This window comes from Janthinobacterium psychrotolerans (assembly GCF_001677885.1).
Classification (GTDB): Bacteria; Pseudomonadota; Gammaproteobacteria; order Burkholderiales; family Burkholderiaceae_D; genus Janthinobacterium; species Janthinobacterium psychrotolerans.
In genome coordinates this window covers 1-57671 of sequence record NZ_LOCQ01000049.1, presented here as the reverse complement: position 1 = coordinate 57671, position 57671 = coordinate 1, and the positions used below count along the sequence as shown (strand labels likewise).

At 63.5% G+C, this 57671-nt stretch carries 40 protein-coding genes and 2 tRNA genes (1 of these 42 running past the window's edge); 25 read left to right on the top strand and 17 right to left on the bottom strand.

The genetic code is table 11. The annotated features are described in order from the left end of the window. Positions 1-589 carry the 3' portion of a class I SAM-dependent rRNA methyltransferase gene (locus ASR47_RS07710; RefSeq protein WP_065307183.1) on the top strand. Its footprint begins 47 nt before the window's first position, so the window shows 589 of its 636 coding nt (coding positions 48-636); its start codon lies beyond the left edge, outside the window; it ends in the stop codon at positions 587-589. 66 nt (positions 590-655) lie between these two features. Here ASR47_RS07710 and ASR47_RS07705 read toward each other — a convergent pair whose 3' ends face one another. Both ASR47_RS07705 and ASR47_RS07700 read right to left on the bottom strand, forming a co-directional pair. Continuing rightward, positions 656-1930: a c-type cytochrome gene (locus ASR47_RS07705; protein ID WP_065307182.1), complete on the bottom strand. Its 1275-nt coding sequence runs from the start codon at positions 1928-1930 to the stop codon at positions 656-658. Beyond that, positions 1927-2649, bottom strand: coding sequence for a c-type cytochrome (locus tag ASR47_RS07700; protein ID WP_065307181.1), 723 nt, complete (start codon positions 2647-2649; stop codon positions 1927-1929). Before ASR47_RS07700 ends, ASR47_RS07705 begins: the two co-directional genes overlap by 4 nt. Before the next feature lie 233 nt (positions 2650-2882). Between ASR47_RS07700 and ASR47_RS07695 the strand changes: the two genes are divergently transcribed. After that, positions 2883-3230, top strand: a complete 348-nt coding sequence (locus tag ASR47_RS07695; protein WP_065307180.1) for a DUF4870 domain-containing protein — start codon at positions 2883-2885, stop codon at positions 3228-3230. A gap of 27 nt (positions 3231-3257) precedes the next feature. Here ASR47_RS07695 and ASR47_RS07690 read toward each other — a convergent pair whose 3' ends face one another. Both ASR47_RS07690 and ASR47_RS07685 read right to left on the bottom strand, forming a co-directional pair. Continuing rightward, complete coding sequence (locus ASR47_RS07690) at positions 3258-3902, bottom strand: 3'-5' exonuclease (protein ID WP_065307179.1); 645 nt, start codon at positions 3900-3902, stop codon at positions 3258-3260. Between the two features lie 9 nt (positions 3903-3911). Beyond that, positions 3912-4430 carry a ProQ/FINO family protein gene (locus ASR47_RS07685; RefSeq protein ID WP_065307178.1) on the bottom strand — a complete coding sequence of 173 codons (519 nt, stop codon included), beginning with the start codon at positions 4428-4430 and terminating at the stop codon, positions 3912-3914. 565 nt (positions 4431-4995) lie between these two features. On the opposite strand from ASR47_RS07685, the gene rpoD reads away from it, so the two are divergent. After that, on the top strand, positions 4996-7560 hold the full coding sequence (rpoD, locus tag ASR47_RS07680) for an RNA polymerase sigma factor RpoD (RefSeq protein WP_065307177.1): 2565 nt from the start codon (positions 4996-4998) through the stop codon (positions 7558-7560). 70 nt (positions 7561-7630) lie between these two features. On the opposite strand, the gene ASR47_RS07675 is transcribed toward rpoD, so the two are convergent. Further along, on the bottom strand, positions 7631-8053 hold the full coding sequence (locus ASR47_RS07675; RefSeq protein ID WP_082988803.1) for a chorismate mutase: 423 nt from the start codon (positions 8051-8053) through the stop codon (positions 7631-7633). An 84-nt stretch (positions 8054-8137) separates the two neighbouring features. Then, positions 8138-9793, bottom strand: coding sequence for a PAS domain-containing sensor histidine kinase (locus ASR47_RS07670; protein WP_082988802.1), 1656 nt, complete (start codon positions 9791-9793; stop codon positions 8138-8140). Between the two features lie 222 nt (positions 9794-10015). On the opposite strand from ASR47_RS07670, the gene ASR47_RS07665 reads away from it, so the two are divergent. Further along, positions 10016-11689 carry a hypothetical protein gene (locus ASR47_RS07665; protein WP_174551159.1) on the top strand — a complete coding sequence of 558 codons (1674 nt, stop codon included), beginning with the start codon at positions 10016-10018 and terminating at the stop codon, positions 11687-11689. 8 nt (positions 11690-11697) lie between these two features. Here the strand turns inward: ASR47_RS07665 and ppc are convergent, their stop codons facing one another. Continuing rightward, complete coding sequence (gene ppc / locus ASR47_RS07660) at positions 11698-14532, bottom strand: phosphoenolpyruvate carboxylase (protein WP_065307176.1); 2835 nt, start codon at positions 14530-14532, stop codon at positions 11698-11700. Positions 14533-14772: 240 nt separating this feature from the next. On the opposite strand from ppc, the gene hemC reads away from it, so the two are divergent. Genes hemC through ASR47_RS07640 form a run of 4 tightly spaced genes read left to right on the top strand, consistent with a single transcriptional unit; the run spans position 14773 to position 18913 of the window. Then, a complete protein-coding gene (hemC, locus tag ASR47_RS07655) occupies positions 14773-15759 on the top strand; it encodes a hydroxymethylbilane synthase (RefSeq protein WP_065307175.1) in 987 nt (328 codons plus the stop codon). Further along, positions 15752-16561 carry a uroporphyrinogen-III synthase gene (locus ASR47_RS07650; protein ID WP_065307174.1) on the top strand — a complete coding sequence of 270 codons (810 nt, stop codon included), beginning with the start codon at positions 15752-15754 and terminating at the stop codon, positions 16559-16561. Before hemC ends, ASR47_RS07650 begins: the two co-directional genes overlap by 8 nt. Further along, complete coding sequence (locus tag ASR47_RS07645; protein ID WP_065307173.1) at positions 16558-17712, top strand: uroporphyrinogen-III C-methyltransferase; 1155 nt, start codon at positions 16558-16560, stop codon at positions 17710-17712. The genes ASR47_RS07650 and ASR47_RS07645 overlap by 4 nt, the downstream gene beginning before the upstream one ends. Before the next feature lie 4 nt (positions 17713-17716). Next, on the top strand, positions 17717-18913 hold the full coding sequence (locus ASR47_RS07640; protein ID WP_065307172.1) for a heme biosynthesis protein HemY: 1197 nt from the start codon (positions 17717-17719) through the stop codon (positions 18911-18913). A 177-nt stretch (positions 18914-19090) separates the two neighbouring features. Here the strand turns inward: ASR47_RS07640 and ASR47_RS07635 are convergent, their stop codons facing one another. The 3 genes from ASR47_RS07635 to ASR47_RS07625 all read right to left on the bottom strand — a co-directional run bounded on the left by ASR47_RS07635 (position 19091) and on the right by ASR47_RS07625 (position 23098). Continuing rightward, the gene (locus ASR47_RS07635) at positions 19091-21490 is read right to left on the bottom strand and encodes a TonB-dependent siderophore receptor (protein WP_065307171.1); all 2400 of its coding nucleotides are present in this window, start codon (positions 21488-21490) and stop codon (positions 19091-19093) included. Between the two features lie 97 nt (positions 21491-21587). After that, the gene (locus ASR47_RS07630) at positions 21588-22598 is read right to left on the bottom strand and encodes a FecR domain-containing protein (RefSeq protein ID WP_065307170.1); all 1011 of its coding nucleotides are present in this window, start codon (positions 22596-22598) and stop codon (positions 21588-21590) included. Next, positions 22595-23098: a sigma-70 family RNA polymerase sigma factor gene (locus ASR47_RS07625; protein WP_065307282.1), complete on the bottom strand. Its 504-nt coding sequence runs from the start codon at positions 23096-23098 to the stop codon at positions 22595-22597. The genes ASR47_RS07630 and ASR47_RS07625 overlap by 4 nt, the downstream gene beginning before the upstream one ends. A gap of 195 nt (positions 23099-23293) precedes the next feature. Between ASR47_RS07625 and ppa the strand changes: the two genes are divergently transcribed. Beyond that, positions 23294-23842, top strand: a complete 549-nt coding sequence (ppa, locus tag ASR47_RS07620) for an inorganic diphosphatase (protein WP_065307169.1) — start codon at positions 23294-23296, stop codon at positions 23840-23842. Between the two features lie 73 nt (positions 23843-23915). On the opposite strand, the gene ASR47_RS07615 is transcribed toward ppa, so the two are convergent. Together ASR47_RS07615 and ASR47_RS07610 are read right to left on the bottom strand one after the other, a co-directional pair. Beyond that, positions 23916-24767 carry an undecaprenyl-diphosphate phosphatase gene (locus ASR47_RS07615; RefSeq protein WP_065307168.1) on the bottom strand — a complete coding sequence of 284 codons (852 nt, stop codon included), beginning with the start codon at positions 24765-24767 and terminating at the stop codon, positions 23916-23918. 181 nt (positions 24768-24948) lie between these two features. Further along, complete coding sequence (locus tag ASR47_RS07610) at positions 24949-26082, bottom strand: GNAT family N-acetyltransferase (RefSeq protein ID WP_065307167.1); 1134 nt, start codon at positions 26080-26082, stop codon at positions 24949-24951. A 99-nt stretch (positions 26083-26181) separates the two neighbouring features. Here ASR47_RS07610 and ASR47_RS07605 point away from each other — a divergent pair, with 99 nt between their 5' ends. Then, positions 26182-27801 (top strand): NAD+ synthase, encoded by a 1620-nt coding sequence (locus ASR47_RS07605; RefSeq protein ID WP_065307166.1) that lies wholly within the window; start codon positions 26182-26184, stop codon positions 27799-27801. A 40-nt stretch (positions 27802-27841) separates the two neighbouring features. Beyond that, the gene (locus ASR47_RS07600; protein ID WP_065307165.1) at positions 27842-28180 is read left to right on the top strand and encodes a P-II family nitrogen regulator; all 339 of its coding nucleotides are present in this window, start codon (positions 27842-27844) and stop codon (positions 28178-28180) included. A gap of 83 nt (positions 28181-28263) precedes the next feature. On the opposite strand, the gene ASR47_RS07595 is transcribed toward ASR47_RS07600, so the two are convergent. From ASR47_RS07595 to trxB, 3 genes are all read right to left on the bottom strand, one after another. Further along, complete coding sequence (locus ASR47_RS07595) at positions 28264-28893, bottom strand: trimeric intracellular cation channel family protein (RefSeq protein WP_065307164.1); 630 nt, start codon at positions 28891-28893, stop codon at positions 28264-28266. Between the two features lie 122 nt (positions 28894-29015). Continuing rightward, entirely contained in the window at positions 29016-29681 is a 666-nt protein-coding gene (locus tag ASR47_RS07590; protein WP_065307163.1) for a Smr/MutS family protein, read from the bottom strand. Positions 29682-29696: 15 nt separating this feature from the next. After that, positions 29697-30650 carry a thioredoxin-disulfide reductase gene (trxB, locus tag ASR47_RS07585; protein WP_065307162.1) on the bottom strand — a complete coding sequence of 318 codons (954 nt, stop codon included), beginning with the start codon at positions 30648-30650 and terminating at the stop codon, positions 29697-29699. Between the two features lie 216 nt (positions 30651-30866). Here trxB and ASR47_RS07580 point away from each other — a divergent pair, with 216 nt between their 5' ends. The 7 genes from ASR47_RS07580 to ASR47_RS07550 all read left to right on the top strand — a co-directional run bounded on the left by ASR47_RS07580 (position 30867) and on the right by ASR47_RS07550 (position 37619). Further along, on the top strand, positions 30867-33233 hold the full coding sequence (locus tag ASR47_RS07580; protein ID WP_065307161.1) for a DNA translocase FtsK: 2367 nt from the start codon (positions 30867-30869) through the stop codon (positions 33231-33233). A gap of 5 nt (positions 33234-33238) precedes the next feature. Then, positions 33239-33895, top strand: a complete 657-nt coding sequence (gene lolA, locus ASR47_RS07575) for an outer membrane lipoprotein chaperone LolA (protein ID WP_065307160.1) — start codon at positions 33239-33241, stop codon at positions 33893-33895. A gap of 81 nt (positions 33896-33976) precedes the next feature. Further along, entirely contained in the window at positions 33977-35284 is a 1308-nt protein-coding gene (locus ASR47_RS07570) for a replication-associated recombination protein A (RefSeq protein WP_065307281.1), read from the top strand. Positions 35285-35436: 152 nt separating this feature from the next. Then, complete coding sequence (locus ASR47_RS07565; RefSeq protein ID WP_065307159.1) at positions 35437-35640, top strand: hypothetical protein; 204 nt, start codon at positions 35437-35439, stop codon at positions 35638-35640. A gap of 99 nt (positions 35641-35739) precedes the next feature. Continuing rightward, positions 35740-37029, top strand: a complete 1290-nt coding sequence (serS, locus tag ASR47_RS07560) for a serine--tRNA ligase (RefSeq protein WP_065307280.1) — start codon at positions 35740-35742, stop codon at positions 37027-37029. 88 nt (positions 37030-37117) lie between these two features. Continuing rightward, a tRNA-Ser gene (locus ASR47_RS07555) sits at positions 37118-37207 on the top strand. A gap of 322 nt (positions 37208-37529) precedes the next feature. After that, positions 37530-37619 (top strand) — tRNA-Ser (locus ASR47_RS07550). A 54-nt stretch (positions 37620-37673) separates the two neighbouring features. On the opposite strand, the gene ASR47_RS07545 is transcribed toward ASR47_RS07550, so the two are convergent. Further along, complete coding sequence (locus ASR47_RS07545) at positions 37674-38156, bottom strand: hypothetical protein (RefSeq protein ID WP_065307158.1); 483 nt, start codon at positions 38154-38156, stop codon at positions 37674-37676. Positions 38157-38303: 147 nt separating this feature from the next. Here ASR47_RS07545 and hisC point away from each other — a divergent pair, with 147 nt between their 5' ends. The 7 genes from hisC (at position 38304) to ASR47_RS28140 (ending at position 57469) form a co-directional block, all read left to right on the top strand. Further along, positions 38304-39359, top strand: a complete 1056-nt coding sequence (hisC, locus tag ASR47_RS07540) for a histidinol-phosphate transaminase (RefSeq protein WP_065307157.1) — start codon at positions 38304-38306, stop codon at positions 39357-39359. Positions 39360-39427: 68 nt separating this feature from the next. Further along, positions 39428-40297, top strand: coding sequence for an NAD(P)-dependent oxidoreductase (locus tag ASR47_RS07535; RefSeq protein ID WP_065307279.1), 870 nt, complete (start codon positions 39428-39430; stop codon positions 40295-40297). 286 nt (positions 40298-40583) lie between these two features. Continuing rightward, positions 40584-41477, top strand: coding sequence for an RNA ligase family protein (locus ASR47_RS07530; RefSeq protein ID WP_065307156.1), 894 nt, complete (start codon positions 40584-40586; stop codon positions 41475-41477). Further along, positions 41474-42613 (top strand): AAA family ATPase, encoded by a 1140-nt coding sequence (locus ASR47_RS07525; protein ID WP_065307155.1) that lies wholly within the window; start codon positions 41474-41476, stop codon positions 42611-42613. Before ASR47_RS07530 ends, ASR47_RS07525 begins: the two co-directional genes overlap by 4 nt. 634 nt (positions 42614-43247) lie before the next feature. Further along, positions 43248-44903 (top strand): ShlB/FhaC/HecB family hemolysin secretion/activation protein, encoded by a 1656-nt coding sequence (locus ASR47_RS07520; RefSeq protein ID WP_245714289.1) that lies wholly within the window; start codon positions 43248-43250, stop codon positions 44901-44903. 29 nt (positions 44904-44932) lie between these two features. Beyond that, entirely contained in the window at positions 44933-57319 is a 12387-nt protein-coding gene (locus ASR47_RS07515) for a YDG domain-containing protein (RefSeq protein WP_065307154.1), read from the top strand. 21 nt (positions 57320-57340) lie between these two features. After that, entirely contained in the window at positions 57341-57469 is a 129-nt protein-coding gene (locus ASR47_RS28140) for a hypothetical protein (RefSeq protein ID WP_281218426.1), read from the top strand. Positions 57470-57528: 59 nt separating this feature from the next. Here the strand turns inward: ASR47_RS28140 and ASR47_RS26940 are convergent, their stop codons facing one another. Next, entirely contained in the window at positions 57529-57666 is a 138-nt protein-coding gene (locus ASR47_RS26940) for a carbohydrate porin (protein ID WP_245714217.1), read from the bottom strand. Positions 57667-57671 lie beyond the last annotated feature (5 nt).

Here is a 57671-nt window from a genome sequence, read left to right as displayed (position 1 = left end):
CCAATCGTGGATTTACGCTTCGGCGATCGACAAGGTCGAAGGCAAGCCACAGGAAAAAATGAAGCCGGGCTCCACCGCCATCGTGCAAAGCTCGTCCCGGCAATTCATTGCCCGCGCCGCCTACAACTCCAAGTCGCAGATCCGCGCGCGCATCTGGAGCTTCAGGGAGGACGAACCGGTTGACCATGCGCTGATCAAGCGCCGGGTCAAGGCGGCGATTGAAAAGCGCTTGCCTGCCATCAAGAAAGCCGGCGAGAACCAACTGCTGACCCTGATCAAGGGCGAGGACGAGGGCTTGCCAGGCCTGGTGGTGCAGCTGTTCGGCGGCGTGCAAGGCTACCTGATCTGCGAATTCAACGCCGGCGGCGTCGACGCGTGGAAAGTGGCCATCGTGCAATCGCTGATGGCCTCCACCGGCTGCCCGAATGTCTACGAGCGCTGCGACGAACTGCTGCGCAAGGGCGAAGGCTTGCCCTTGATCGACGGCGCGCTGGCCGGCGAGGAGCCGCCCGATGAAGTCATGCTGACCGACAACGGCGTGCGCTATGCGCTCGATCTGAAGACCGGGCACAAAAGCAAGTTTCGTTAATTTGTCGGCACAGTGGTGGTGTCGGATTACGGCGCTTCGCACCTCGGCGGCCCCACCTAATCCGACCTACTCCAGCGGCACGCTGCGGTACTTGTTGACCTCCAGCGCCGTCACTGCCGGCGCATCATTGCCCCAGCTGGCCCGCACATGGCTGACCACGGCCGCCACTTCCCCGTCGTTCAATACCGGACCATACGGCGGCATGCCGTACGGGCGCGGATTGCCGGCCGTGCCGGGCGCAAAGCCGCCGTTGAGCACGATGCGAATCGCGTTCACGGGCGAGTCTGTCAATATGGCGCGGTTGCCGGCCAGCGGTGGATAGCCGGGCGGCACGCCCTTGCCATCGGCCTGGTGGCAGCTGGCGCAATGGGTGTCATACAGCCTGGCGCCCTGCGCCAGTTGCGCGGTGGCCGCCTCGGACGTGTCGCGCGGCGCCGTTTGCACCGGTGGCCGTGTATCGGGCAGGCTTTTCAGGTAAACCGCCATCGCCCGCACATCGGCCACTTCCAGATGCTGCAGGCTCTGCCGCACCACCTCGGCCATCGGCCCGAACACGGTGGCGCGCGGCGACACGCCGGTGTGCAGCAGCTGCACGATATGTTCGGTGTCCCAGTCGCCCAGGCCCGCTTCCGCGTTCGAGGTCAGCGACGGCGCATACCAGCCCAGCATGGGGATCAGGCCGCCAGACAGGCCCTCTTCGCTGCCGCCCAAGGTAGTGCGGCTGCTGTGGCAGGCGCTGCAGTGGCCCAGGCCCTGCACCAGGTAGGCGCCGCGGTTCCACTCCACGCTGCGCGCCGGGTCGTCCTGGTGGACGGCCGGCTTGAAATACAGCGCGCGCCAGGCCGCCAGCGCGATCTGCTGGTTGTAGGGGAAGCGCAAGGTGTGCGCAAGATTGGCCTGCCGCTGCGGCGGCACGCTCTGCAAATAGGCGTAGAGGGCGTCGCTGTCCTCGCGCCGCACCCTGGTGTAACTGGTGTAGGGAAAAGCCGGATACAGCAGGCGGCCGTCTTTCGACTTGCCGTTGTGCATGGCGCGCCAGAAATCGTCGGCACTCCAGGCACCGATGCCAGTCATCTTGTCCGGCGTGATATTGGGCGAGATCACATTGCCGAACGGCGTGGCCAGCGCGCGTCCGCCCGCATATTGCGCGCCGCCACGGGTGGTGTGGCAGGCCATGCAGTCGCCGGCCCTGGCCAGGTAGGCGCCGCGCGCCACCAGCTGCTCCTGGCTCAGCTTGCCCGGTTTTGCCGGCGGACCGATATCGTCGGCCGGCCACAGCAATACTTTCGCGCCCACGCCCGCGATCAACAGCGCGGCCAGTGCGATCAGCGATTTCTTCATGGCGCCACCTTGTCCGCGGAGCCCGGCACGCTGCCGCAGTGCAGCGGCAAGGGCAGGGCGATGCTGTCCGCCGGGCGCGCACCCGCGTCGGCTGCCTGCGTGCCCAGCCAGGCGGACACGGCGCCGACATCGGCGTCGGACAGCTTTTCGGCAATCACCGCCATGCAGTCTGGCGCCTGGGCGCGGCGCACGCCGTTTTTCCAGGCGCCGAACTGGGCGTTGATATAGTCGCGCGGCAAGCCCAGCAAGCCTGGAATGGCGGGCGCCACGCCAGCGAGCTGCTGGCCATGGCAGGCGATGCAGGCCGGGATTTTTTTTGCGCTGTCGCCGGCAAGCACCAGCTGCCTGCCGCGCGCCAGGGCGGCCGTGCCGGCATTGCTGGGCTGGGCAGGCGGCGGGGCAGGGTGTTGCTGCGAAAAATGGTCGGCGATTTCCTTCAGGTAGGCGTCGGGCAGATGCTCGACCATATAGGTCATCATCGGGTAGCGGCGCCGGCCGTCGCGGAAATTGACCAGCTGGTTGTACAGGTAGCCCGCGGGCTTGCCGGCGATGCGTGGGAAGAAGGCGTCGTGGCGTTCCTCCTGCGCATGGCAGGCGGTGCAGGCCTTGATGCGCTGGTCCAGCGTATCGGGTATCAGCGCGGGCGCAGTGGCGGCCTGCGCCATGCCGCCAGCCGTGCCCGCCAGCGCCAGCAACAGCCTTGAAAGAGATCGCCGCATGCTCCCCACCCCCTATGTGCTCGATGAATTGCCTAGCATATACCGGGGCTGGACATGGCGATAGTATCAATTGTGCTTGAATGCCATGGCGAGAACCCTGCGCGGCGGCAGAAGTCTAACAAACGGGCGGCAAAAGTAATGGCAAAAACAGCTGTCAAAAGCACCCGTGCACTGTTCCAATAAGCAATATTGCTGCTATATTGATGGATCCACAACTATGAATGGGAATGGCAATGGATAGCTCGCAAGGTGACGTGATTCAGAAGCAGGATACAACGCTGGGCATCCTGTCCCATATCGCCGGTTTGTTTACCAGCTGGGTGGGGCCGCTGATCATTTTTCTGATCAAGAAGGGCAGTGGGGATAAATTTTCAACCGACAATGCGCGCGAGGCGCTGAACTTCCAGATCACCTTGCTGCTGTGGTATTTCGTGTGCTTTATCCTGTCCTTCGTGCTGATCGGCCTGTTCATGTTCTGGCTGGTCGCGCTCGGTAACCTGGTGCTGTCGATTGTTGCCGCCGTCAAGGCCAGCGAAGGCACGGTCTATCGTTATCCGTTGACGATGCGCCTGATCAACTGACCGGTGCTGCCCGCCCAGGCGGGCAGCTTAGCCGGCGGCAACGGTGCGCGGTGCTTTTTGCGGCGCCACCTTGCCGCCGGAGGCGATCCAGTGGCGGTACACGCGCAGGGCCACTTGCGCGTCGTCGGCCGCATACAGTATCTGCTTGTCGGACAGGCGCGCCGAGGCCCAGTTGGTGGTCGAGATTTTTTTTGACTTTTGCAGGTGCAGGCCGAAGAACTTGGCCACCGCCGTCTTGGCGCCGAGGTCGTTGCGCTGCCCGCCACGCAGGGCGACAGACAGGTCGAGCACGCCGGCTGGCGCGATGCCCAGCTTGTTGCGCAGGCGCTTGACGTCGTCGGACAGGCCAAAACCCACTTTCAGTGTCGTGGCTGATTCGAGGATGGCTTTGAGCTCGGCCAGCGCCGGCGTCGGCGCCGCGCCCACCTGGAACAGATAGGCGGTATCGTCGGTGGCCAGCTGAATCAGGTGCGGGCCGGTCGACGACTCTCCCTTGACGAAGGTGGGCTTCGATTCGGTATCGAAGCCGATCGCGTCCGTCGACAGCAGGGCGGCCATGGCTGCCTTTGCATCCTCGGCCGTACGCACCAGCCGCACGTCCTCGATGCGGATGCCCTGGTAGGGCGGCAAGGCGGGCGCCAGTAGCTGGAGTGGCGCAGCAGCGTTATCCATGAAACCGGATCAGCCTTTGCGCGAGAATTTCGCGGTCAGCTGATTCAGTTTTTCCAGGCGCAGGCGGTTGGCTTCTTCGGCTGCGGCCGCTTCGCGCTCGGCCTTCTTGCGGTCGGCTTCCTTTTTGAAGCGCTGCTGCAACACTTGCGTGGCGTGTTCGCGGTGGGTGGCCGTGACTTCCGCGCCGGCTTTGCCGTCGAGGTCGTAGCGCACCTTGGCTTTTTCCATCACGCGCAGATAGCGCAGCGAACCGGTGTGGATGCCCAGCGCCGTGCGCATCAGCTTGCGGTCCAGGTCCGGCAGGCGCGCCAGGATCTGCTTGTCGATACCGATCGACAAGGGCAGGCAATCGCGGAACGGTGGGAATTGCTCCTGGAACTGCTTGAGCAGCGCGCGCGCCGTCAGGCCGGCCGGCGCCGGTGCGGCAGCTGGCGCCGCGGTTGCGGCTTCGGCTGCAGGCGCAGATGCTGCTGCGTCCGCTTGCGTGTCAGGAGTGGTGGCTTGCTGGTCTGGCGTGGAGCTGGTCATCGACATCATGGGGGTTAGGCTATAAAAGGCGAGCATAGCACGCGCCACAGGCGAGTGCATTGTCTTTTTTGGCAACTTGACACGCATTTGTCCTGCATCGCAGTAATGAAGTCAGGCGCAAAAACCATGAAATGTGTATAATGTCGGCTTGCGCTGATGACTGCACCGTGTTTTTGACGGGGCAAATCAGATGTACAGGGGATCAGAGCAGTGCCTGGCGGCCTTGATATTCCGATGACAGACAGCAGATAGCATGCTTGTCCTATTCAGATGATCGGCATTCATCCATGATCTTGCTCTCCGCTGTGTCTTCACTGAACAACAACAAGCCCGTTCTGGTACGGGCTTTTTTTCATTCCGCAATGTACATCGCTTGTTTATCTGACCCGGCTTCGGCCTCGCCGCTCCTGCAGGATGCGCGGGCTTTGAACGTTCCGATCAACAGGCGCCGCTGCCGTTAGAGGGCAGCCGCAACAATACGCTCCATCGAGTCCGGTTTCGCAGGCTTAGGTGGAATCATTCACTTCGCGCCGACACCATCTGGTCTCGCATTAAGAGATATCTCATGAAGAATACGCCAAAAACTTTAACGTTGTCCGCCAAGGCGCCACGCCCGGCTTCCGCGCAATTAGCCGTTCCGAAAACGACTCTATCTTACTTCATCGATAATGCGCAAGCGAATCCGGAAGCGACCGTGGTCACGCCAACCGTCGTGACGGTGGTCAAGAAGAGCCGTTCGCGCCTGGCCGCCGTGCCGCCGCACGAGCTGGCCGTGGAAGCGCCAGTGGCAGCCGCGCTGCCAGCCGAAGTGGACGCTACCGCTGATGCTGCCGAGGTGGCCGACGCTGCGCCGGCCAAAGTGCCGAGTGTCAAGCTCGCGCCCGCCGTGAAAGTGGCTGCCGCGCCACGCAAGGTCAGCGAAAGCGCCGCCACCAACAAGGTCGTCACCGCCGCCCGCAGCAAGGTCGTGCGCGCCAAGGTCGAAGCGGCGCCGGTGACCATCATCAGCGGCACCCAGACGGTCAGCAAGACCACCGACGCCGACGCCCTGGCCGCCATCGATACCTCGAACTACTTCCTGCCGACGGTCAAGGTGCCGGGCCGCCGTGGCCGCAAACCGAGCGAGTTCACGCCGGAAAACGACGAGGTGGCGGCACTGAACGCGGTCGAACGCGCCGAACTGAAGGCCGTCTCGAAAGCGCGCGACCGCAAGGCCAAGGGTGGCGTGGCCGATGCGCTGGGCGATCCGGAAGCGTCGGCGGCGGATCTGGAACGCCGCCGCAAGCAGATCACCGGCCTGATCAACATGGGCAAGGAACGCGGTTTCCTGACGTATGCCGAGATCAATGACCAACTGCCGGAAAACATCATCGATCCGGAAGCGATCGAAGGCATCATCGCCACCTTCAACGACATGGGCATCGCCGTCTACGAGCGCGCCCCTGATGCGGAAAGTCTGTTGTTGACCGACAACGTCGCCACCGTCACCAGCGACGATGAAGTCGAGGCCGCTGCGGCCACCGCGCTGTCGACGGTCGACTCCGACTTCGGCCGCACCACCGACCCGGTGCGCATGTATATGCGTGAAATGGGCGCCGTGGCGCTGCTGACGCGCGAAGGCGAGATCGAGATCGCCAAGCGTATCGAAGGCGGCCTGAAAGACATGATCCAGGCCATTTCCGCCTGCCCGACCACCATCGGCGAAATCGTCGCCCTGTCGCAAAAGATTGCGCGCGACGAAATCAAGGTCGATGAGGTGGTCGACGGTTTTGTCGACCTGAACGAAAGCAACGCCCCGGCGCCAGCTGCCGTGGTGGTGCCGGCCGCCGCCAATGGCGACGACGAGGAAGAGGAAGAAGAAGCGGAAGAAGAAGACGGCGACGCCAATGGCGGCGCGGCCGGTTTCTCGAGCGAACAGCTGGCGCAACTGAAAAAGAACGCGCTGGAGAAATTCAACGTCATCTCGACCCAGTACGAAAAGATGCGCAAGGCGCCCGAGGGCTACAACTCGAAAGTCTACGTCAAGGCGCAGGAAGCGATTTCGCAGGAACTGCTGGGCATCCGCTTTACCGCCAAGGTGGTCGAGAAGCTGTGCGACACCCTGCGCGGCCAGATGGAAGAAGTGCGCCATATCGAGCGCGCCGTGCTGGAACTGTGCGTGAACAAATGCGGCATGCCGCGCGCCCACTTCATCAAGGTGTTCCCGGGCAACGAGACGGACCTGGAATGGGTCGACCGCGAAGTCGATTGCAAGTATCCGTACAGCGCCATCCTGAGCCGTAACGTGCCGGCCGTGAAAGAGCTGCAAAAGAAAATGATCGACTTGCAGGCACGCGTGGCCCTGCCGCTGGCCGACCTGCGCAAGATCAACAAGCAGATGGCCGCCGGCGAAAAGCGCGCGCGCCACGCGAAACGTGAAATGACGGTCGCCAACTTGCGCCTGGTAATTTCGATCGCCAAGAAATACATCAACCGCGGCCTGCAATTCCTCGACCTGATCCAGGAAGGCAATATCGGCCTGCTGAAAGCGGTCGATAAATTCGAATACCGCCGCGGCTACAAGTTCTCGACCTATGCCACCTGGTGGATACGCCAGGCCATCACGCGTTCGATCGCCGACATGGCCCGCACCATCCGCGTGCCGGTGCACATGATCGAAACGATCAACAAGATGAACCGCATCTCGCGCCAGATCATGCAGGAAACCGGCAGCGAGCCGGACCTGGCGACCCTGGCCGTCAAGATGGAAATGCCGGAAAACAAGGTGCGCGAAATCATGAAGATCGCCAAGGAGCCGATTTCGATGGAAACGCCGATGGGCGAAGATGGCGATTCGCAGCTGGGCGACTTTATTGAAGACAACACCACCCTGGCGCCGCTGGACGCCGCGCTGCACGCCTCGATGCGCAACGTGATCAAGGAAGTGCTCGATTCGCTGACGCCGCGCGAAGCGAAAGTGCTGCGCATGCGTTACGGCGTGGAAATGTCGAACGACCACACGCTGGAAGAAGTGGGCAAGCAGTTCGACGTCACGCGCGAACGGATCCGCCAGATCGAAGCGAAGGCCATGAGCAAGCTGCGCCAGCCGTCGCGCTCGGACAAGCTGAAAACCTTCCTGACGCAGAACTAAGAGGCAGGCAAGCAAATAAAAGGGGAGGCCAGATGGCCTCCCTTTTTTTCGCCTCGACAAGATCAAACCGCTATTTCTGCCACGGTGTCTGGCCGGCGGCGCTGGCTTTCGCGAACACCTGCTGTTCATAATCGAGGTAGGCGCGCAGCATGGGGCGGTAGGTCGCCTCGGCAATCTGCGGCGACAGGCCGTTCTGCTGCGCCAGTGCCATCGCCTTGCGCACCACCGCCTCGGCGCGCGCCGGCACTTCGACGTGGGTGGGGTCGGGCTTGAAGCGCGCCGCCTCGTGGACATAGCGGCCGCGCTCGGCCATCAGGCGCACGATTTCTGCGTCGATGCGGTCGATATGGCCGCGCACTTCGTCAATGCTCTGGCAGCAGGCGCCGTTGCCAACGGTGGGGCTGCCCCACGGGGCGGCTGGGGTTGCCGCCGGCGCCTGGGCTTGCGCCGTACCGGCGGCCAGAAGGAAAACAGTCATCAGGGATAATCGCATGCGTCGCTCCGGTTGGGATGAGGGCGGTTGCCGTCATCGATGGGGCGATTCTACCGGCTTTTCCAGGCCGGTCCGGCCCGTTTCTCAGCGCTGCTCGGGCAGGCTCAGCGGCAAGCGGATTTCCAGGCTGGTGCCCCGGCCGGGGCCGCTCGTGATGCCTATCGTGCCGCCCAGCGCATGCATTCTTTCGCGCATGCTTTTCAGGCCGAACGTGGCGCGCTTGCCGTCGTCGCCCGGCTGCATGCCGATGCCGTCGTCACTGATGCGCACCAGTACCTGGCTGGCGCCTTGTCCCAGGGTCACTTCAACCGTACTGGCGCGCGCGTGGCGCAGGCTGTTCGACAGCGATTCCTCGATCACGCGAAACAGTGCCGCCGTCTGGCGCCGGTCCAGTCCTTCGGCGGTATCGGGGTCGTCCAGCCGCAGGTGGTAGCGCCCGCCATCGAGGGTATTCATCTGCCGTACCAGCCATTCGACGGCCGGCACCAGGCCCAGTTCCAGGGTGCTGGGATACAGGTCGTTGATGATGGCGCGCACGGCCGCAATGCTGGCATCGATGGTGGCCAGCGCGCGCCGCGTGTGGCCTTGCAAGCGCACATGTTTTTCGCTGGCGCGCGCATGCAGCAGGCTGGCGTCGATCTTCAGCGCCATCAGGCTTTGCCCCAGGTCGTCGTGGATATCGAGCGCAATGCGGCGCCGTTCGGCTTCCTTGATGCTTTCCTGGTGGTCCGACAGTTCGCGCAGTTGCAGCAGTGACAGGCGCAGCGCCTCTTCCTTGCGCTGGGAGTCGGTAATGTCGATGTCCATGCCGATGATCATCTGCGGCTGGCCGTGCTTGTCGAACAGCGGTTTCTTGTGCGTCTGTACCTGGCGGTATTGCTGCAGCTGGGCATTCCACAGCATGTTTTCGCGCACGATCACGCGGCGCTGGGCAAACGCCTGGCGGTCTGCTTCGCGAAAACCCCGCAACTGTTCCGGCGTGTAGTAGTGCTCTTCGGTGCGGGCCGTCAGTTCATGCAGGGCCATGCCCCATTGCCGCTCGCAGGCCTGGTTCATCAGCACCACCTTCGACTCGGCTGTTTTCAGGAGCAGGGCCAGCGGCAACATGGCGATAATTTCCTGCAGCTGCGTTTCGCTGTGTACCAGCGCCTGCTCCGCCTGCCAGCGCACCGCGACCTCGCTGGCCAGTTGTGCGTTGACGTCCTGCAGCTGCGCGGTGCGCAGCGCGATGCGCTGTTCCAGGTCCGCATGGGCCGCCGCCAGTGCCTGCTGCGCCAGGTGATGGGCGGTCACATCGGTGGCCACCGTCAGCGCGCCGCACAGCCTGCCTCGCGCGTCCAGCAGTCGCTTGCCGCCCACCATGGCCCAGGCCGTGCTGCCGTCGGCGCGCCGGTATTCGAGCAGGCGCGCCGGCCCGGGCAGGTCCGTGCGCTGCAGCGGACACAGCCGCAGCAAGGTCGCCGCATCGAAAAAATCGCCGACCTGGCGCCCCACCAGCTGTTCCACGGGCAGGCCCAGCATCTCACCCATGCGCCGGTTGGCGGCAAGGATGCGGCCGCCGGCGTCGGTACGCCAGACGCCGTCCTGTATCGACTCGCCGAAATCGAGGTAGCGCGCGATGGTCGCGCGCAGTTGCCGGCGCAGCAGAAAGATAGACAGGCCTGCCAGCAGCAACACGCCGGCCATGGCGAACAGGGCGATGCTCGCCGCATGCGGCAGGTAAAACGACGGATATGCCATCGGCGCCTTCAGGTGTCTGTCCCCATGCCCGTTCAACGCTGCGAGCGGGTGAACCGGTATTGTTACCGTGCATTGTAATGCCCTGCTTGCAATGTTTTAAAAATAATTTCTGCAGTGCATCGCCCGCGCCGTTGATTGCCATGGCGCAAGAGTGCAGGGCCAGTGTTCGCTTACAATCGATAGCGATTTATAAATCCTGCTATCCTCTGGAGCGAGCTGGCTATGACGATATGGAAGGCGCATCTGCGCGCGATCACGATGCTGACACTATTTACCGGCCTGGCCGGCCCTGGCCTTGGCCATGCCGCGCCGCAAGCTGGCGTGCAAGATGCGCTGGAGCGGCCGCTGGGCTTGCATCGGGGCCAGGATTTTCGCCTGGCCGACGGCCAGTGCGCCGATTGCCCGACGATTGCGCAAGCGCTGTTTTATTTCCGTGACCAGGTGATCGCCGTGCCGCGGCCGGGCATGAGCGTATCGGGCCATTCGAATGTATTGCGCGGCAAGGACGATGTGCGCGCCTGGGCCGCCAGTGCCGAGGCAGCGCAGCTGGCCTATCCCGGCGTGGTCTGGCTCGGCGCGCCGCAACTGCTGCCGGAAGCGACGTTTTCACCGGACGGCGCCAGCCTGCGCCTGCCCGGCGGCGATCTCCTGCGATCGCGGCTGACGCCGAAAATTGCCACCAACCTGTCGTATTTCGACGCCAGTTCGCGCGCTTTCTTCGACGGCAAATCCGTGCGCGTGCGCGGCACCCTGGCGCAAGGCGACGGCGGGCAACCCAGCTACACGGCGCGCACCATCTGGCCGAACGACTTCGTGATCGACGCGACAAAGGTCGAGCCGCTAAAGGGCAAGGATGGCCTGGTCGACTATGTGCGGGCGCACGACGGCGGCGCGAAAAGCGCCTATTCGAACCAGCTGGTGTGGCAGCGCCAGCCCGGCGCGGCCGGCGATTGGCGGGGCAAGCCGGTACTGGCCGTGATGCTCAACGGCGCCCAGGGCGATGATGACGAGGCCTATGGCGGCCATTTTGCGATCGCCACCGGCACCATGGGACCGCGCGGCGAGTTTGCCGACTGGATCGTGAACAATTTTTATGGCCTCGACGCCTACGGCGAAAAGGGCATCCTGGCCGCCTCGGTGCCGATGGATAACTACCTGGCCGACCTGAACAGCGGGCAATCGTATTACCGGCCCTCGTACATGCTGGTCGCCGTGCTGAACCATGCGCGCACGGCGGTGGCCTACCAGGGCGGCGTGCAGCGCCTGTACAACCAGTATTACCGCCACGATATCGCCTACGACGGCGCGTACAACAACTGCGCTGGCCTGAGCATGGATGTGTTCGATGCGCTGGGCTGGAACATCCCGGCGCGCGGCCCCACCCACGCGCTGATGGCGCTGGCCGGCTATCCCTACAAGGCGATCAGCAAACTGAGCTTGAAGGAGGGCCGCAAGGCCTATGACTACCTGAGCGAAGAGCAGACGCGGCTGTATCCGGCGGTGGCGTTCGACGCGGCCGGGCAGGACCTGCTGCAGCTGGTCAGCGGCACGCCGGGGCGCAGCCTGACGCCGTTCGAGCAGCAGCTGCGCAGCGACGTCGAAGCGTTGATACTGGTGCGCATACCGCAATTCCCGTCGAGCCGCGCCTTTGGCTCTGCGCCGGTGTTTTCGTATGACGAATACATGGCGCGCACGCCGGCCGACCATGCTGACTGGAAGATCGTGCCGGTGCAGCCGCGGCCATTCCCGGCGGCCTTGCGCGACGGCCTGGCCAGCGAGCCGGTACGGCGCAGCCTGATGCCGTGGCCGGTGGCGCTGGCAGGCGGCAGCTTGCTGGCGCTGCTGCTGGGTGCGGGCTGGCTGGCGCGCCGGCTGTGGAAAAAACGCCGGCGCTGAAATACCGCCTAGCCCGTGTTGCGCAAGCCCGCCGCCACGCCGTTGATCGACAGCTGGATGCCGCGGTGCACGCGTTCGTCGACCTGGTCCTGGCTGGACAGGGCGCGGTGGCGCTTGATCAGTTCCACCTGCAGGTGGTTCAGCGGATCGAGGTAGGCGAAGCGGTTCTGGATCGAGCGCGCCAGCAGCGGATTGCCGGCCAGCCGTTGCGTGTTGCCGGTGATCAGTTCCAGGCATTGCAGGGTGTTGCCATGCTCTTCCGTGATGCGCTTGTAGATGCGCTCGCGCAGCTCGGTATCGGCCACCAGTTCCGCATAGCGCGAGGCGATCGCCAGATCCGTCTTGGCCAGCACCATGTCCATGTTCGACAGCAGGGTGGCAAAGAACGGCCACTCGGCGTACATGCCGCGCAGCTGGGCGATTTTCTCGTCTTTGGCGCCTGGGCCGTCGTTGATCCAGGCGCCAATCGCGCTGCCAAAGCCGAACCAGCCCGGCAGCAGCAGGCGGCACTGGCCCCAGGAAAAGCCCCAGGGAATCGCGCGCAGGTCTTCGATGCGCTGGTTGGCCTTGCGCGAAGCGGGGCGCGAACCGAGGTTCAGCTCTGCAATTTCCGCGATCGGGGTGGCGGCAAAGAAGTATTCGGTAAAACCCGGCGTTTCATACACCAGGTGGCGATACGCCTTGTAGGCCAGGTTGGACAGTTCGGCCATCACGGTTTCAAAACGCGCCAGCCGGGCCGCGTGCTGCGGATTGTCCGCCGGCGGCGCCAGGCTGGCCTCCAGGGTGGCGGCCACCAGCAACTCCAGGTTGCGCCGGCCGATTTCGGCATTGGAAAACTTCGAGGCGATGATCTCGCCCTGTTCCGTCAGCCTGATCTGGCCGTTGACAGTGCCCGGTGGCTGGGCCAGGATGGCTTCGTAGCTGGGGCCGCCGCCACGGCCCACCGTGCCGCCGCGGCCATGGAACAGGCGCAGCTTGACGCCGGCCTGCCGGAAGTCGCGAACGAGCGCCAGTTCGGCCTTGTACAGCTCCCAGTTCGAGGTGAGAAAGCCGCCATCCTTGTTCGAGTCGGAATAGCCGAGCATGACTTCCTGCAATTGCCCCTGCTGGGCAATCAGCTGTTTGACCAGCGGCAGCGCCATGGCGCGGCCCATGATGCCGGCCGCGCGCTGCAGGTCGGGTATGGTTTCGAACAGCGGAATGACCATCAGTTCGCCGCTGGCGCTGCCGTTGGCGTCGAGGCGCAGCAAGCCGGTTTCCTTTTGCAGCAGCATCACTTCCAGCAGGTCGGACACGGTTTCCGTGTGCGAAATAATGTAGTTGCGGATCGCCCGCGATCCGTAGCGTGCGCGGATATCGCGCGCCGCGCGCAAAATCGCCAGTTCGGAATCGGTCACCTCGCTGTAGCTGATGAAGGGCGAATACAGCAGGCGCGGCTGCGACAGTTCGCTGAGCAGCAGCGTTTCGCGTTCCTCTTCGCTCAGTGACGCATAGTCTTGCTCCACACCGCTTTTGGCAAACAGGTCGGCCAGCACTTTTTCGTGCACGTCCGAGGTTTGCCGCATGTCGAGCGAGGCGAGGTGAAAGCCGAAGATGTGGGCCGCGCGGCGCAATGTGGCCAGGCGCGGGCGCGCCAGCGCGGCGCCATGGTTGGCCGCCAGCGAGGCATTGATCACGTTCAGGTCGGCGGCAAACGCCGCCGCGTCAGGGTAGGGCGCGGCCGCGCCCACTTCCTTGCGCAGGATATTGGTCGCGCCCAGCGACCGCGCGGTGGCGGCCAGGCGCGCATAGACACCGATCAGGGCGCGCCGGTACGGCTCGTCGCTGCGGTGCGGCGAAGCATCCGGCGACTGGCCGGCCAGCGCTTCGAGTTCGCCGCTTACGCCCACCAGCAGGGTCGACACCGACAGTTCGGCGCCCAGCGCATGGACTTCGTCGAGGTAAAAATCGAGGATGGTGGTGGCGTGGCGCGCCAGCGCATGCTGCATGGTGCCGGCGTTGACGTTCGGGTTGCCGTCGCGGTCGCCGCCGATCCAGCTGCCCATCTGCACATGGGCCGCGTCGATGGGCGTGACGCTGCCGTCGCCATCCGGGTATTCGGCCGCGATATCGTCCTCGATATCGTCGTACAGCGCCGGCAGTTCGCGCAGGAAGGTGATGCGGTAGTAGGACAGGGCGTTTTCGATCTCGTCGGCCACCGTCAGCTTCGAGTAGCGCAGCATGCGCGTCTGCCACAGGGTGGCCACGCGCGAGCGCAGCAGCTGCATGTTGGCCAGCCGCTCTTTCGGGGTTTGCGGCGTGTCGCGTTCGGCCAGCAGGCGCGCGATGTCGTGTTCGGCGTCGAGGATGCTCTTGCGCTGCACTTCGGTCGGGTGGGCCGTCAGCACGGGCGCGATCAGCGCTTCCTGGAAAAAGCGGTCGACGGTGGCGCGCGGCACGCCGGCGGCGCGCAGCTTTTTCAGCGCAAAACTGACGCTGCCCTTCTGCGCTGGCGAGCCTGCCAGCAGGTGCGCGCGGCGGCGCCGGATATGGTGCTGGTCCTCGGCGATATTGGCCAGGTGCGAAAAATAGGAAAACGCGCGCACCACCGAATTGGTCTGCTCGCGCGTGAGCTGCTTGAGCATGGTGTCCAGTGCCAAAGCGGCTTCGGCGTCTTCTTCGCGGCGAAAGCGCACCGAGGTCTGGCGGATGGTTTCGACCACGTCGAAGACCGCCTCGCCCTCCTGTTCGCGCAGCACGTCGCCCAGCAGGCGGCCCAGCAGGCGTATATCTTCTTTCAGCGGCGCGTCCTTGTCCGGGCCGGAGGCGGTGTCTGTTTCTGCTGCACTGGCGTCATTAAGCATGTTTAAGTACCAAAGTAGGTGTAAAAGAAAAGAAACGGCAAAGACGCCGGGCGTTCAGCCGCAGCGGGAGGGGGCGCATGATAAAATTTATGATCTTGAACATGGCGTGTGACTGGTTTTGCCGCGTAGGCAAAGGAACAATAATTATAGCGACGCCGCGCGCCCTGCCGAAAAAAGAGTGGCATGGCCAGCGGCGTAACAACAACGACAGCGAAAGAACTTGTGTTGAAATCATCCGAAATGTGCCCCCAATTGCAGGTCCCGGCCAGGCTGATCATCGCCTCGCGCGAAAGCCGGCTGGCCATGTGGCAGGCCGAGCATGTGCGCGCGCGCCTGGCCGCGCTGTATCCGCAGTGTAGCGTTGAAATCCTCGGCATGACCACGCGCGGCGATCAGATCCTCGACCGCGCGCTGTCCAAGGTGGGCGGCAAGGGCCTGTTCGTCAAGGAACTGGAAGTGGCGATGGACGAAGGCCGCGCCGACCTGGCCGTGCATTCATTGAAGGATGTGCCGATGGAGCTGCCGGCAGGCTTTGCGCTGGCCGCCATCCTCGAGCGCGAAGATCCGCGCGACGCCTTTGTCTCGAACGACTACGCCAGCCTCGACGCGCTGCCGCACGGCGCCGTGGTCGGTACCAGCAGCCTGCGCCGCCAGTCGCTGATCGCCGCGCGCTATCCGCACCTGACCATTTTGCCGCTGCGCGGCAATCTCGACACGCGCCTGGGCAAGCTTGATCGTGGCGACTATGCGGCCATCATCCTGGCCGCCGCCGGCCTCAAACGCCTGGGCCTGGAAGAACGCATCCGCGCCGTGCTCGACCCCGAATACAGCCTGCCGGCCGCCGGCCAGGGCGCGATGGCGATCGAAATCAGGAGCGAGCGCAGCGATGGCGTCGACCTGGCCGCCTTGCTGGCGCCGCTGAACCACTGGGCCACCGCGCAGGCCGTCACGGCCGAGCGCAAGGTGTCGAAAATCTTTGGCGGCAGCTGCCAGATTCCGCTGGCCGCGTTTGCCACCGTCGACGGCGCCCAGATGCGCCTGCGCGCCATGGTCGCCACGCCCGATGGCGCGCGCATGGCCAGCGCCGACGTCGACGGCATGGCCGCTACCCCCGAACAGCTGGGCGAAGCCGTGGCCGAACTGCTGCGCGCGCAGGACGCCGCCGCCATCCTCGCCTCGTGCGCGGTCACGCCCGACCAGCACGAAGGCGTGGCGCCGCATGCCTGAGCCTGCAAGCTCGGCCACGGTGGTCATCACGCGGCCGGCGCAACAAGCCGGACCGCTGGCCGAACGCATCGCCGCGCTGGGGCTGAACGTGGCACTGCTGCCGCTGCTGGAAATCCACGCCTTGCATCAGCCAGAGGAATGCGCGCAGTTGAAAAGCGTGCTGGCGCGCCTGGCTGACTATGCGCTGGTGGCGTTTGTGTCGCCCAACGCCATCGACTGCGCCTTTGCGCATTTGAACACCTGGCCAAGCGGCGTGGCGCTGGCGGTGGTGGGCGAGGGCAGCCGCCTGGCCCTGGGCACGCATGGCGTCAATGACGGCAACGCCAGCATCACCAGCCCGCTGGACACGGCGCGCAGCGATTCCGAGCATTTGCTGCTGGCACTGGACCTGCCGTCCCTGCGCGGCAAGCGCGTGCTGATCGTGCGCGGCGACGGCGGCCGTGATTTCCTGGCCGACGGCTTGCGCGCGGCCGGCGCCCAGGTCGACTTCGTCACCGCCTACCGGCGCGCCGTGCCAGCCTTGACGCCGGCCTTGCGGGCGACCCTGGAACAGCTGTTGCAGCATAATAATGACTGGATCATCACCAGCTCGGAAGCGCTGCGCGGTTTGCTGTCCTTGCTCAGTGAAATGGACGGGGAAATGGACGAGGAAACGGCGTTTGTTGTAAAAATGAAACAACAGCATCTGATCGTGCCGCATGCCCGTATTGCACAGTCTGCGGCAGAGCTGGGTTTTGCCCGGGTGACCTTGACAGGATCTGGCGACGCGGGCGTGCTCGCCGCGTTACAATCACGACCATGAACGAAATGCCTACACACTCAGAACCGACTCCCACGCCAGGCAGCGCCGTCTTGACGACGCCGCCGGCGGCCGATCAACCTGGCGGCGCCCCGTATGGCCGCGCGCCGACCCTGCTGGAGCAGCTGCAAAAGCCGATGAGCATCGCCGTCATCGTGCTGGCCGTGCTGCTGGCGGCGCAAAGCTGGTCGAGCAGCAAGCAGATCCGCAGCCTGCGCGAGGAAGTGGCCAAGCGCCTGCAAAAGGGCGATATCAGCAACGCCGAAACGGGCGTGATCGCGCGCAATGTGCAGGAAAGCAACAAAGAGCTGGAAATCAAGGTCGGTGCGCTGGAAAACCGCCAGAGCGAAACGCAAAGCCAGCAACTGGCGCTGGAACAGCTGTACAACGACCTGTCGAAGAACCGCGACGAGTGGGCCCTGACGGAAATCGAGCAGGTGCTGTCGACCGCCAGCCAGCAGCTGCAACTGGCCGGCAACGTGCCGGGCGCGCTGATCGCGCTGCAAAACGCCGACCGCAGCCTGTCGCGCTCGGACAAGCCGCAATTTATCACCATCCGCCGCGCGATTGGCCGCGACATGGAAAAACTGAAGGCCCTGCCGAGCGTCGATTCGACCGGCGTGGCGCTGCGCCTCGACACCGTGATCGCGCAGATCGACGCGCTGCCCATGCTGTCGGACGAAAAGCCGGCATTGCCGGCCGCGCCTGAACGGACACGCAAGCCGGTACGCGATGCGGCCGGCAAGCTGGTCGGCCCACCGGCGCCCGAACCGCTGCTGCAGCAAGTGCGCAATGGCTGGGATACCTGGAGCGGCGACATGTGGAACGACGTGCGCCAGCTGATCCGCATCCGCCGTGTCGATACGCCCGAAGCGCTGATGCTGTCGCCGACGCAATCGTATTTCCTGCGCGAGAACATCAAGCTGCGCCTGCTGAACGCGCGCATGGCGCTGCTGTCGCGCAACGAGACGGCCTTCCGCAATGACCTGATCGCGGCCCAGGATGGGCTGGCCAAGTATTTCGATACGCGCGCGCGCGCCACGCAGACGGCGCAAAGCCTGCTGCGCCAGGTGCAGGCGAGCAATCTGACCATCGAATTGCCGACCTTGTCGGACAGCCTGACCGCTGTGCGCAACTACAAAGCGAAGTCCTGAGCCCATGCGTCTATTTCTCTGGTTACTCGCCCTGATGGCCGCGGCGATCGGTATCGCCGTGACGGCCCGTTTCAATCCCGGCAACGTGGTGCTGTTCTACCCGCCATACCGCATCGACCTGTCGCTGAACTTCTTCGTGCTGCTGCAAGTGGCGCTGTTCGCGGTGCTGTATTTCCTGCTGCGGGCTTTGCGCGCCACCGTGCGCATGCCGGCCGAAGTGGCCGCTTACCGCCGCCGCAAGCGTGAACGCGACGGCAACAAGGGCTTGCGCGAAGCGCTCAAGGCGCTGTTCGAAGGCCGCTTCGGCCACGCCGAAAAAGCCGCCCTGCGCGCCGCCGAACTGGAAGAAAACGCCGGCCTGGCCGCGCTGATCGGCGCGCGCGCCGCGCACCGCATGCGCCAGTCCGAACGCCGCGACAGCTGGCTGGCTCGCGTCGAAGGCGATGCCACGCTCAAGACCGCGCGATTGATGACGGTTACCGAACTGCTGGTCGACGACCACCAGCCGGAAGCGGCGCTGGCCGCCGTGCGCGAACTGAACGCCAGCGGCACGCGCCATATCCATGCGCTGCAATGGTCGCTGAAGGCCGAGCAGCAGGCCAAGAACTGGCCCGAAGTGCTGCGCCTGGTGCGCTCGCTCGACAAGCACCGCGCGCTGCACCCGGCGCTGTCGTCGCGCCTGCGCGAACTGGCCTACGAACACCTGCTGTCGGACCGCTCGCATGACGCCGAGTCGCTGCTGCGCGTCTGGTCGACCGTGCCCACCAGCGACAGGGTCAAGCCCTACATCGCCTGCCGCGCCGCCACCGCCCTGAACGCGCGCGGCCTGCACGACGAAGCGCGCCTGGTGTGCGAGGAATCATTGGCCGCCGACTGGGACGACCGCGTGGTGCGCGTCTACCGCGAAGCGGCCGCGCCTGCCGGCACACCGGCCCTGCTGCTGCAGATCGAGCATTGCGAGCAGTGGCTGAAACAGCGCCCGCTGGACGCCGAACTGGCGCTGACCCTGGGTTCCTTGTGCCTGAAACAGAAACTGTGGGGCAAGGCCCAGCGCCACCTGGAGCAGGCCTTGTCCGACGCCGGCGAGCCGCGCATGGTGCGCGACGCCCACCTGAAACTGGCGCAGATGCACGAGGCCTTGCAGCAGACCGAGCAAGCTGCCGCGCATTACCGGCAGTGCGCGCTGGCGACCATCCTGTAAAGCAAAAAACCCGTCGCGAGACGGGTTTTTTTTGAGCATGGAACTTGTTGCCGCGTAGGTCGGGTTAGCGGGGCAAAGCCCCGCGTAATCCGACAACAGTGTTAACGCGGCCAACGATGGCGTCGGATTACGCGCGAAGCGCTAATCCGACCTACGCATCGATCGGGGTATCAATCATCAAAACTTGAAATTGGCCGTCAACAAGGCATTGCGTGGGTCGCCATACACGCCCGTGCCATACGAGCCCATGCCCGGCATATAGGTTTTATCGAGCACATTGTTGACGTTCAGCGCCAGCGACAGGCGCGGGCTCGCCTGGTAGCGCGCCATCAGGCCCACCACCGCGTAGCCCGGCTGCGTGGCGCGCCAGCGGGCGGCGGTCGACAGCTGGTACCAGGTCTCGCTTTGCCAGGTCATGGAGCCGCCGACGGTCCAGCCGGCCGGCAGGGTCCAGGCGGTGCTGAGCTTGAACAGGTGCTTGGGCTGATTGGTGTTGACGGCGCTGAGGATCAAATTGGGCTGCGGCGGAATGTGCGAGGTGCGGAAGGTATAGCCGCCGGCCAGGTTCCACGCTGGCGTGATCTGCCCCGAGGTTTCCAGTTCCACGCCCTTGCTGGTGACGCCGGCGATCGGCCGGTAGATTTCGCCGCCGGTAACGCTGTTGATGCCCTGATATTGCGCCGCATTGTCCTGTTCGATCTTGAACACGGCCGCGCTGGCGTTGACTTTGCCGTCCAGCCATTCTCCCTTGATCCCCGCTTCCATGCTCTTGCCCGTCAACGGATCGAGCGAGCTGTCGCTGGCGTCCTTGTAATAGGTTTGCGGCTTGAAAATATCGGTGTAGCTGGCGTAGAGCGACCAGTTGCGGTTCAAGTCATACACCACGCCGGCATACGGCACCACCTTCGCGCTGTCGTTCAAATTGTCCGAGACCGTGCGCACGCCGGCCACGCTGACCTGGTAGTCGTACAGCTTGTACCAGCTGGCGCGCGCGCCGAGGATCACCGACCAATCGTCGGCAGGGCGCAGGCGCACGGCGCCCGACACGCCTTTTTCCGTGATGGTGGTGTCGCGGTCGGCGCGCCTGGTTTGCGCCGGCAGGGTCAGCACGCCATCCCATAGCCGGTAGTCGGGCACCGCCACCAGGCTGCTGGTGTACAACTGGGCGTCCTTGTTCTGGCGCGAATAGCCGGCGCCCAGCATCAGTTCATGCTGGCGGCCGAACACGGTAAACGGGCCGCTGGCGGCCAGATTCGCACTGTCGGTGCTTGCCTGGGTCGGCAGCGGGCCACCGAGCAGGCGGATGCCGGCCCCGCTTTGCCGGTTCATGTAGCCGTTGTAGGCCGAGCCATACAGCACCTCTTTTGACTGCTTCAGATGGCTGGCGGCGGCGTCGAGCTGCCAGCCGTTGTCGAAGGCGTGCCTGACGGTGGCGAAGGTGTTGCTGCTGTTATTGTCCCAGTACGACCAGCGTGCGGCCGGGTTCAGCGAACGGCGAAAACGGGTTTGCGTGCCGTCGCTGTAGAACAGCGGCAGGTGGCCGAAGGTGGCGCCGTCGGCGCGGCTCTGCATGTAGTCGACGCCCAGGCTGAGGGTGGTACGCGGCGCCAGGTCGGCTTCGGCGATGGCGTACAGGCTGCGCGTGTCGCGCCGGTAGTAATCGATGTAGGAATCGGCATTCTGCACCGCCGCCACCACGCGGCCCCGCACGCTGCCCGACGCGTTCAAGGGACCGGACACATCGGCCACGCCGCGCACCTTGTTCCATGAACCAACGCTGGCGTTGAGGGAGGCGGCAAATGCACTGGTCGGGCGCTTGCGCACCAGGTTGATGGTGGCCGACGGATTGCCGGCGCCCGTCAGCAGGCCGGTCGCCCCTTTCACCACTTCGACCCGGTCATAGACGGCGCTGTCGCCGATCGCCGTGGTGTACTGGTTCGAGCTGTCGAGGGTATTGGGCATGCCGTCGAACTGGAAGTTCTCGATGGTGTAGCCGCGCGCATAAAAGGTGGCGCGTTCGCTGTCGTTGCGCCCGACCGTCACGCCGACGACTTTTTCCAGGATATCGGGCACGCTGTTCAGGGCCTGGTCGTCGATCTGCTGGCGCGTGACGATGCTGACCGACTGCGGCGTTTCGCGCATCGACAGGCCCATGCGGGTGGCCGTGGCCATCACGGGCGTGGTGTAGCTGCCGCTGTTTTCGGTGATATTGGCCGCCTCGGCGCGGGCACTGACGCTGACCGGCGCCATGGTCTGTTCGCCGCCAGCGGCGCGGCGCAAGGTATAGCCGCCACTGCCCTGGTCGACCGCTTCCAGGCCGCTGCCGGCCAGCAGCGCGGCAAAGCCCGACGATGGCGTATGCGTGCCCTGCAGGCCGGGCGAGCTGCGGCCACCGGCCAGCGCCGGGTCATACGTCAACGCCACGCCGGCCGAGGCGGCGAACAGGTTCAGCGCCGAGACCAGCGGGCCGGCGGCGATCTGGTAGGGTTTGGCCGTGGCCGTGGCCGTGGCCGTGGCGGCGGCCGGTGCGGCCAATGCGATGGCGAGAGGTAAAAGAGTGCAGCGGATATCAAGCATGATAGGGCCCAGGTAAAAGATAGACAGGTGGTTTTTGTTGCTCCTGTCTTGCAGGCCGTACGAAACGCAAAAAGATGAAAATTTTTCCGAGTTTTTTTCAGGCCGCTTCCAGGCTCACCCAATAGCGTGTGGTGCTGCGCAGGCGCAGCGGGAACGATTGCACCAGCAACAGCAGCGCGCGGTCGGTGTCGGCCAGCGGAAATACGCCGGAGATGCGCATGTGCGCGATGCGCGGGTCGCACGCCAGGCGGCCGCGCCGGTAGCGCGCCAGTTCGGCCACCACCTCGCCCAGGCTGCGGTCGTTGACCAGCAGGCTGCCGCTCTGCCACAGGCCGGCGCTGTCGTCGGCCTGTGGCGGCGCCTCGACACCGCTGGCCGTCAGGCGCGCCTGCTGTCCGGCGCGCACGATCACGGCCCTGGCCGGCCGCCGCGCGGCGCGCAGCTCGACGGCGTCGTCCAGCACCGCCACCTGGGCATGATCGCCGAACTGGCGCACCGTAAAGCGCGTGCCCAGCGCACGCACCGTGCCTTGTGCTGTGTCGATCATGAAGGGGCGCGGGTCCACGGGGGCGCCGGGCGCCTGCCGGTGGCGGGCCGTTTCAACCAGGATTTCGCCGTTCAGCAGCCGCACGCGCCGCTGCGCCGCATCGTAGCGCAGATCGACGGCGCTGCCGGTATTCAAGACCAGCAGCGAGCCATCGGGCAGCATCACCCGTCGCTGGGCACCGACGCCGGTGCGGTAGTCGGCCAGCATGGGCTGCACCAGCCCATGCTGGCGCGCCGCCTGATACGACAGATAGCCTGCGGTGCCGGTCGAGGCCAGCAGCAGCACGCTGCGCAGCACCTGCCGGCGTGCCTGGCCGCCGGTGGCCAGGCGCGCGCGCAGCAGCGGCGAGGCGATCTCGGCCGGCGCCTGCCGCAAGGTGGCGCGCATCGCTTCGATACGCTGCCAGGCGCGCTGGTGGTCAAGGTGCGCCGCATGCCAGCGCCGCCAGGCCTGGCGGTCGGCGTCGCCGGCGCTGCCCGAGCACAGGCGCACATACCAGGCCACGGCTTCCTTGCGCACGGCCGCATCATCGCGCGGCGGCGCCGTCATCAGCTTACTCATGGTGCCAGCGGATCGCAGTGTTCGACACAATGCCCGATGGCGGTGCACATGTAGTTGCTGACCGTGCGTTTGGTCACGCCCAGTTGCTGCGCGATCTGCTCGTAGGTCAGGCCGTCGAGCTGCGACAGCAAAAACGCCTGCCGCACGGCGGGCTTCAGGCCATCGAGCATGGTGTCGATGGCGACCAGCGCTTCGAGCACGATGGCGCGCGCCTCAAGCGACGGCGCATGCGTTTCCGGCAGGGCCGCCAGGGCGTCGAGATACGCGCGTTCGATATCCTGGTGGCGGAAAAAGTCGGCCACCAGGCCGCGCGCGATGGCGCCCAGGTAGGCGCGCGGCGCCAGCAGCCTGGGGGTGTCGCGGCGCGCCAGCACGCGCAGGAAAGTGTCGTGCGCTAGGTCGGCGGCGTCACAGGCATTGCCCATCTTGCGGCGCAGCCAGCCCTGCAGCCAGCCGTGGTGGTCGCTGTACAGGGTGCCGAGGTCGGATGGCGGTAGCATGGGGACGGAAGACACGATGGCGATCAAATAATAATAGTTCTCATTTACAAATCATAGCATTGGCCAGCCTTGAACGCCACTGTTGCAGGATTGCTTGACAAAATAGCCATATCAAGGCTGCTGCATCGCACAAGGCGCATGTACTTCGCTATAATTGCGCGGTTAAAACACTGTCAGCACACACGAGGAAACCCCATGAGCTTGAATAAAGTGCCTTCGGGCCGCGATTTGCCGAACGACTTCAATGTGATCATCGAAATTCCGATGAATGCCGATCCGATCAAATATGAAGTGGACAAGGAATCGGGCGCGATTTTCGTCGACCGTTTCATGGGCACCGCCATGCACTACCCGTGCAACTACGGCTATGTGCCGAACACCCTGTCGCCGGACGGCGACCCGGTCGATGTGCTGGTCATCACCCCGTTCCCGCTGTTCCCTGGCGTGGTCGTGCGCTGCCGTCCTATCGGCGTGCTGAAAATGACCGACGAGTCGGGCGAAGACGCCAAAGTGCTGGCCGTGCCAGTCGACAAGGTCCTGTCGATCTACAGCCACTGGCAGAAGCCGGAAGACCTGAACGAACTGCGCCTGCGCCAGATCCAGCATTTCTTCGAGCACTACAAAGACCTGGAAAAAGGCAAATGGGTCAAGATCGACGGCTGGTACGGCGCCGACGAAGCCCGTGCCGAAATCCTGAACGGCGTTGCCGCCTACAAGAAAGACGCGGAAAGCGCCGCTTCTTAAGTCGCTGCGCGCCAATAAAAACGCCCCCGTTCCTTGATTGGAACGGGGGCGTTTTGCATGGGGCAGCGAAAACTCAGTGGGCGGCGATCACGCCCATTTGCAGCAGTGCCAGCACAAACACGCCCAGCACGATGCGGTAGGCCACGAACGGCCAGTAGCCGCGGCTGCTGACGATGCGCAGGAACACCACGATCACGCCATAGCCGACAAAGAAGGCAATGATGGTGGCCAGCAGAGTCGGGCCGGGCGCGACCGGGCCGGCCACGCCCCAGTTTTTATATAGCTGGTAAAAGCCCGACGCCAGCACGGCAGGAATCGCCAGCAAGAAGGAATAGCGGGCCGCCGCCTCGCGCGTGTAGCCCATCATCAGGCCGGCGGTAATGGTGCCGCCCGAGCGCGACACGCCCGGTATCAGGGCCATCGCCTGCGCAAAGCCGAAGATGATGCCGTCGCGCCAGCGCATGCGCGACAGCGGCAGTTCATGGCGGCCATAACGGTCGGCCGCGCCGAGGATCAGGCCGAACACGATCAGCATGATGGCGGTGAGGTAAAGATTGCGCAGATAGGTTTCGATCGCATGCTGGAAGGCCAGTCCGAGGATGGCGATCGGCAGCGAGCCGATAATCACCAGCCAGCCCAGGCGCACGTCGGGATGGCTTTTCGCCGCGGCACTCGCGCCGCTGCCGGGCAGGGCGCCGAACCAGGCCAGGGCGATGCGCAGGATATCCTTGCGGAAGTAAATCAGCACGGCCAGTTCGGTGCCGATCTGGGTAATGGCTGTAAACGCCGCGCCGGGGTCGGCGCCGGACGGTAAAAACGGGCCGATAATGCGCAGATGGGCGCTGGAGGACACGGGCAGGAATTCGGTCAGGCCCTGGATCAGGCCCAGCAGGGCGGCTTCCCACCAGCCGATGACGCCGCTCATGCGGAAACTCCACGGCGCGCGTTGCGGCGGCCGGTCAAATTAAATACTTGCAATTGCATTCACCAAAAAGAAAGTTGAGCGGAGCGGCCAACAAGGACCGGCAGGGCGGACAGTGCACGCCTGTTGCAGGCGTGACTTTTTCCAGCTTACCACAGCCGTATTACTTATAAAACAGGCAGTTTTATGCCCGGAACGGGCTGTGCTCGTTCAACTCGTCCAGATAGGCGTCGATGCCGCCCCGTTCCCGCTCCAGGAAGCGCTGCACCGCGTCGGCGAACGACGGGTGGGCCAGCCAGTGGGCCGACCAGGTCTTTTGCGGCAGGAAGCCGCGCGCCATCTTGTGTTCGCCCTGGGCGCCGCCTTCGAAGGTGCCAATGCCCTCGGCGATGCAGAACTCCAGCGGCTGGTAGTAGGCCGTCTCGAAATGCAAACAAGGCACGTGCTCCAGCGCGCCCCAGTAGCGGCCGTATAACGTATCGGCGGTGTGGATCACCAGCGAGGCGGCAATCGCCCGGCCTTCGCGCTCGGCCACCACCAGCAGGATATTGCCTGGCATGTCCGCGCCGATGCTTTCGAAGAATTCCAGGCTCAGATACGGCGAGGAGCGATGCTCGGCATAGGTATTGCTGTAGCAGCGGTGAAAGAATTGCCACAGCGCCGGCGTGATGTCTCTGCCTCTCACCTGGCGCATGGTCACGCCCGCTTCCGCCACCTTGCGCCGTTCGGCGCGGATATTCTTGCGTTTCTTGTGTTCCAGCGTGGCCAGGAATTGCTCGAAATTCGCATAGCCGGGATTGAGCCAGTGAAACTGCACGCCGCTGCGCAGCAGAAAGCCGGCCTCTTCGAGCTGGCGTGCTTCGGTCTCTGGCGGAAACAGGATATGCGTGGACGACACCTGGCTGGCCTGCTGCTGGGCCTGCAGAAAGGCCAGCAGGGCCGCGCGCGCCTCGCCGTCGCGGGCCAGCAAACGCGTGCCGCTGACGGGCGTAAACGGAATCGCCGACAGCAGTTTCGGATAGTATTCGAGGCCGTGTTGCTGGTAGGCGTCGGCCCAGGCCCAGTCGAACACATATTCGCCGTAGGAATGCAGTTTGACATACAGCGGCAGGGCGGCGGCCAAGGTATCGCCTTGCCACAGCACCAGGAATTGCGGCTGCCAGCCTGAGTCGGCGCTTGCACAGCCCGATTCGTGCAGCGCATGCAGGAAGGCGTACGACAGGAAAGGATTGGCTTCTGCTTGCAATGCCAGCAGAGCGGACCATGCCGGCTCGCCAATTTCAGCCAGGGTAGAGACGATAGCCGTGCGATAATTCATTGTTGTGGTTTGCATTCATCACTCTCGGGTTGCCGGCATGAGCCTGCCTGCCCTCGGGGCTTGCCCCGTCTTTGTTAATAAAACGAAATATCCAATATCATGACAGTCAAAGTCGCAATCGCTCAAATGAATAGTACGGTCGGCGATCTGGCCGGCAACCGCGCCAAAATCGTCGACCTGGCCCGCCGCGCCCATGCCGCCGGCGCCGATATCGTCCTGACGCCCGAACTGTCGCTGGTCGGCTATCCACCGGAAGACCTGTTGCTGCGCAATGCATTCTACGCAAAAACCCAACAAACGTTTGCGGCGCTGGCAAGCGACCTGGCGCAGTTCCCCGACCTGCACGTGGTGGTCGGCCTGCCGCTGCAGGACGATGCAGGCCTGGTACGCCATAACGCCGCCTCGGTGCTGGTCAACGGCCAGGTGCTGGGCACCTACCGCAAGCACGATTTGCCGAACACCACGGTGTTTGACGAAAAACGCTATTTTTCATCGAGCGACCAGGCTTTCGTGTTTGCCGTCAAGGGCGTGCGCTTTGGCATCAATATCTGCGAAGACACCTGGTTTGCCGAGGCGCCACGCCGTGCGCGCGCCGCTGGCGCCCAGGTATTGCTGGTGCCGAACGGCTCGCCCTACCATATGAACAAGCAGCACTTGCGCTATGACACCATGCGCCAGCATGTCTGCGCGCAAGGCATGTCGCTGGTGTACGCCAACCTGGTCGGCGGCCAGGACGAGCTGATCTTCGACGGCGACTCCTTCGTGATGAATGCCGATGGCGTCATTTGCGCCCAGCTGCGCCATTTCGAGGAAGACCTGCAGATCGTCGAGTTCGATGGCGCCAATCCCGTGCCACAGCCGGTTGCCGCGCCTTTGTCAACGGAAGCCCAGGTCTACCAGGCGCTGGTGCTGGGCGTGCGCGACTATATCGGCAAGAACGGCTTTCCTGGCGTGCTGATCGGCATGTCGGGCGGCGTCGATTCGGCATTGACGCTGGCCATCGCCGTCGATGCGCTGGGCGCCGACAAAGTGCGCGCCGTCATGATGCCGTCGCAGTTTACGGCCGATATTTCGTGGATCGACTCGCGCGACATGGTAAAACGGCTCGATGTGCGCTACGATGAAATTCCGATCAAGCACACCTTCGACGCCTTCCGCGCCACCCTGGCCGAGGAATTCGCCGGCCTGGCCGAAGACGCGACGGAAGAGAACATCCAGGCGCGCATCCGCGGCACCCTGCTGATGGCGCTGTCGAACAAGCATGGCAGCATCGTGCTAACGACCGGCAACAAGAGCGAGATGGCGGTCGGTTATTGCACCCTGTACGGCGACATGGCGGGCGGCTTCGCGGTGATCAAGGATATCGCCAAGACCCTGGTGTACCGCCTGTGTGCGTACCGCAACAGCGTGTCGGATGTGATACCGGAGCGTATCCTGACGCGCGGCCCATCGGCCGAATTGCGCGCCGACCAGCTAGACCAGGATTCGCTGCCGCCGTACGATATTCTCGACGGCATCATGCAGCTGTATATGGAAGAAAACCGGCCGATCGCCGAGATTATCGAGGCCGGTTATCCGCCGGCCGATGTGGCCCGCATCACGCGCCTGATCAAGATCAATGAATACAAGCGGCGCCAGTCGCCGGTCGGCATCCGCGTCACCCATCGTGGCTTTGGCCGCGACTGGCGCTACCCGATTACCTCGAAATTCTACGAGTAACAGATCTGTCCGAACAAGCCATCAATTTTAAGGAGTAGCCATGAAACAGATTACCGCCATCATCAAACCATTCAAGCTCGACGAAGTCCGCGAAGCCCTGGCCGATGTCAATGTAACGGGTTTGACCGTGACGGAAGTGAAGGGCTTTGGCCGCCAGAAGGGCCATACCGAGCTGTACCGTGGCGCCGAGTACGTGGTCGACTTCCTGCCCAAGGTCAAGGTGGAAGTGGTGGTCGACGACAGCGTGACCGAGCAGGTGGTCGACGCCATCATCAAGGCCGCCCGCACCGGCAAGATCGGCGACGGCAAGATTTTCGTGCGCAATATCGAGCAGGTGATCCGTATCCGCACGGGCGAAACTGGCCCGGAAGCGGTCTGATCAATATCGTAGGTCGGGTAGGTCGGATTGGGCCCGCAGGGCCGTAATCCGACACCATTGTTGGCCAGGTTAGCAATGGTAACTCAGCGCCCCAGCCGCATATCGAATTTCCAGCTGATCAGCCGCATGATGGTAATGCCGCTGGCGCTGGTCCACAGCGCAAAGTCGTGCTCGACGCCGAAGTGCTTCTGCAGCAGATAGGCCCAGCAGCCGATAAAGGCGCAAATCGCATACGGTTTGCCGTCGCGAAACACCATCGGCACTTCGTTGCACACAATGTCGCGCATCACGCCGCCAAAGATCCCTGTAATGACCCCCATCATCGAGGCGATAAACAGTGGCATGCCGGCGCGCATCGCTTCGGCCACGCCGGCAATCGCGAACATGCCCAGGCCGATCGCGTCGGCCACCACGATCAGGCGTTCCGAGACGATTTGCCGCAGGTGCTGGATCAGCGGTGCGGCCGTCAAGGCCAGCACAAAGATCAGAATGGCATATTCCTGGTGCGAGACCCAGAACAGCGGCCGCTTGTCGAGCAGGATGTCGCGCAGGGTGCCGCCGCCAAAGGCGGTAATGAAAGCCACCACGAACACGCCCACCAGGTCCATGCGCTTCCTGCGCGCTTCGATAAAACCGGAAAACGCGCCCACCAGGATGGCGATCACTTCGATCAGTTTGATCAGCGAGCCGGGTGGCAATTGGGGTGGCATCATGGCAGGCGGCGGCCGGGCTTGCCCGGCAAAAAATAATAGCCACAGGTTAACATGACACGGCCCCGCATGGTGACAAACGGGGCCGTGTTTCAGAGCAACTTGTAACGGAACAGCGGAAAGCGCTAGCGCACCGCCTGCAGGGCCGGCGCCAGCAGCACCGTCAAGGCGCCATCGCCGCCTTCGGAACGGCGCGACTGGCAAAAGGCGATCACTTCCGGCTTTTGCACCAGCCAGCTGTGCACCATCGATTTGAGCACCGGTTCCTGTCCTTTCGAGCCGAAACCCTTGCCATGGATCACGCGCACGCAGCGCAGCTTGCGCCGCGTCGCATGGGTCAGGAAAGCGCCGATGCCATCGCGCGCCTCGTCGCGGCGCAGGCCGTGCAAGTCCAGTTCATCCTGGATCGGCCAATGGCCCTTGCGCATCTTCTTGATCACGTCGGGGCCGACACCGGGCGCCGCATAATTGAGGGCCGGATCGTTTTCCAGGTAATGGTCGACTTCGAACAGGTCCGACAGCGACTCGCGCAGCACGGCCGCATCGTCTTCCTCGCGCGACAGCTTGCGCGCCGGCTGGGCCGACGTCATGGCCGGCGTCTTCGGCAGCGCCGGCACGTAGCGGTCCGACTCGGGCAGGCGCTTGACGCCGCCGATGCTGGCCTTGAACAGATTGCCTTCCACCGCCTGCACTTGCGCCTTTTTGGCCCGCTCGGCCTGTTCCACCGCGCGCGCCTCGGCCTGTTCCCTGAGCTGCTTGCTGACGGCTTTCAGGTCGGCAAAGTCTTTCATCGACGCCACGCCGAATTACTCCTGGCCTTCCAGGTAGCGCTGGGCGTCCAGTGCCGCCATACAACCGGTGCCGGCGCTGGTGATGGCCTGGCGGTAGATATGGTCCTGCACGTCACCGGCCGCGAATACGCCCGGCGCGCTGGTGGCGGTGGCCATGCCTTCCAGGCCGGTTTTCGTCTTGATGTAGCCGTTGTGCATGTCGAGCTGGCCTTCGAAGATGCTGGTGTTGGGCTTGTGGCCGATGGCGATAAACACGCCGTGCACGCTCAAAGCCTCGACCTTGCCGTCGATGGTGGACTTGATGTTCAGGCCCGTTACGCCGCCTTCGTTGCCCGTCACTTCGTCCAGGGTGTGGTTGTATTTCAACACAATCTTGCCTTCGGCAACCTTGGCGTTCAGGCGGTCGATCAGGATCGCTTCGGCGCGGAACTTGTCGCGGCGGTGGATCAAGGTCACTTTGTCGGCGATGTTCGACAGGTACAGCGCTTCCTCGACGGCGGTGTTGCCGCCGCCGACGACCGCCACTTCCTGGTTGCGGTAGAAGAAACCGTCGCAGGTGGCGCAGGCCGACACGCCCTTGCCCATGAAGGCCGATTCCGACGGCAGGCCCAGGTATTGCGCCGAGGCGCCGGTGGCGATGATCAGGGTGTCGCAGGTGTATTCGTGGCTGTCGCCTTTCAGGCGGATCGGCTTTTCGTTCAGGAAGGTGGTGTGGATATGGTCAAACACGATTTCCGTATTGAAGCGCTCGGCGTGCTGCAGCAGGCGCTGCATCAGGTCCGGGCCTTGCACGCCCATCGGGTCGCCTGGCCAGTTTTCCACGTCGGTGGTGGTCATCAGCTGGCCGCCCTGTTCCACGCCGGTCACCAGCATTGGCTTGAGGTTGGCGCGCGCGGCATAGACGGCGGCGCTGTAGCCTGCAGGGCCGGAGCCGAGGATCAGTACGCGGGCGTGTTTGGTAGTGGTCATGATGGAGGCTTCTCTATGTATGGGGTCTATCCGAATTGGGGGCAATCACGTCAAGAACAAGGGAGTGTTGTGCTTGCGCAAGCTATGCCCGGATTATAGACCAAGCCGTCCACACAGACGAATCGTGGGGTGGTCTGTGACATATATGGCTTAGAATACAGCTTATGATGGGAAATTCCCTTACAGAAACATTTTTACCTAGCAGCGCTTCCCAGAATGACTAAACCAGCCCAGGCCAACCAGAACAGTTACACCCGCAAGCCGGTCGAGCGCCGGCCCCTGCCCAACCGTCTGGTAAGGCTGTTGTCCGAGGCGCGCTGGTTCGCGTTTGCCGCCTTCGCCCTGTATTTCGTGCTGATCCTGGCCAGCTTCAACAAGCTCGACCCTGGCTGGTCGCACGCCACTTCGGTCGACAAGGTGGCCAATTTGGGCGGCAAGCTCGGCGCGACCCTGTCCGACCTGTTGTTGTATATCTTCGGTTTTTCCGCCTGGTGGTGGTGCGTGTGGCTGCTGCGCACGGTGTGGAACGGCTATCGCCGCCTGAGCCGCCGTTTCCTGCTGGAGCAGGAGGACGAGGCCGAACGCGAACACCATGTCGAGATGCTGATCCGCATCGTCGGCTTTTCCATCATGCTGATCGGCAGCATGGGCCTGGAATACCTGCGCATGGCGAAAAGCCTGCATGTGCAGCTGCCGCGCGAACCCGGTGGCGTGCTGGGCCAGCTGGTCGGCCACTCCAGCCATGTCGCTTTCGGTTTCACGGGTGCGACCTTGCTGTTGCTGCTGCTGTTCGCCCTGGGTTTTTCCCTGTTCTTCCATGTTTCCTGGTTGCAGGTGGCCGAGCGCATCGGCGCCGCCATCGAAGACAGTGTCAACTGGTTTGTGCTGCGCTACCGCGACCGCGAAGACCGCCGCCAGGGCGAAGTGGCCGCCGTGCGCCGCGACGAAGTGGTGGTGATCGAACGGGCCAAGCATGTGGAAAAACACGTGGCCGCGCCGCCGGTGAAAATCGAGCCGCAGGTGGTGGCCGTGGTGAAATCGGAACGGGTGGAAAAAGAGCGCCAGGCCTATCTGTTCGAAGGCCTGGGCGACGGCAAGCTGCCGCCGCTGTCCCTGCTTGACGAAGCGCCGGCGGTGGTGGAAACCGTGTCGGTGGAAACCCTGGAATTTACCAGCCGCCTGATCGAAAAGAAATTGTCCGACTTTGGCGTTGACGCCAAGGTGGTGGCCGCTTACCCCGGCCCGGTCGTGACACGCTACGAGATCGAACCGGCGACCGGCGTGAAAGGCAGTCAGATTGTGGGCCTGGCGCGCGACCTGGCCCGTTCGCTGTCCTTGACCTCGATCCGGGTGGTGGAAACAATACCCGGCAAAAACTACATGGCGCTGGAGCTGCCCAACGCCAAGCGCCAGATCGTGCGCCTGACGGAAATCCTCGGCTCCAAGGTGTATAACGATGGCGTATCGAGTTTGACGATTGCGCTGGGCAAGGATATCGCCGGCAAGCCGGTGGTGGCCGACCTGGCCAAGATGCCGCACTTGCTGGTGGCCGGCACCACCGGTTCCGGTAAATCGGTGGGCATCAACGCCACCATTCTGTCACTGCTGTACAAGTCCGACCCCCAGGATGTGCGGCTGATCCTGATCGACCCGAAAATGCTGGAAATGTCGGTCTACGAAGGCATTCCGCACCTGCTCGCGCCAGTGGTGACCGACATGCGCCAGGCCGGCCATGCGCTGAACTGGGCCGTCAACGAGATGGAACGCCGCTACAAGCTGATGAGCAAGATGGGCGTGCGCAACCTGGCCGGCTACAACACAAAAATAGCCGACGCGGCCAAGCGCGAAGAACATATCCCGAATCCGTTCAGCCTGACGCCGGATTCGCCGGAGCCTCTGGAAAAATTGCCGACCATCGTCATCATCATCGACGAGCTGGCCGACCTGATGATGGTGGTGGGTAAAAAAGTCGAGGAACTGATTGCCCGTATCGCGCAAAAGGCGCGCGCGGCCGGCCTGCACTTGATTCTGGCGACACAGCGCCCATCTGTAGACGTGATCACGGGCCTGATCAAGGCCAATATCCCGACCCGTATCGCGTTCCAGGTGTCATCCAAGATCGACTCGCGCACGATTCTCGACCAGATGGGCGCGGAAACCCTGCTGGGCATGGGCGACATGCTGTACATGCCGCCTGGCACCGGTTTGCCGATGCGGGTGCATGGCGCGTTCGTGTCCGACGATGAGGTGCACCGCGTGGTCAGCCACCTGAAGCTGCAAGGTGAGCCGAACTATATCGAGGGCATCCTCGAAGGCGGCACACTGGAAGGCGAGGGCGGCGAAGGTGGCGGCGCGCCGGGCGAAGGTGGCGGCGAGGCCGATGCCCTGTACGACCAGGCGGTGCAAGTCGTCCTGAAAAACCGCCGTGCCTCGATTTCGCTGGTGCAGCGCCATTTGCGCATCGGCTACAACCGCGCGGCCCGCCTGCTCGAACAGATGGAGCAGAGCGGCGTAGTCTCAACCATGCAGTCCAATGGCAACCGGGAAATCCTGGTGCCGGCGGCAAGTGCCGAACCAGGATAAGAAGAATGACAAAACACACTATTGCAACAAAATATATCATCGGCGCTGCCAGCGTCGCCTGCAGCCTGCTGTTCGCGGCCAGCGCCTCGGCCAGCGCGCTGGAGCAATTCAAGACCTTTGCCGCCGGCACCAAGTCGGCCAAGGGCGAATTCGTGCAGCGGCAGGTGAAAAAGGCGGACGCCGGCGGCAAAGCCAAGTTGTCGACGCCGGCCAGCGGCACCTTTGAATTTGCCCGCCCCGGCAAGTTCATCTGGACCTATCTGAAACCGTACGAGCAACTGCTGCAAGCCGATGGCGAGCAGCTGTATATCTACGACAAGGACCTGAGCCAGGTGACCATCAAGAAACTGGGCGACGCGCTCGGTTCGTCGCCGGCCGCCATCCTGTTCGGCAGCAACGACCTGGAAAAGAATTTCACCCTGGCCGAAGCGGGCACGCGCGACGGCCTGGAATGGCTGAAGGCAACCCCGAAAGCCAAGGACACGACCTTCGACGAAATCACTATCGGCTTGCGCAATGGCGTGCCCGAGGCGATGGAGCTGCGCGACTCGTTCGGCCAGACCTCGATCCTGTCGTTCAAGAACTTCCAGAAGAATCCGTCCCTGGCCGCCAATCACTTCAAATTCGTGATGCCCAAGGGCGCGGACGTTATCAAGAACTAGTTTCTTGATGCTGTGTTTCTGACCGGCCTCGCAGCGATGCGGGGCTTTTGCATTTTTACCGGATATCTACTGGACATCATCATGGCGGATCTGTTTTCCACCGAACCACGCCAGCCGCTGGCCGAGGCGCTGCGTCCGAAAATCCTGACCGAAGTGATCGGCCAGACCCATTTGCTGGGCGTGGGCAAACCCTTGCGCCTGGCCTTCGAAGCGGGCAAGGCCCATTCGATGATCTTGTGGGGTCCGCCTGGCGTGGGCAAGACCACCCTGGCGCGGCTGATGGCCAACGCGTTCGACAGCGAATTCATCGCCCTGTCGGCGGTGTTTGCGGGAGTGAAAGATATCCGCGCCGCCATGGACCAGGCGCGCAATAGCCTCGACCAGTTCGGCAAGCACACCTTGCTGTTTGTCGACGAGATTCATCGCTTCAACAAATCGCAGCAGGACGCCTTGCTGCCGTTCGTGGAATCGGGGCTGGTGACGTTTATCGGCGCCACCACGGAAAACCCCAGCTTTGAGGTGAACTCGGCGCTGCTGTCGCGCGCGCAAGTGTATGTGTTGAAATCGCTGACGGAAGACGAGCTGAAACAGTTGCTGGCCAAGGCGCAGGCCACGGCCTTGTCGCACCTGGTGTTCGAGGACGCCGCCGTCGATACCCTGATCGGCTATGCCGATGGCGACGCGCGCCGCTTTTTGAATTTGCTGGAACAGGCCGACACGGCCGCCAGCTCGACCGGCACCACAAAGATTGATGCGGCGTTTGTCGACAATGCCCTGACCCTGAACTCGCGCCGCTTCGACAAGGGCGGCGACAATTTTTATGACCAGATCTCGGCGCTGCACAAGTCCGTGCGCGGTTCGAACCCGGACGCGGCCCTGTACTGGTTCTGCCGCATGATCGACGGCGGCGCCGACCCGCGCTACTTGTCGCGCCGCATCGTGCGCATGGCCTGGGAGGATATTGGCTTGGCCGATCCGCGCGCGCTGACCATGGTCAACGACGCGGCCGAAACCTATGAACGGCTTGGGTCGCCCGAAGGCGAGCTGGCGCTGGGCCAGGCCGTGATCTACCTGGCGATCGCCGCGAAGAGCAATGCCGGCTACAACGCCTTCAACCAGGCCATGGCCTTCGTCAAGAAGGATAAATCCAAGGAAGTGCCGGTGCACCTGCGCAATGCGCCGACCAGGCTGATGAAGGAACTGGGCTACGGCCATGCTTATCGTTACGCGCATGACGAGCCCGACGCCTATGCGGCAGGCGAAACCTATTTCCCGGACGGTATGCCGGAGCCTGGCTGGTATCAACCGGTGCCGCGCGGGATGGAAAGCAAGATCGCGGATAAATTGGCCTGGTTGCGCGAGCTGGACAGGAAAGCTGGCAAGGGTTGAGTCCGCGATAACGCTTCAGTCTTCCTTTTTCACCGTTCGCGCCGCGTTTTTTGCCGCTGGTCGCAATCCGGTGGTGTTCGGCGGTGCCGCTGGCTAAAGTACCACCATACCAGCAGCACTTAACGAATCCAAACACCACCGGGAGCCACATCATGAACGCACTGAAAAACATGGAAATCGCCTTTGTCGCCGCCGCCGTTCTGGCCATCGGTACCAGCTTTGCCACCGCTGACGCACGTTCGGTCAGCGTCAGCGCCGACTCGGCCGTAGTGGCCCAGGCAGCCGATACCGCGATGCCGGTCGTGACCGTCAGCGCCCGCCGCCTGAGCGCCGCCGAAAAAGCCGCCTTTATCTGATGCTGGCGGCCCATGGGCCGGCCAGTGCAAAACTCGGAATGAAACGAACGGGTCTTGGTACAATGTGTGCTTCCCTACATCAGCACCGCCACGCACCCCATGATAGATATCCAATTACTCCGTAAAGACATCGCCACCGTTGCCGCCCGCCTGGCAACGCGCAAGTTCCAGCTCGACGTGGCAGGTTTTACCGCCCTCGAAGCCGAGCGCAAGGCGATCCAGACGCGCACCGAAGAATTGCAGGGCAAGCGCAACGCGCTGTCCAAGCAGATCGGCATGTTGAAGGGCAAGGGCGAAGACACTTCGGCCGTGATGGCGCAAGTCGCTGGCCTCGGCGATGAGCTGAAAGCCGATGAAACGGCGCTGGCGCTGGTGCAAGCGAAGCTGAGCGACTTCATCATGGCCGTACCGAACCTGCCGCACGAATCGGCGCCGGTGGGCGAAGACGAAGCGGGCAACGTGGAAGTGCGCAAGGTCGGCACGCCGCGCAGCTTTGATTTCGAAGTGAAAGACCATGTCGATGTCGGCGCCGCGCTGGGCCTCGATTTCGAAGTGGCCACCAAACTGACCGGTTCGCGTTTTTCCGTCATGAAAGGCGGCATCGCCCGCCTGCACCGCGCACTGGCGCAGTTCATGCTCAACACCCATGTCGACGAGCACGGCTACACGGAATGCTATACGCCCTACATGGTCAACGCCGACTCGCTGCGCGGCACCGGCCAGCTGCCGAAATTCGAAGCCGATCTGTTCTCGGTGAAAAAAGGCGGCGTGGAAGGCGAGGGCGAGACCTTCTACCTGATCCCGACCTCGGAAGTCACGCTGACCAATATCGCGCGCGACGAAATCCTGCCGCTCGATCAGCTGCCATTGAAAATGACGGCGCACACGCCGTGCTTCCGCTCCGAAGCGGGCAGCTACGGCCGCGACACGCGCGGCATGATTCGCCAGCACCAGTTCGACAAGGTGGAAATGGTGCAGGTGGTCCATCCCGATACCTCGTACGCCGTGCTGGACGAAATGGTCGGCCACGCCGAAACCATTCTGCAGCGCCTGGGTCTGCCGTATCGCGTGATGTCGCTGTGCACCGGCGACATGGGCTTTACGGCCGCCAAGACGTTCGACCTGGAAGTGTGGCTGCCGGCGCAGAACACCTACCGCGAAATTTCGTCCCTGTCGAACACGGAAGCCTTCCAGGCGCGCCGCATGCAGGCGCGTTTCCGCAACGCCGCCGGCAAGCCGGAACTGGCCCACACCCTGAACGGCTCCGGCCTGGCAGTCGGCCGCACCCTGGTGGCGATCCTGGAAAACTACCAGCAAGCCGACGGCAGCGTCGAGATCCCGGAAGTGCTGCGCCCCTACATGGGCGGCCTGACCCATCTGAAAGCCTGAAAAAGTCCTTTCCTTTTTTCTGCCGGCTGCTATAATCTTGCCTTCTCGCAGCAATGCGAGAAAAGACCGCAACAGCAAAGCAGTACCTGGAGAGGTGGCAGAGTGGTCGAATGTACTTGACTCGAAATCAAGCGTACGTTAAATCGTACCGTGGGTTCGAATCCCACCCTCTCCGCCAGAACAAATAAAAGAAGCTCCCGCAAGGGAGCTTTTTTTATTTGTGGCAGCGGAGAGGAGCACGCCCCCTGCGGGGCGTGCGGTGGGATTCGAAGCCTTGCGCGTACTTCGCGCAAGGCTCCCCGAATCGTCCATTCAATGTTTCAAAAATCGCCCAAAGCGCGCCAGCGCAAGGCGATTTTCAAGCCAACGAATCGTCCATTCAGGTTTTAAGTATGATCAGCCAACAACCCCCTACCCAAACAACCATCCCCATGCTAGAATAGCGCCTCGCTCAAACAGCCCCGGCAGTTTGAGCAGACCGCAACAGCAAAGCAGTACCTGGAGAGGTGGCAGAGTGGTCGAATGTACTTGACTCGAAATCAAGCGTACGTTAAATCGTACCGTGGGTTCGAATCCCACCCTCTCCGCCAGAACAAGTAAAAAAGCTCCCCAACGGGAGCTTTTTTTCATTGGACTACAGAGCATCACTGCACCCAGCGCGCCGCCGCAAACGCCAGCCCGCTCAACGCCAGCATGCTCCCCACGCAAGACAGAATGACCGCCGACTTCGCCTCGGAAACATCGGACTTGGTCGCGTAGTTGGAACGCATCACACCCACATCGAGTTTCAGGCTGGCGACGTCTTTTTCCAGGGTAGTAATTTGTTCGTTCATGGCCATAACCTCCTCATGATGCGGTACATGCTCCTCGCTTTGCCCGGTGTTGTCAAACTGTGTCCCAAGGGTATCGTGCATGGCCTGGCAATTGGCCGCCAGCCGTTCCGCCAGGGCCATGATGCGTTGCCAGTCTGCGCTGCGCAGGTCGTTGGCATCGTGTAATTGCGCGACGATCTGTTCGCTCAGGCCGACCGCCACCCTGAACCAGGCATCGCTTTTGCGGCGCCGGCTTCGTTGTTGCGGCAAGCCATAACTGATCCGTCTTTCCGCGGCCTGGTGGGTGTTGTCCATGGTTGCTCTCCGTCAAAGCGCGTTCATACGACACGCTATGATCAAGAGCTTGAACGCCCGGCCAGTGTCCGCCATGATCCCGCTCAGCACTATGGTAATCTACCCGCAGTTCCTTCCCTCCCATTCCCTGATACCCAAGTGCAAGCAATGAGCCAATTCTGGAGTTCCACCGTCAGCCAGCTGACCCCGTATGTCCCCGGCGAACAGCCGAAATTGCCTGGCCTGGTCAAGCTCAATACCAATGAAAATCCATATGGCCCGTCGCCGCAGGTGATCGCGGCCTTGCGCGAGGCCGCCGCCGACAGCCTGCGCCTGTACCCCGATCCCACCGCCAGCGAACTGAAGCAGACGCTGGCCGACTACCATGGCGTCAGCAGCGCCGAAGTATTTGTCGGCAATGGTTCCGACGAAGTGCTGGCGCTGGCCTTCATGGCCTTGCTCAAGCACGACGCGCCGCTGCTGTTCCCGGACATCAGCTACAGTTTCTATCCCGTGTATTGCAAGCTGTACGGCATCGATTACCGTACCGTGCCGCTCGACGACACGATGCGCATCCGCCCGGAAGACTACACCGGGCCGTGCGGCGCCATCATCTTCCCGAATCCGAATGCGCCGACCGGCGTGAATCTGCCGCTGGACGGCGTCGAAGCATTGCTGCAAGCCCATCCCGATGCGGTGGTGGTGGTCGATGAGGCCTATGTCGATTTCGGCGGCGAGAGCGCGATCCGACTGGTCAGGCAGTATCGCAACTTGCTGGTGGTGCAGACGCTGTCGAAGTCGCGCTCGCTGGCCGGCCTGCGCGTCGGTTTTGCCATCGGCCACGCGGACCTGATCGAAGCGCTCGAGCGCGTCAAGAACAGCTTCAATTCCTATCCGCTCGACCGGCTGGCGCTGGCTGGCGCGGTGGCCTCGTTCCGCGACGAAGCGTATTTCCAGCAGACGCGCACAGCCGTGATCGACAGCCGCACGCAGCTGACGCGGCAACTGGCGGCGCTGGGCTTCGAGGTACTGCCTTCGGTGGCCAATTTCGTGTTTGCGCGCCACCCGCAGCATGATGCGGCGCAACTGGCTGCCGGCCTGCGCGCCCGCTCAGTGATCGTGCGCCACTTCAATTCGCCACGCATCAGCCAGTACCTGCGCATCAGCATCGGTAATCCGACGGAATGCGCGGCCTTGCTGGAGGCCTTGCGCAGCCTGGTGTGACAGCTTCAACGGCATGAAGGTGTGCCACAATCAGCGGATTATTCAACCATGACAAGGGGATGGACAATATGGCAAAAGTGGCATTTATCGGCCTGGGCGTGATGGGTTTCCCGATGGCGGGCCATCTGGCGGCGGGCGGGCACGACGTGACCGTGTACAACCGTAATCCGGCACGCGCGCAAGCCTGGCTGGCACGGCACAAAGGCCATGGCGCCGCCACGCCGGCCGCAGCGGCTGCTGGGACTGAGTTCGTTTTTACCTGCATCGGCAACGATAACGATCTGTACCAGGTGATCCTCGAAGAGGGCGGTTTGCTCTCGGGCATGGCGCCGGGCAGCATCCTCATCGACCATACGACGGCGTCCGCCGAAGCGGCGCGCACGATCCATGCGGCCGCAAAAGAAAAGGGCGTGTTCTTTCTCGACGCGCCCGTCTCGGGCGGCCAGGCCGGCGCCGAAAACGGCAAGCTGACGGTGATGGCCGGTGGCGATGCCGACGCCTATGCGCGCGCCGAGAGCGTCATTGCGCTGTTCGCGCGCGCCGTGACCTACATGGGGCCGTCCGGTTCGGGCCAGCTGACCAAGATGGTCAACCAGATCTGCATCGCCGGCCTGGTGCAGGCGCTCAGCGAAGGCATCGCCTTTGCCGAGAATGCGGGGCTCGACGCGGCGCTGGTGGTCGACGTGATTTCCAAGGGGGCGGCGCAATCGTGGCAGCTGGAAAACCGCGGCAAGACCATGATCGAGCGCAAGTTCGACTTCGGTTTTGCCGTCGACCTGATGCGCAAGGACCTGGGCATCTGCCTGGCCGAAGCGCAGCGCAACGGCAGCGATTTGCCGGTCACCACCCTGACCGACCAGTTCTATGGCGAAGTGCAGCAGGCCGGCGGCCACCGTTACGATACGTCCAGCCTGATCACGCGCCTGGCCAGGAAGTAGCGCTCGTTTGCAAGGTACAAGCTTGCAATCCGGCGGCGCTGCCGTTATATTGCAGCTTCTTTACCCAACCTCTTCCATGCTGGAGCCAAAAGTGCCGCGCCAATTCGCCATCACCTGCTAACGCTGACGAACTGCCCTGTGCAGCATCGGCCGGCGCCTTGATCTTGTCGATCAACGCCACCGATTGCCGCGACACCTTGTGCTCCAGGTAAGCCACGCCCGACCCCGTCGTCAGCACCCCTGACCCTGCAAAGGACACGCCCCGGTGAACGCGGCGTGTGACGCCATGTTTTTACCCAATTTACCGTTATTCAAATACCCGCGCACGCCGCACCTGGAAGGTTCGCGCCTGCAGCCCGGCGACGATGCCCTTGACCAAATGCCATTGAGGCGGCTGGCCGGCAAATACGTCGTCATCGAAGAAAAAATCGATGGCGCCAACGCCGCCGTGTCGTTCAGCGAGGCGGGCGAGGTGCTGCTGCAGTCGCGCGGCCACTACCTGGCTGGCGGCGGTGGCGAACGCCAGTTCAATCTGTTGAAACCGTGGGCGCATGCCCATGAGCAAGCCTTGCTGGCGCTGCTGGAAGACCAGTACGTGATGTATGGCGAATGGGCCTACAGCAAGCATTCCGTGTTCTACGATAGCCTGCCGCATTATTTCAACGAGTTCGACATCTATTGCCGCCGCACGCGCACGTTTTTGTCGACGGCGCGCCGGCATGCCTTGCTGGCGGGCTCGCCCGTGCTGCCGGTGCCGGTGCTGTATGCAGGGCTCATGCCGGCGACCACGCAGCAACTGTGGTTGTTGCTGCGCCACGCGCTGGCCAAGTCGGGCGTGTGGCGCACGGCTTTCGAGACGGTGGTGGCGCGCGAGCGTTTGCCGTTGCCCCTGTGCTGGCAGCAGACCGACAAATCGGACCTGGCCGAAGGCCTGTACCTGAAGGTCGAAGACGACGAGCAAGTGCTGGCGCGCTACAAGCTGGTGCGCCAGGACTTCACGCAAACCATCCTCGACAGCGGCTCGCACCACGCCACGCGGCCCCTGATTGCCAATCAATTGGCGCCGGGCGTGGATCTGTATGCGCCGCAGCCGCCGGTGACCTGGCACAGCCTGGGCCTGCACACTTGCCGTTCGCCCGACGAACTGGCTGCACTGACGAAGAAACGGAGCACACGATGAACTGGACTACCCTGCGCCAATTGGTGCCCCATCCCGGCCGCTCGCCCGATTTTGCCGCCTGCCTGGCTGCTTTTCCGCAACTGGAACTGGCCAGGACCACGCCACAACACCCGCTCTACCACGCCGAAGGCGATGTATGGACGCATACCATGATGGTGGTCGAGGCGCTGCTGGCCATGCCGGCCTATGCGCAGGCTACGCGCGCGCAGCAGGAAATCGTGTTCCTGGCCGCGCTGCTGCACGATGTGGCCAAGTGCAGCACCACCGTGATCGATCCCGTCACGGGCGCCATCGGCCAGCCGGGCCATTCGCGCAGGGGCGCGCTCGACGCCCGCATCGCCTTGTGGGACGCCGGCGTGCCGTTTGCCGCGCGCGAAGCGGTCTGCCGTTTGATCAATGTGCACCAGGTGCCGTTCTTTGTGCTGGAAACCTCGCGCCGTGGCGTGACGCCCGAATTTACCGTACGCGAACTGTCGTGGCAGGTCGATATCGGCTTGCTGGCGATGCTGGCCGAGGCCGATATCCGCGGGCGTATCTGCCCCGATCCGCAGCGTGTACTCGACGCCATCGAGCTGTTTCGCGAACTGGCGCGCGAGGAGGGCTGTTACGACCGGCCGCGGGCCTTTGCCGGCGACCATACGCGCGTGAAATACTTCCGCGGCACCGAAGCGCATCCCGACTATCCATTGTTCCAGGAGCCGGGTTCGCAGGTGATTGTCATGTCGGGCCTGCCGGCGTCGGGCAAGAATAGCTGGGTAGAGAAACACCATCCGCAACTGCCGGTGGTGTCTTTCGATGATGCACGCCAGGCGCTGGGCCTGCGCCATGGCAAGAACGACGGACAGGTGGGCGATTATACGCAAGAGCGGGCGCGCGAACTGCTGCGCAAGGGCTTGCCGTTTGTGTGGAACGCCACGCACCTGTCAACGCTGATGCGCGAGAAAACCCTGAACCTGCTCTACAAATACCATGCCGAGGTTGAGATCGTGTATCTGGAGCAAACCCGCAAGGAACTGCTGCGCCGCAATGGCTTGCGCGATACTTCCTTGAGTAACAAGAAGTTGCAAGCGATGTTGTGGAACTGGGAAATACCATTGCCGCAAGAGGCACATCGTGTGCGCCATATCGTGGCCTGATCGCGCATCTCTCATGTAAATGTTGTAAAGCGGCAACGTATCTGGTCGTCCAGGCAGATTTCTGAAGATTACTTTCAATGCCAGGCCGATGTGTTGCAAGTGGCCGGACCTGCCCGTCGGCGGGCAGTCTCGTCCAGCGCTTTTCATGGCAAGGATCGGCACATGGCGCTTCTTGCCTGTCATGATTCGGACACAATACTACTGTGATTGTAACTTTTCATCCATATTATGCCGACAAATTGTTAAATTGTTTGCTTTATTGACATTTTAAATATTGCTGAAATAAATAAACAATACATAAAGATAAAATATAAGACAATATTTTATTTGTTTCCCTGTAGAAATATTTTTTGATATTGTTAAATTTTATGGGCTGGCAGCGCGCAGCTGGCCTGGCAAGTCGTCAGTTGCGACGGGCTGGTGTGATTATCGGAGATTAATTCTGTGTGGAAAATGTGTAAGCTAAAGCAGATCTGAATAGCTTGTTTTCTTGAGAATGCCTCATTGCCGGAATTCTTGACGGGATTGAATAAAAAGCAGTTAATTTCCAGTTTATAAGTATTAAAAATATAGAAACCTTTTCCAGAAGATAGTAACGTTTTTGCTTCGCATCCCGCGACCCGAGAGGATACTTTTGCGCTCCACACTGATTCCCCTGACCTTGCTGCTGCTGATCCAGGGCGCCTACGCCCAGCAACCGACCGCCGGCAGCCAGTTGCAGCAGATTCCCGTCGCGCCACCATTGCCGAAAGCGGCTCCCGTCATCCGCGTGCAGCAGGGCGATCTACCGGCCGCCACCGTCGGCGACAGCACCCGCATCAAGGTAGCGCGCCTGCAGGTCACCGCGCCGCCGGTCTACACCGAAAGCGAACTGGTCGCCGCCAGTGGCTTCGTGCCCGGCAGCGAACTGACCCTGGCCGAACTGCGCAACCTGGCCAACCGCATCGCCAGTCATTACCAGACGCACGGCTATTTCCTGGCGCAGGCCTATTTGCCGGCGCAGGACATCCAGGATGGCGTGGTGCAGATCGCCGTGCTGCCGGGCCAGTATGGCCAGGTGCAGCTGCGCAACAAGAGCAATCTGTCGGACGGCCTGGCCCATAATATTCTGGCGGGCCTGGACGGTGAAGTGATCGCCACCACGCCGCTCGAACGCCGCCTGCTGCTGCTGTCGGACCTGCCGGGCGTGCAGGTCAGCTCGACCCTGGCGCCGGGCGCTTCGCTGGGGGCGTCCGACCTGATCGTCGACGTGCTGCCCGGTGCGCGCTTCAACGGCAGCGTCGACCTCGACAACCAGGGCAACCGCTACACGGGCCGCAACCGCATCGGCGCCACCTTGAACATCAATGAGCTGGCCGGCATCGGCGATGTGGCCACCGTGCGCGCCTTCACCTCGACCGACGGGCTGAACTACGTGCGCGCCGCCTACCAGGGCCAGGCCGGCCTGCTGCGCCTGGGTACGGCCTACACCCATATGGACTACAAGCTGGGCAAGGAATTCGCCGTGCTTGACGCCAAGGGCACGGCAAAGATTGCCAGCGTGTATGGCAGCTACCCCTTGATCCGCGCGCGCGCCGGCAGCCTGTACGCGCAACTGAACTATGACAGCAAGGATTTCCAGGACAAGACCGCATCGACCGCCACCGTCAACGACAAGAGCGCCACAATCTGGATACTCAATCTCAATGGCGACAGCAAGGATGGTGCCGGTGGTGGCGGCGTCAACAATTATTCGCTGACCTATACCACCGGCAAGGTGGACATTGAAACGCCAGTGGCGCGCCAGATCGATGCGCTGACGGTCAAGGCCAACGGCAGCTTCCACAAGTTGGGTCTCACCGCCTCGCGCCTGCAAAGCCTGGGCGAGGAGAGCAGCCTGTTTGCCATCGTCAACGCGCAGGCAGCCTCGAAAAACCTCGATGTGTCGGAAAAAATGGGCCTGGGCGGCGTCGGCGGCGTGCGCGCCTATCCGGGTGGCGAGGCGTATGGCGACCAGGGCTATGTCTTGAACCTGGAACTGCGGCGCAATCTGCCGGCCTTTGAGGCCATCGCCGGCCAGTTGCAAGTAATCGGTTTTGCCGACACCGGCACCGTCAAGCTCAACCGCAACCAGTGGAGCCCGGGCGAGAACCGCCGCACCCTGAGCGGCGCCGGCGTGGGCCTGTCGTGGACGGGCGCCAACGCCTTGCTGGTCAAGGCGTATTACGCACACAAGCTGGGCAATGCCAAAGCCACCTCGGCGCCGGATGCCGCGGGCCGCTTCTGGCTGCAGGCCGTCAAATATTTCTAAAAATTAACGATTACCCGTCAGGACCCGCCATGAACCGCATCTACCGCTCCATCTGGAACCAGGCCACCGGCGCCTACGCCGCCGTTTCCGAAAACGTCAAATCGGCCGGCAAGCGTTCCATGCCCGGCAGCAGCGGCGGCGGCGCGCAGTTTGCGCTGACCAGCATGGCGGCGGCATTGATGCTCGGCTACGGCAGCCTGGCGCTGGCCGGGCCGACGGGCGGCACGGTGGTGGCGGGCCAGGCGAACATCAGCGGTGCGCCGGGTTCGACGGTGATCCACCAGGGCAGCCAGAATGCGGTGATCAACTGGGCCAACTTCAATATCAAGCAGGGCGAATCGGTGCAGTTCGTGCAGCCGAACAGCCATGCGGTGGCGCTGAACCGGGTGCTGGGCAATGACGGCACGACGATCCTTGGCAATCTGTCGGCCAATGGCAAAGTCTTCATCGTCAACCCGAACGGCATCCTGTTCGGCCAGGGGGCCTCGGTCAACACCGCCGGGCTGGTGGCGTCGACGCTCGATATCAATAACGCCGATTTTATGGCCGGCAACTACAAATTTGCCGGCAACGGCACGGGCAGGGTGCTGAACCAGGGCGCGCTCAACGCGCCGGGCGGCTTTGTCGCCTTGCTGGGGGCGCATGTGTCGAACGAAGGCACGATCAATGCACGGCTCGGTTCGGTGGCGCTGGCGGCCGGCCAGGCGATCACGCTGGACGTGGCGGGTGACGGCTTGCTGAAGGTGGCGGTGGACAGTGGCGCGGTGGGGGCGCTGGTGCAAAACGGCGGCCTGATCCAGGCCGATGGCGGCAGCGTGGTGATGACGGCGCAGGCGGCCGGCAATCTGCTCAAAACCGTGGTCAACAACACCGGCGTGATCGAGGCGCACACCATCGATACACGTAGCGGCACGATCAAATTGCTGGGCGACATGCAGACCGGCACGGTGAACGCGGCCGGCACGCTGGACGCCAGCGCGCCGGCCGGAGGCAAAGGCGGCTTTATCGACACCTCGGCCGCGCATGTGAACATTGCCAAGGGCATCAAGGTGACGACCAAGGCGGCCAATGGTTTGTCCGGCACCTGGCTGATCGACCCGGTCGACTTCACGATCGCCGCATCCGGCGGCAATATGACCGGCACCGACCTGATGACCGGCCTGAGCAATGGCTCGGTGCAGATCCTGAGCACCGACGGCACTGGCGGCACGGCTGGCGACGTCAATGTCAACGAAGCGATTGCCTGGTCGGCCAACAAGCTGACCCTGACCGCGCAAAACAATATCAACATCAACAAGCCGATGACCGGCACCGGCACGGCCAGCCTGGCGCTCGAATATGGCCAGAGCACCGTCGCGTCGAGCAATGCCGCGCATATCACGATCAAGGCCGAGGTCAATCTCCCCTCGGGCAATAGTTTCAGCACCAAGCAGGGCAGTGACGGCACCACCAAGGTCTATACGATGATCACCAGCCTGGGCGCGGCCGGCAGCGTCACTGGCACCGATTTGCAAGGCATGAGGAACCTCATGTCGGGCAACTATGCGCTGGGCGCCAATATCGATGCCAGCGCCACGTCGAACACAGCCATCTGGGGCGCCAACGGCTTCATCGCGATCGGCACCAATACTACGCCATTTACGGGGCAGTTCGAGGGTCTGGGCCACGTGATTACCGGCTTGACCAGTAGCAACAGCACGAGCAACCTCTCGGCTGCCCTGTTCGGTACGATCACTACGGCTGCACAGATCCGCAATGTCGGCGTGCTCGACGTCAACCTGACTTCCAGCGTGCCGGGCAGTGGTTCCTATGGTAATGCGGCAGGAGTAGTGGGTTCCAGTAGCGGCTTGATCAATAATGCCTATGTGAGCGGCAGCCTGACCACCCCGGGCTATGCGTATATCGGCGGCCTGGTTGGCAAAAACAGCGGCACCATCCTCAACAGCGGCAGCAGCGCCACGATCACTGTCACCAACGCGACGCTCGATACCGTGATTGGCGGCCTGGTGGGCCTTGGCACCAAGGCCAGCAAGATCACTGGTAGTTACAATACCGGCGCCGTCACCGCTACCGCCAAGCATACCGGTGGCGGCCTGGTCGGCATCAATTACGGCGCCATTACCAACAGTTTCAATACTGGCGCGGTAGCGGTCGGCATCGATGCCGGCGGCCTGGTGGCCAGCAACCGTGGTTCGATTGCCCTGATCAACAACAGCTTCAGTACCGGCGCCGTGTCGGGTAGCGGCCATGTTGGCGGGCTGGTGGGCTGGACCACTGCCTCGTCGCAGATCAACAACAGCTATGCCACCGGCACGGTGACGGGCCTGGGCCTGGGCGGTCTTGCCAGTGCCAGCGTATCCACGGGTGGACTGGTCGGCAATAACCGCTCGTCGATCAGCAACAGTTACGCCACCGGCGACGTCACGGGCGCCACCAGCTCGGTGGGCGGCGTGGTCGGCGCCAACGGCACCAGCACTGCGGCCGGCTCGGTCACCAATGTCTATTCTTCCGGCAAGGTCACGCTGACCGGCACCGTCGCCGGCACCACTGTGGCAGGCGGCGTCATCGGCTTCAACAACGCAACCGCGACGATCACCGGCGGTTACTTCAACTCCACCGTCAACTTGGGTTCCGCCATCGGCGACGGCACTGGATCGGCCACCAAGGTGAACCCCCTGAGCGCGACACAAATGCGCACGGGAACCAGCTTCGACAACTTCAGTTTCACCACCAGCACCGGCCAGTCGGGCAACAACTGGGTCATGGTCAATACCGACGGCACGCTAAACAATGCGGGCGGCGCGCTGGGTGCCACCGGACCGATGTTGTCGTCCGAGTACAGCACCACCATCAAATCGCCGCATCAATTGCAATTGATGGCGATGAATCTGGCCGGCAATTACACGCTGGCCCGCGACCTCAATATGGCGGCCACCGGCACGACGGGCGATGTCTGGAATGGCGCCACGTTCGTGCCGGTTGGCACCAGCACGGCGGCGCCATTTACCGGCACCTTCGACGGCGCCGCCCATGTCATTTCCAACCTGAGCTTGAACCGTCCGGGCATCGACAGTACCGGCCTGTTCGGCGCCACCTCCAGCACGGCGGTGATTCGCGACGTGGGCCTGGACGGCGGCAGCGTCAACGGCGCCACGGCTACCGGTACGCTGGTCGGCAACAATGCCGGCACCATCAGCGGCAGCTACAGCACCATGAGCGTGACCGGCACCGCCAACACGGGCGGCCTGGTCGGCAACAACAGCGGCACTGTCAGCAACAGCTACGCCTCGGGCGCCGTGAGCGGCACCAACACGGTGGGCGGCCTGGCTGGCGTCAACTCCGGTGCCTTGAGCAATAACTACGCCACCGGCGTGGTCACGGGAAGCAGCAATACGGGCGGCCTGGCGGGCGCCAGTACCGGCAGCGCCACCGGCAACTTCTGGGACACCGCCACCAGTGGGCAGGCCAGCAGCGCCGCCGGCACGGGCTTGGGCACCACGGCCATGAAATCGCAGGCCACCTACACGGCGGCGACCTGGGACCTGGCCAATACCTGGATTATCTACGACAGCCTTAGCTATCCCTTGCTGCGCGCCTTCATGACGCCGTTGCAGGTCAACTTTGCCGCCAACAACAGCAAGGCCTATGACGGCACCAGCACCTTTACGGCCTCTGGCGTCACCGCCAGCAGGCTTGGCGCCTATGCATCGCTGCTGGGGACCTTGAACACCAGAGCGGCAGGCAATGCGGTCAACGTCGGCACCTACGCCATTACCGCCGGCGGCCTGTATTCCGGCCAGCGCGGCTATATCATCAGTTACGGCGCAGGCAACGTGACCATCGACAAGAGGGCGGTGACGGTGAGCGGCATGACGGCCAGCGCCAAGACCTATGACGGCAATGCCACGGCCAGCCTGGCGGGCGGCACCTTGAGTGGCCTGGTGGTCGGCGAAACCGTGGGCTTCTCCGGCCAGGCCGGCGCATTTGCCGACCAGAACGCCGGCACCGGCAAGAGCGTGACCGTGAGCGGCATCACGCTGGTCAACGGTGCTAACCTGGCCAGCAATTATTCGGTGACCAATCCGACCGGCGTGACGGCCGACATCACGCCCAAGGCGCTGACCGTGACGGGCGCGACGGCTGGCAACAAAGTCTATGACGGCAACACCAAGGCCACCGTCAGCGGCGGCGTATTGACCGGTCTGGTCGGTTCGGAAACGCTGGGCCTGTCCGGCCTGTCTGGCGTGTTCGCCGACAAGAACGTCGCTACCGGCAAGGCAGTGACTATCAGCGGCGCCACGCTGGCCGACGGCGCCGGCCTGGCCAGCAATTACATGGTCAGCAACCCGACCGGCGTCACGGCCGATATCACCCAGGCCACCATCAATACGGTGAGCAATATCGTGGCCGCCAGCAAGGAGTATGACGGTGCTACCTCCGCCACGGTCAGCAATGCCGGCGCCACCTTTGCCGGCATGGTCAATGGCGACATCCTGACGGTCAGCGCCACTTCGGCATCGTTTGCCGACAAGAACGTGGGCAGCGGCAAGACAGTGACCGCCAGCGGCCTGACCCTGGGCGGCACGGACGCGGCCAACTACAACCTGACCGCTGGCAGCGGTAGCGGCAGCGGCGCCATCACGCCGAAAGTGTTGACAGTGTCGGGCGCGGTGGCCGGCAACAAGACCTATGACGGGCTCACGGCCGCCGTCATCACCGGCGGCGCCTTGAGCGGCATGATCGGCACCGAAACGGTGGGCCTGGGCGCGCTGTCCGGCGCGTTCGGCGACAAGAACGCCGGCACCGGCAAGGCCGTGACGGTCAGCGGCGGCACCTTGTCCGACGGCAGCAATGGCGGCCTGGCTGGCAACTACACGCTCGCCAGCGTGACTGGCCTGACGGCCAATATTACGCAAAAAGCCCTGACGGTCAGCGGCGTGACCGTTGCCAGCAAGAGCTATGACGGCAACACCAAGGCCACCATTTCGGGCGGTACCCTGAATGGCCTGGTGAGCGGTGAAACCCTGAACCTGTCCGGGCAGAGCGGTACCTTCAGCGACCAGAACGCGGGCAACGGCAAGGCCGTGACGGTGACCGGCGCCATCCTGGGCGACGCCTCTGGCCTGGCCAGCAATTACACGGTCAGCAACGTCACCGGCGCGACCGGCAATATCACGCGCAAGACAGTGACGGTGACCGGCGCGACGGCGGCCGACAAGGTCTACGATGGCAGCACGGGGGCCATCGTCAGCGGCGGCACGTTGAGCGGCCTGGTCAGCGGGGAAACGCTGGGTCTGGGTAGCGTGGCCGGCCTCTTCGACGAGCAGAACGTGGCCAGCGGCAAGACCGTGACGGTCGTGGCGGCTACCCTCAGCAATGGCACTGGCGGCGGCCTGGCCAGCAATTACACGGTCGGCGCGTCGTTGGCGAGCACGGCCAGCATCACGCCCAAGGCGCTGACAGTGACCGGCATGACGGCCGGCAACAAGGTGTATGACGGCAATACCATGGTCAACCTGACGGGCGGCGCCCTGAGCGGGCTGGTGGTCGGCGAAACCGTCGGCTTCCTGGGCCAGGCCGGCGCGTTTGCCGACAAGAATGCCGGTACCGGCAAGAACGTGACCGTCAGCGGCGTTACCCTGGTCAATGGCGTCAACCTGGCCAGCAATTACTCGGTCAGCAATCCGACCGGCATCACGGCCAGCATCACGCCCAAGGCGCTGACGATCAGCGGCGTGTCGGCCGCCAACAAGGTCTATGACAGCACCACCAAGGCGAGCGTCACCGGCGGCACCTTGAGTGGCCTGGTCAGTGGCGAAACCCTGGTCCTGTCCGGTCTGTCGGGTACGTTTGCCGACAAGAACGCCGGCACTGGCAAGGGCGTGACGGTCAGCGGCGCGACGCTGGCCGACGGCACCGGGCTGGCCAGCAACTACACGGTCGGCAACCCGGCGAGCGTGACGGCCAATATCAGCCAGGCGACCATCAGTACGGTCAGCAATATCGTGGCCGGCAGCAAAGTGTATGACGCCAATACCAAGGCGACCGTCACCAACGCCGGCGCCACTTTTGCCGGCATGGTCAATGGCGACGTGCTGACGGTCAGCGCCACCTCGGCATCGTTTGCCGACAAGAACGCCGGCAGCGGCAAAACCGTGACCGCCAGCGGCCTCACCCTGGGCGGCACGGACGCCGGCAACTATAGCCTGACGGCCACCACTGGCACCGGCAGCGGCGCCATCACGCCGAAGGCGCTGACGATTAGCGGCATGTCGGCTACCAGCAAGGTCTACGACGGCAGTACCAAGGCGACCTTGTCGGGCGGCTCGGTCAGTGGCCTGGTCGGCTCGGAAACGGTGGGCGTGAACGGCTTGAGCGCCTCTTTTGACGACAAGAACGCCGGCACCGGCAAGGCCGTGACGGTGACCGGCACCACCCTGGTCAACGGCGGTAACGGCGGCCTGGCGTCCAACTACACGATCAGCAATCCGGCCGGCCTCGTCGCCAATATCACGCCCAAAGCGCTGACGGTAACGGGTATGACGGCTGGCAACAAGGTGTATGACGGCAGCACGGCGGCAAGCCTGGCCGGCGGCACGCTGAGCGGCCTGGTGAGCGGCGAAACGCTGCTGGTTTCGGGCGGCAGTGGCGTGTTTGCCGACAAGAACGCCGGCAACGGCAAGGCGGTGACGGTGTCGGGCGTCAGCATTGCCGACGGCACAGGTTCTGCCAGCAATTACACGGTCAGCAATCCGACTGGTGTCACGGGCAACATCACGCAAAAAGCGTTGAGCGTCACCGGTGCGCTGGCGGCGGATAAAACCTATGACGGCGCGCTCGACGCCACCATCACGGGCGGCAGCCTGAGCGGCTTTGTCGGTACGGAAACGGTCGCCTTGGCCAGCCTGGCCGGTGCGTTTGCGGACAAGAATGCAGGCAACGGCAAGGCCGTCAGCATTACCGGCGGCACCTTGGCCAGCGGCAGCAACGGCGGCCTGGCCAGCAATTATTCGGTCGGCCCTGCCAGCGGCCTCGCTGCCAGCATCACGCAAAAAGCACTGACGGTGACTGGCGTGGCGGCCGCCAACAAGGTCTATGACAGCACTACCAAGGCGAGCGTTACCGGCGGCACCTTGAGCGGCCTGGTCGGTAGCGAAACCCTGGTCCTGTCGGGTCTGTCGGGTACGTTTGGCGACAAGAACGCCGGCAGCGGCAAGACCGTGACGGTCAGCGGCGCGACGCTGGCCGACGGCACCGGGCTGGCCAGCAACTACACGGTCAGCAACCCGGCGAGCGTGACGGCCAATATCAGCCAGGCGACCATCAGTACGGTCAGCAATATCGTGGCCGGCAGCAAAGTGTATGACGCCAATACCAAGGCGACCGTCACCAACGCCGGCGCCACTTTTGCCGGCATGGTCAATGGCGACGTGCTGACGGTCAGCGCCACCTCGTCCACGTTTGCCGACAAGAACGCCGGCAGCGGCAAAACCGTGACCGCCAGCGGCCTCACCCTGGGCGGCACGGACGCCGGCAACTATAGCCTGACGGCCACCATCGGCACCGGCAGCGGCGCCATCACGCCGAAGGCGCTGACGATTAGCGGCATGTCGGCTACCAGCAAGGTCTACGACGGCAGTACCAAGGCGACCTTGTCGGGCGGCTCGGTCAGTGGCCTGGTCGGCTCGGAAACGGTGGGCGTGAACGGCTTGAGCGCCTCTTTTGACGACAAGAACGCCGGCACCGGCAAGGCCGTGACGGTGACCGGCACCACCCTGGTCAACGGCGGTAACGGCGGCCTGGCGGCCAACTACACGATCAGCAATCCGGCCGGCCTCGTCGCCAATATCACGCCCAAAGCGCTGACGGTAACGGGTATGACGGCTGGCAACAAGGTGTATGACGGCAGCACGGCGGCAAGCCTGGCCGGCGGCACGCTGAGCGGCCTGGTGAGCGGCGAAACGCTGCTGGTTTCGGGCGGCAGTGGCGTGTTTGCCGACAAGAACGCCGGCAACGGCAAGGCGGTGACGGTGTCGGGCGTCAGCATTGCCGACGGCACAGGTTCTGCCAGCAATTACACGGTCAGCAATCCGACTGGTGTCACGGGCAACATCACGCAAAAAGCGTTGAGCGTCACCGGTGCGCTGGCGGCGGATAAAACCTATGACGGCGCGCTCGACGCCACCATCACGGGCGGCAGCCTGAGCGGCTTTGTCGGTACGGAAACGGTCGGCCTGGCTACGCTCACCGGTACGTTTGCCGACAAGAATGCAGGCAACGGCAAGGCCGTCGGCATTACCGGCGGCACCTTGTCCAGCGGCAGCAACGGCGGACTGGCCAGCAATTACACGGTGGCCGGCAGCGGCGGCTTGAGCGCCAGCATCGCGCAAAAAGCGCTGACGGTGACTGGCTTGACAGCCGGCAATAAAGTCTACGATGCCACCACCAAGGCAACGATCAGCGGCGGCGCCCTGGACGGCCTGGTCGCTGGGGAAAACCTGGGCCTGTCTGGCTTGTCGGGTGTGTTTGGCGACAAAAACGCCGGCACCGACAAAGCCGTCATGGTCAGCGGCGCGCAGATCAGCGATGGCACCGGCCTGGCCAGCAACTACATGGTCAGCAACCCGATCAATGTCAAAGCCGATATCGCCAAGGCGGACATCACGGGCGTGACCGGTATTGCGGTTGCTGGCAAGACCTATGACACCACCACCACGGCCACGGTCACCAATGCCGGCGCCACCTTTGCCGGCCTGTTCAATGGCGACGCCCTGAATGTCAGCGCCACCTCGGCCACGTTTGCTGACAAGAACGCCGGCAGCGGCAAGACCGTCACTGCCAGCGGCCTCACCCTGGGCGGCACGGATGCCGGCAATTACAAGCTGACTGCCACCACCGGCACGGGCAGCGGCACCATTACCCAGGCGCAAATCAGTAGCGTCAGCGGTATCACGGCCGCCGGCAAAACCTATGATGGCACGGATGCGGCCAGCCTGAACGCCGGCGCTACCTACAACGGCTTGCTGGGCAGCGACAGCCTGTCCTTTGCCGCCACCAAGGCCGCGTTCAGCGACAGGAATGCCGGTGCCAAAACCGTGAAGGTCGAAGGCATCGTCCTGGGCGGCACGGACGCGGGCAACTACAGCCTGGCCAGCAATATGGCCAGCGGCACCGGCACCATTACGCCGAAAGCGCTGACGGTGAGCGGTGCAACGGCGGGCAACAAGGTATATGACGGCACGCTGGCGGCAAGCGTGACGGGGGGAGCCTTGAATGGACTGGTCAATAATGAAACCCTGTCGCTGAGCGGCCTGGCGGGCACGTTTGCCAATCAAAATGTGGCCAGCAATATTGCCGTGACCGCCAGCGGCGCGACACTGCTTGATGGCACTGGCCTGGCCAGCAACTACACGGTCAGCGACCCGACCGGATTGTCGGCCAATATCACACCGAAGGAACTCACCATCGGTGGCATCGCGGCGGGCAACAAGGTCTACGACGGCACGCTGTCGGCCAGCCTGACGGGTGGCGCCTTGCAGGGCCTGGTCGCTGGCGAAACTCTGGTATTGTCCGGCACCACGGGCGTGTTTGGCGACAAGAATGCGGGCGGCAACAAGATGGTCACCGTCAGCGGCGCCAGCCTGGCTGACGGCACTGGCCTGGCCAGCAACTATATGGTCAGCAACCCGACCGGCTTGACGGCCAGCATCACCGCCAAGGCGCTGACGGTCACGGGCCAGCTGGCGGGCAACAAGGTGTATGACGGCAATACGCAAGCGAGCCTGTCCGGTGGTGCCCTGAGCGGCCTGGTGGCCGGTGAAACCCTGGGCATTGCGGGTCAAATTGCCGTGTTCAGCGACAAGAACGCGGCCAATGGCAAGACGGTCACCGTGACGGGCACGACCCTGGTCGACACCGCCACTGGCCTGGCCGGCAACTATACGGTCAGCAATCCGACCGGCTTGACGGCCAGCATTACACCGAAAGCGCTGACGGTGAGCGGCCAACTGGCCAGCAATAAAGTCTACGATGGCAATACTGCGGCGCAGTTGTCCGGTGGCGTGCTGGCGGGCTTGGTCGGCGGTGAAACCCTGGTGATCGGCGGCCAGAGTGCGGCGTTTGCCGACAAGAACGCCGGCGCCGCCAAGTCCGTGACCGTCACCGGCACGACCTTGCTCGATACCGCCACCGGCCTGGCCAGCAACTACTCGGTCAGCAACCCGGCCGGCTTGAGCGCCAGCATTACGACCAAGGCCCTGACGGTGACCGGCCAGCTGGCCGGCAATAAAGTCTACGACGGCAATACGGCAGCCAGCCTGTCCGGCGGCACCCTGAGCGGCCTGGTGGGCAGCGAAAGCCTGGGCTTTGCGGGTCAGACCGCCGTGTTCAGCGACAAGAACGCGGCCAATGGCAAGACGGTCACCGTGACGGGCACGACCCTGGTCGACACCGCCACTGGCCTGGCCGGCAACTATACGGTCAGCAATCCGGCCGGCCTGAGCGCCAGCATTACGACCAAGGCCCTGACGGTGACCGGCCAACTGGCGGGCAATAAAGTCTATGACGGCAATACGGCAGCCAGTCTGTCCGGCGGCGCCCTGAGCGGCCTGGTGGCCGGTGAAACCCTGGGCATTGCGGGTCAGACCGCCGTGTTCAGCGACAAGAACGCGGCCAATGGCAAGACGGTCACCGTGACCGGCACCACCTTGCTCGACACGAGCACCGGCTTGGCCGGCAACTATACGGTCAGCAATCCGACCGGCCTGAGCGCCAGCATTACGGCCAAGGCCCTGACGATCACCGGTCAACTGGCTGGCAATAAAGTCTATGACGGCAATACGCAAGCCAGCCTGTCCGGCGGCGCCCTGAGCGGCCTGGTGGCCGGTGAAAGCCTGGGCATTGCGGGTCAAACCGCCGTGTTCAGCGACAGGAATGCGGCCAATGGCAAGACGGTCACCGTGACGGGCACGACCCTGGTCGATACCCCCACCGGCCTGGCCAGCAACTACTCGGTCAGCAACCCGGCCGGCTTGAGCGCCAGCATTACGGCCAAGGCCCTGACGGTGACCGGCCAGCTGGCCGGCAATAAAGTCTATGACGGCAATACGGCAGCCAGCCTGTCCGGCGGCGCCCTGAGCGGCCTGGTGGGCAGCGAAAGCCTGGGCTTTGCGGGTCAGACCGCCGTGTTCAGCGACAAGAACGCGGCCAATGGCAAGACGGTCACCGTGACCGGCACCACCTTGCGCGACACCAGCACCGGCTTGGCCAGCAACTATACGGTCAGCAATCCGACCGGCCTGAGCGCCAGCATCACGGCCAAGGCGCTGACGGTCACGGGCCAGCTGGCAGGCAACAAGGTGTATGACGGCAATACGCAAGCGAGCCTGTCCGGCGGTGCCCTGAGTGGCCTGGTGGCCGGTGAAACCCTGGGCATTGCGGGTCAAACTGCCGTGTTCAGCGACAAGAACGCGGCCAATGGCAAGACGGTGACGGTGACCGGCACCACCTTGCTCGACACCAGCAGCGGCCTGGCCAGCAACTACTCGGTCAGCAATCCGACCGGCTTGACGGCCAGCATTACACCGAAAGCGCTGACGGTGAGCGGTCAGTTGGCCGTTAATAAAGTCTATGACGGCAATACGGCAGCCAGCTTGTCCGGTGGCGTGCTGAGCGGTCTGATGGCAGGCGAAACCCTGGGCCTGGGGGGCCAGACGGCTGTGTTCAGTGACAGGAACGCGGCCAATGGCAAGAGCGTGACGGTGACGGGCACGACCCTGGCGGATACGGCCAGCGGTTCGGCCAGCAACTACACGGTCAGCAACCCGGCCGGCCTGAAGGCCAGCATCACGCAGGCGGTGCTGGGCGTGCAGGTCAACAATGCGCAAAAAGACCAGGGCCGCGCCAATCCGGACTTTACGGCCCGCTACACGGGCTTGATCGGCAGCGACACTTTGGCAAACGAAGTCAGCGGCACCCTGGCGTTCAGCACGCCGGCGAGCACCAGTTCGCCATCGGGCAACTATCTGGTGTCGGCGGCTGGCCAGTCCTCGACCAACTATGCGCTGACCTACACGCCGGGCGTGTTGACCGTCAATCCGACCGAGGCGCTGCAAAGCACGCTGGCCAGCGTGGCGGCGGCCGTCAATGTGGCGCCATCGCAAGGCAATATGGTGCAGGCCGAAGTGGTGACGACGGGGCAGAAGGTGGACAGCAAGGTGGAAGCGGTTGCCGCAGCGAAGGGCGAGCCTGAGCAGGGCACCAATACCGGCAATGGCACCAGCGCCGTCAATACGCCGGCAGTGCAACTGAGTGGCACGGTGACCACCAATGTGTTGCCAGGCTTGCGCCTGAGCGTGATCGATACCGGCCTGCGGCTGCCGACGCAAGGGACTAACACCAGCCTCGAAAGCCAGTAAGTCCAATTCAAGCTGCGGCCAATGGACATGCCGCTTCGGTTGATAGCCGAAGCGGCATTTTTTTGGCCAGGTGATCTTCAGGCGGTGCTGCTGATGGTGGTTGCGGGCAAGCTTGCCATCGACAAGATGTGCCTGGCGTTATGGGCCTGAACGTACAGCACAAAAAAAAGGCGGAACCGAAGTTCCGCCTTTGTTCCATCAGCTAAAGCTTAGAACCAGGCTTCAACCTGGAAGCCGTACGAGGTGCCGCTGGTATTGTTGTTGTAGATCGGGCCGCTGTTGTTGGCTGCGTTGACCGACGCGGTGGCCGCATCGTTCCATTTGCCATAGCTGACAAAGGCGCGCAGTTCAG

What these genes read in the sequence shown, in the direction of transcription:
- ASR47_RS07705 (WP_065307182.1), bottom strand. Translation starts at nt 1,930, where the DNA reads ATGAAGAAATCGCTGATCGCACTGGCCGCGCTGTTGATCGCGGGCGTG.
- ASR47_RS07700 (WP_065307181.1), bottom strand. Translation starts at nt 2,649, where the DNA reads ATGCGGCGATCTCTTTCAAGGCTGTTGCTGGCGCTGGCGGGCACGGCT.
- ASR47_RS07695 (WP_065307180.1), top strand. Translation starts at nt 2,883, where the DNA reads ATGGATAGCTCGCAAGGTGACGTGATTCAGAAGCAGGATACAACGCTG.
- ASR47_RS07690 (WP_065307179.1), bottom strand. Translation starts at nt 3,902, where the DNA reads ATGGATAACGCTGCTGCGCCACTCCAGCTACTGGCGCCCGCCTTGCCG.
- ASR47_RS07685 (WP_065307178.1), bottom strand. Translation starts at nt 4,430, where the DNA reads ATGACCAGCTCCACGCCAGACCAGCAAGCCACCACTCCTGACACGCAA.
- rpoD (WP_065307177.1), top strand. Translation starts at nt 4,996, where the DNA reads ATGAAGAATACGCCAAAAACTTTAACGTTGTCCGCCAAGGCGCCACGC.
- ASR47_RS07675 (WP_082988803.1), bottom strand. Translation starts at nt 8,053, where the DNA reads ATGCGATTATCCCTGATGACTGTTTTCCTTCTGGCCGCCGGTACGGCG.
- ASR47_RS07670 (WP_082988802.1), bottom strand. Translation starts at nt 9,793, where the DNA reads ATGGCATATCCGTCGTTTTACCTGCCGCATGCGGCGAGCATCGCCCTG.
- ASR47_RS07665 (WP_174551159.1), top strand. Translation starts at nt 10,016, where the DNA reads ATGACGATATGGAAGGCGCATCTGCGCGCGATCACGATGCTGACACTA.
- ppc (WP_065307176.1), bottom strand. Translation starts at nt 14,532, where the DNA reads ATGCTTAATGACGCCAGTGCAGCAGAAACAGACACCGCCTCCGGCCCG.
- hemC (WP_065307175.1), top strand. Translation starts at nt 14,773, where the DNA reads ATGTGCCCCCAATTGCAGGTCCCGGCCAGGCTGATCATCGCCTCGCGC.
- ASR47_RS07650 (WP_065307174.1), top strand. Translation starts at nt 15,752, where the DNA reads ATGCCTGAGCCTGCAAGCTCGGCCACGGTGGTCATCACGCGGCCGGCG.
- ASR47_RS07645 (WP_065307173.1), top strand. Translation starts at nt 16,558, where the DNA reads ATGAACGAAATGCCTACACACTCAGAACCGACTCCCACGCCAGGCAGC.
- ASR47_RS07640 (WP_065307172.1), top strand. Translation starts at nt 17,717, where the DNA reads ATGCGTCTATTTCTCTGGTTACTCGCCCTGATGGCCGCGGCGATCGGT.
- ASR47_RS07635 (WP_065307171.1), bottom strand. Translation starts at nt 21,490, where the DNA reads ATGCTTGATATCCGCTGCACTCTTTTACCTCTCGCCATCGCATTGGCC.
- ASR47_RS07630 (WP_065307170.1), bottom strand. Translation starts at nt 22,598, where the DNA reads ATGAGTAAGCTGATGACGGCGCCGCCGCGCGATGATGCGGCCGTGCGC.
- ASR47_RS07625 (WP_065307282.1), bottom strand. Translation starts at nt 23,098, where the DNA reads ATGCTACCGCCATCCGACCTCGGCACCCTGTACAGCGACCACCACGGC.
- ppa (WP_065307169.1), top strand. Translation starts at nt 23,294, where the DNA reads ATGAGCTTGAATAAAGTGCCTTCGGGCCGCGATTTGCCGAACGACTTC.
- ASR47_RS07615 (WP_065307168.1), bottom strand. Translation starts at nt 24,767, where the DNA reads ATGAGCGGCGTCATCGGCTGGTGGGAAGCCGCCCTGCTGGGCCTGATC.
- ASR47_RS07610 (WP_065307167.1), bottom strand. Translation starts at nt 26,082, where the DNA reads ATGAATTATCGCACGGCTATCGTCTCTACCCTGGCTGAAATTGGCGAG.
- ASR47_RS07605 (WP_065307166.1), top strand. Translation starts at nt 26,182, where the DNA reads ATGACAGTCAAAGTCGCAATCGCTCAAATGAATAGTACGGTCGGCGAT.
- ASR47_RS07600 (WP_065307165.1), top strand. Translation starts at nt 27,842, where the DNA reads ATGAAACAGATTACCGCCATCATCAAACCATTCAAGCTCGACGAAGTC.
- ASR47_RS07595 (WP_065307164.1), bottom strand. Translation starts at nt 28,893, where the DNA reads ATGATGCCACCCCAATTGCCACCCGGCTCGCTGATCAAACTGATCGAA.
- ASR47_RS07590 (WP_065307163.1), bottom strand. Translation starts at nt 29,681, where the DNA reads ATGAAAGACTTTGCCGACCTGAAAGCCGTCAGCAAGCAGCTCAGGGAA.
- trxB (WP_065307162.1), bottom strand. Translation starts at nt 30,650, where the DNA reads ATGACCACTACCAAACACGCCCGCGTACTGATCCTCGGCTCCGGCCCT.
- ASR47_RS07580 (WP_065307161.1), top strand. Translation starts at nt 30,867, where the DNA reads ATGACTAAACCAGCCCAGGCCAACCAGAACAGTTACACCCGCAAGCCG.
- lolA (WP_065307160.1), top strand. Translation starts at nt 33,239, where the DNA reads ATGACAAAACACACTATTGCAACAAAATATATCATCGGCGCTGCCAGC.
- ASR47_RS07570 (WP_065307281.1), top strand. Translation starts at nt 33,977, where the DNA reads ATGGCGGATCTGTTTTCCACCGAACCACGCCAGCCGCTGGCCGAGGCG.
- ASR47_RS07565 (WP_065307159.1), top strand. Translation starts at nt 35,437, where the DNA reads ATGAACGCACTGAAAAACATGGAAATCGCCTTTGTCGCCGCCGCCGTT.
- serS (WP_065307280.1), top strand. Translation starts at nt 35,740, where the DNA reads ATGATAGATATCCAATTACTCCGTAAAGACATCGCCACCGTTGCCGCC.
- ASR47_RS07545 (WP_065307158.1), bottom strand. Translation starts at nt 38,156, where the DNA reads ATGGACAACACCCACCAGGCCGCGGAAAGACGGATCAGTTATGGCTTG.
- hisC (WP_065307157.1), top strand. Translation starts at nt 38,304, where the DNA reads ATGAGCCAATTCTGGAGTTCCACCGTCAGCCAGCTGACCCCGTATGTC.
- ASR47_RS07535 (WP_065307279.1), top strand. Translation starts at nt 39,428, where the DNA reads ATGGCAAAAGTGGCATTTATCGGCCTGGGCGTGATGGGTTTCCCGATG.
- ASR47_RS07530 (WP_065307156.1), top strand. Translation starts at nt 40,584, where the DNA reads ATGTTTTTACCCAATTTACCGTTATTCAAATACCCGCGCACGCCGCAC.
- ASR47_RS07525 (WP_065307155.1), top strand. Translation starts at nt 41,474, where the DNA reads ATGAACTGGACTACCCTGCGCCAATTGGTGCCCCATCCCGGCCGCTCG.
- ASR47_RS07515 (WP_065307154.1), top strand. Translation starts at nt 44,933, where the DNA reads ATGAACCGCATCTACCGCTCCATCTGGAACCAGGCCACCGGCGCCTAC.
- ASR47_RS28140 (WP_281218426.1), top strand. Translation starts at nt 57,341, where the DNA reads ATGGACATGCCGCTTCGGTTGATAGCCGAAGCGGCATTTTTTTGGCCA.